The 57671-nt window shown below is 46.4% G+C and carries 47 protein-coding genes (2 of these 47 cut by a window edge); 31 read left to right on the plus strand and 16 right to left on the minus strand.

Features of this window, described 5'->3' with window-relative positions; all coding sequences use genetic code 11:
* Nucleotides 1-773 carry the 3' portion of a glycoside hydrolase family 43 protein gene (locus tag T325_RS07460; RefSeq protein ID WP_369794047.1) on the plus strand. Its footprint begins 289 nt before the window's first position, so 773 of the gene's 1062 nt are visible here — the last part of the coding sequence; the start codon falls outside the window, past its left edge; it ends in the stop codon at nt 771-773.
* Nucleotides 774-953: 180 nt separating this feature from the next.
* On the opposite strand, the gene T325_RS07465 is transcribed toward T325_RS07460, so the two are convergent.
* The 8 genes from T325_RS07465 to T325_RS07500 form a co-directional block, all read right to left on the minus strand.
* On the minus strand, nt 954-2414 hold the full coding sequence (locus T325_RS07465) for a TlpA disulfide reductase family protein (RefSeq protein ID WP_036912032.1): 1461 nt from the start codon (nt 2412-2414) through the stop codon (nt 954-956).
* A 171-nt stretch (nt 2415-2585) separates the two neighbouring features.
* Nucleotides 2586-3413 carry an orotidine-5'-phosphate decarboxylase gene (gene pyrF, locus T325_RS07470; RefSeq protein ID WP_036912034.1) on the minus strand — a complete coding sequence of 276 codons (828 nt, stop codon included), beginning with the start codon at nt 3411-3413 and terminating at the stop codon, nt 2586-2588.
* A 4-nt stretch (nt 3414-3417) separates the two neighbouring features.
* Entirely contained in the window at nt 3418-4530 is a 1113-nt protein-coding gene (gene prfA, locus T325_RS07475; protein ID WP_036913504.1) for a peptide chain release factor 1, read from the minus strand.
* A complete protein-coding gene (locus tag T325_RS07480; protein ID WP_036913506.1) occupies nt 4517-5689 on the minus strand; it encodes an AIR synthase-related protein in 1173 nt (390 codons plus the stop codon). The genes prfA and T325_RS07480 overlap by 14 nt, the downstream gene beginning before the upstream one ends.
* A gap of 13 nt (nt 5690-5702) precedes the next feature.
* Nucleotides 5703-6455: a shikimate dehydrogenase family protein gene (locus T325_RS07485; protein ID WP_036912037.1), complete on the minus strand. Its 753-nt coding sequence runs from the start codon at nt 6453-6455 to the stop codon at nt 5703-5705.
* 12 nt (nt 6456-6467) lie between these two features.
* Nucleotides 6468-7205 (minus strand): bifunctional demethylmenaquinone methyltransferase/2-methoxy-6-polyprenyl-1,4-benzoquinol methylase UbiE, encoded by a 738-nt coding sequence (gene ubiE, locus T325_RS07490; RefSeq protein ID WP_036912040.1) that lies wholly within the window; start codon nt 7203-7205, stop codon nt 6468-6470.
* A 7-nt stretch (nt 7206-7212) separates the two neighbouring features.
* Nucleotides 7213-8169 (minus strand): phosphoribosylaminoimidazolesuccinocarboxamide synthase, encoded by a 957-nt coding sequence (locus T325_RS07495; protein WP_036912043.1) that lies wholly within the window; start codon nt 8167-8169, stop codon nt 7213-7215.
* A gap of 30 nt (nt 8170-8199) precedes the next feature.
* Complete coding sequence (locus T325_RS07500) at nt 8200-9147, minus strand: PhoH family protein (protein WP_036912046.1); 948 nt, start codon at nt 9145-9147, stop codon at nt 8200-8202.
* Between the two features lie 191 nt (nt 9148-9338).
* Here T325_RS07500 and T325_RS07505 point away from each other — a divergent pair, with 191 nt between their 5' ends.
* The 3 genes from T325_RS07505 to T325_RS07515 are packed head-to-tail and all read left to right on the plus strand — an operon-like array spanning nt 9339 to nt 11725.
* On the plus strand, nt 9339-9980 hold the full coding sequence (locus tag T325_RS07505; protein ID WP_369794041.1) for a DUF5715 family protein: 642 nt from the start codon (nt 9339-9341) through the stop codon (nt 9978-9980).
* A 44-nt stretch (nt 9981-10024) separates the two neighbouring features.
* The gene (locus T325_RS07510) at nt 10025-10897 is read left to right on the plus strand and encodes a KPN_02809 family neutral zinc metallopeptidase (RefSeq protein WP_036912052.1); all 873 of its coding nucleotides are present in this window, start codon (nt 10025-10027) and stop codon (nt 10895-10897) included.
* A gap of 36 nt (nt 10898-10933) precedes the next feature.
* Nucleotides 10934-11725 carry a M15 family metallopeptidase gene (locus tag T325_RS07515; protein ID WP_036912054.1) on the plus strand — a complete coding sequence of 264 codons (792 nt, stop codon included), beginning with the start codon at nt 10934-10936 and terminating at the stop codon, nt 11723-11725.
* Here T325_RS07515 and T325_RS07520 read toward each other — a convergent pair.
* The 8 genes from T325_RS07520 to T325_RS07555 all read right to left on the minus strand — a co-directional run bounded on the left by T325_RS07520 (nt 11722) and on the right by T325_RS07555 (nt 28513).
* Nucleotides 11722-14346 (minus strand): PD-(D/E)XK nuclease family protein, encoded by a 2625-nt coding sequence (locus tag T325_RS07520; protein WP_036912057.1) that lies wholly within the window; start codon nt 14344-14346, stop codon nt 11722-11724. The genes T325_RS07515 and T325_RS07520 overlap by 4 nt on opposite strands.
* Nucleotides 14343-17558 carry a UvrD-helicase domain-containing protein gene (locus T325_RS07525; protein ID WP_036912060.1) on the minus strand — a complete coding sequence of 1072 codons (3216 nt, stop codon included), beginning with the start codon at nt 17556-17558 and terminating at the stop codon, nt 14343-14345. Before T325_RS07525 ends, T325_RS07520 begins: the two co-directional genes overlap by 4 nt.
* Nucleotides 17552-19594, minus strand: a complete 2043-nt coding sequence (locus T325_RS07530; RefSeq protein WP_146063151.1) for a DUF5686 family protein — start codon at nt 19592-19594, stop codon at nt 17552-17554. Before T325_RS07530 ends, T325_RS07525 begins: the two co-directional genes overlap by 7 nt.
* 4 nt (nt 19595-19598) lie before the next feature.
* Entirely contained in the window at nt 19599-22394 is a 2796-nt protein-coding gene (gene uvrA / locus T325_RS07535) for an excinuclease ABC subunit UvrA (RefSeq protein ID WP_036912067.1), read from the minus strand.
* Nucleotides 22394-23833, minus strand: a complete 1440-nt coding sequence (locus T325_RS07540) for a tagaturonate reductase (protein WP_036912070.1) — start codon at nt 23831-23833, stop codon at nt 22394-22396. Before T325_RS07540 ends, uvrA begins: the two co-directional genes overlap by 1 nt.
* Before the next feature lie 183 nt (nt 23834-24016).
* On the minus strand, nt 24017-25603 hold the full coding sequence (locus T325_RS07545) for a mannitol dehydrogenase family protein (RefSeq protein ID WP_036912073.1): 1587 nt from the start codon (nt 25601-25603) through the stop codon (nt 24017-24019).
* 119 nt (nt 25604-25722) lie between these two features.
* Nucleotides 25723-26976 carry a mannonate dehydratase gene (gene uxuA / locus T325_RS07550; RefSeq protein WP_036912076.1) on the minus strand — a complete coding sequence of 418 codons (1254 nt, stop codon included), beginning with the start codon at nt 26974-26976 and terminating at the stop codon, nt 25723-25725.
* Nucleotides 26977-27061: 85 nt separating this feature from the next.
* A complete protein-coding gene (locus T325_RS07555) occupies nt 27062-28513 on the minus strand; it encodes a glycoside hydrolase family 10-like protein (protein WP_036912079.1) in 1452 nt (483 codons plus the stop codon).
* A 107-nt stretch (nt 28514-28620) separates the two neighbouring features.
* Here T325_RS07555 and T325_RS07560 point away from each other — a divergent pair, with 107 nt between their 5' ends.
* The 27 genes from T325_RS07560 to T325_RS07685 all read left to right on the plus strand — a co-directional run.
* Complete coding sequence (locus tag T325_RS07560; RefSeq protein ID WP_036912082.1) at nt 28621-30087, plus strand: carbon starvation CstA family protein; 1467 nt, start codon at nt 28621-28623, stop codon at nt 30085-30087.
* A 16-nt stretch (nt 30088-30103) separates the two neighbouring features.
* Nucleotides 30104-30601: an outer membrane beta-barrel protein gene (locus T325_RS07565; protein ID WP_197051331.1), complete on the plus strand. Its 498-nt coding sequence runs from the start codon at nt 30104-30106 to the stop codon at nt 30599-30601.
* A gap of 16 nt (nt 30602-30617) precedes the next feature.
* Entirely contained in the window at nt 30618-31466 is an 849-nt protein-coding gene (gene nadC, locus T325_RS07570) for a carboxylating nicotinate-nucleotide diphosphorylase (RefSeq protein ID WP_036912088.1), read from the plus strand.
* Nucleotides 31467-31474: 8 nt separating this feature from the next.
* On the plus strand, nt 31475-33196 hold the full coding sequence (locus T325_RS07575) for a C69 family dipeptidase (protein WP_036912090.1): 1722 nt from the start codon (nt 31475-31477) through the stop codon (nt 33194-33196).
* Nucleotides 33197-33539: 343 nt separating this feature from the next.
* Nucleotides 33540-34103 carry a hypothetical protein gene (locus T325_RS07580; protein ID WP_036913509.1) on the plus strand — a complete coding sequence of 188 codons (564 nt, stop codon included), beginning with the start codon at nt 33540-33542 and terminating at the stop codon, nt 34101-34103.
* Nucleotides 34104-34187: 84 nt separating this feature from the next.
* Nucleotides 34188-35054, plus strand: coding sequence for a type I methionyl aminopeptidase (gene map, locus T325_RS07585; RefSeq protein WP_036912093.1), 867 nt, complete (start codon nt 34188-34190; stop codon nt 35052-35054).
* 17 nt (nt 35055-35071) lie between these two features.
* On the plus strand, nt 35072-36097 hold the full coding sequence (gene tsaD, locus T325_RS07590) for a tRNA (adenosine(37)-N6)-threonylcarbamoyltransferase complex transferase subunit TsaD (RefSeq protein WP_036912096.1): 1026 nt from the start codon (nt 35072-35074) through the stop codon (nt 36095-36097).
* A 6-nt stretch (nt 36098-36103) separates the two neighbouring features.
* On the plus strand, nt 36104-36619 hold the full coding sequence (locus T325_RS07595) for a CinA family protein (protein WP_036912099.1): 516 nt from the start codon (nt 36104-36106) through the stop codon (nt 36617-36619).
* Nucleotides 36620-36737: 118 nt separating this feature from the next.
* Entirely contained in the window at nt 36738-37001 is a 264-nt protein-coding gene (gene rpmB, locus T325_RS07600; protein WP_036912102.1) for a 50S ribosomal protein L28, read from the plus strand.
* A 3-nt stretch (nt 37002-37004) separates the two neighbouring features.
* Entirely contained in the window at nt 37005-37196 is a 192-nt protein-coding gene (gene rpmG / locus T325_RS07605; RefSeq protein ID WP_028903476.1) for a 50S ribosomal protein L33, read from the plus strand.
* 12 nt (nt 37197-37208) lie between these two features.
* Complete coding sequence (locus T325_RS12590) at nt 37209-37367, plus strand: DUF4295 domain-containing protein (protein WP_006950479.1); 159 nt, start codon at nt 37209-37211, stop codon at nt 37365-37367.
* 106 nt (nt 37368-37473) lie between these two features.
* Entirely contained in the window at nt 37474-38430 is a 957-nt protein-coding gene (ftsY, locus tag T325_RS07610) for a signal recognition particle-docking protein FtsY (RefSeq protein WP_036912105.1), read from the plus strand.
* A gap of 15 nt (nt 38431-38445) precedes the next feature.
* Nucleotides 38446-39753 carry a 30S ribosomal protein S12 methylthiotransferase RimO gene (rimO, locus tag T325_RS07615; RefSeq protein ID WP_036912107.1) on the plus strand — a complete coding sequence of 436 codons (1308 nt, stop codon included), beginning with the start codon at nt 38446-38448 and terminating at the stop codon, nt 39751-39753.
* Nucleotides 39750-40037 carry an HU family DNA-binding protein gene (locus T325_RS07620; RefSeq protein WP_036912110.1) on the plus strand — a complete coding sequence of 96 codons (288 nt, stop codon included), beginning with the start codon at nt 39750-39752 and terminating at the stop codon, nt 40035-40037. The genes rimO and T325_RS07620 overlap by 4 nt, the downstream gene beginning before the upstream one ends.
* Nucleotides 40037-41521 (plus strand): HU family DNA-binding protein, encoded by a 1485-nt coding sequence (locus tag T325_RS12400; protein WP_051949784.1) that lies wholly within the window; start codon nt 40037-40039, stop codon nt 41519-41521. Before T325_RS07620 ends, T325_RS12400 begins: the two co-directional genes overlap by 1 nt.
* A 144-nt stretch (nt 41522-41665) precedes the next feature.
* Entirely contained in the window at nt 41666-42661 is a 996-nt protein-coding gene (locus tag T325_RS07630) for an AAA family ATPase (protein WP_036912113.1), read from the plus strand.
* Nucleotides 42661-43530, plus strand: coding sequence for a DUF58 domain-containing protein (locus T325_RS07635; protein WP_036912115.1), 870 nt, complete (start codon nt 42661-42663; stop codon nt 43528-43530). The genes T325_RS07630 and T325_RS07635 overlap by 1 nt, the downstream gene beginning before the upstream one ends.
* Nucleotides 43530-44600 (plus strand): BatD family protein, encoded by a 1071-nt coding sequence (locus tag T325_RS07640; protein WP_036913515.1) that lies wholly within the window; start codon nt 43530-43532, stop codon nt 44598-44600. Before T325_RS07635 ends, T325_RS07640 begins: the two co-directional genes overlap by 1 nt.
* A gap of 16 nt (nt 44601-44616) precedes the next feature.
* On the plus strand, nt 44617-45615 hold the full coding sequence (locus T325_RS07645) for a vWA domain-containing protein (RefSeq protein ID WP_036912118.1): 999 nt from the start codon (nt 44617-44619) through the stop codon (nt 45613-45615).
* Between the two features lies 1 nt (nt 45616).
* A complete protein-coding gene (locus T325_RS07650; protein WP_036912120.1) occupies nt 45617-47323 on the plus strand; it encodes a VWA domain-containing protein in 1707 nt (568 codons plus the stop codon).
* Between the two features lie 2 nt (nt 47324-47325).
* A complete protein-coding gene (locus T325_RS07655) occupies nt 47326-49896 on the plus strand; it encodes a BatD family protein (RefSeq protein ID WP_036912123.1) in 2571 nt (856 codons plus the stop codon).
* A gap of 12 nt (nt 49897-49908) precedes the next feature.
* Nucleotides 49909-50628, plus strand: a complete 720-nt coding sequence (locus T325_RS07660) for a phosphatase PAP2 family protein (RefSeq protein ID WP_036912126.1) — start codon at nt 49909-49911, stop codon at nt 50626-50628.
* Nucleotides 50625-51842, plus strand: a complete 1218-nt coding sequence (locus T325_RS07665; RefSeq protein WP_036912129.1) for an S-adenosylmethionine:tRNA ribosyltransferase-isomerase — start codon at nt 50625-50627, stop codon at nt 51840-51842. Before T325_RS07660 ends, T325_RS07665 begins: the two co-directional genes overlap by 4 nt.
* 348 nt (nt 51843-52190) lie before the next feature.
* The gene (locus T325_RS07670) at nt 52191-53777 is read left to right on the plus strand and encodes an NAD(P)/FAD-dependent oxidoreductase (protein ID WP_036912132.1); all 1587 of its coding nucleotides are present in this window, start codon (nt 52191-52193) and stop codon (nt 53775-53777) included.
* Nucleotides 53778-53896: 119 nt separating this feature from the next.
* Nucleotides 53897-54517: a cytidylate kinase-like family protein gene (locus T325_RS07675; protein ID WP_036912135.1), complete on the plus strand. Its 621-nt coding sequence runs from the start codon at nt 53897-53899 to the stop codon at nt 54515-54517.
* A 92-nt stretch (nt 54518-54609) separates the two neighbouring features.
* On the plus strand, nt 54610-57057 hold the full coding sequence (gene pheT / locus T325_RS07680; RefSeq protein WP_036912138.1) for a phenylalanine--tRNA ligase subunit beta: 2448 nt from the start codon (nt 54610-54612) through the stop codon (nt 57055-57057).
* A 19-nt stretch (nt 57058-57076) separates the two neighbouring features.
* Nucleotides 57077-57671, plus strand: the 5' portion of a protein-coding gene (locus T325_RS07685; protein WP_036912141.1) for a YebC/PmpR family DNA-binding transcriptional regulator. 134 nt of this gene lie beyond the right edge of the window; only the first 595 of its 729 coding nucleotides appear in the window; it begins with the start codon at nt 57077-57079; its stop codon lies off the right edge, out of view.

Here is a 57671-nt window from a genome sequence, read left to right on the forward strand (position 1 = left end):
CGGATATGAATGTTGGCGCAAAAGAGCGACTTGGTAAAAAAGAGACGTGGGATAACTATGGTATCGATCTCTTGACGAGCAACGATCTTATTCACTGGGAATCAGTTACTTTCGACTATCGAAAGGGCGTCTCGATCTTCTCAGATCCGGATGCAGAGAGCGTATATAAGAACTGGGCCACCATCAATCGTGTATGGGCACCCCAGATCGTATGGGATGAGGATTATGTATGGCCTGACGGAAAGAGAGGCGGTTATATGGTATATTACTCTATGTGGAATCGAGGTGAAGAGGCTTATGACCGTATGTATTATTCTTATGCCGATGAGAGTTTTACCACCCTTACACAGCCACGTCTGCTCTTCGATTGGGGGTATGCTACTATCGATGCCGATATCAATTGGGTGGAAACGGATCAGAATTGGCACATGATGATTAAGAAAGAAGGCGGGAAACCTGGCTTGTTTACTGCTACGGCCCCAACGCTTACTGGTCCTTGGAGCGAACCCGTAGAGGATGATTATGTTGACTTTGAGGGTAACAAAAAATGTGAAGGGGTCTCGGCATTTCAGCTTAGTGGCGAGAAAAGTTGGGTGATTGCCTATATTGAGTATTCTTCCCATCCACGCAACTACCGCCTCTGTCTGGCCGATGAGAATATGCGGAATTTCCATTCGCCTCGTAACATCGAGGGCGTGAAAGCCCCCCAGCATGGCTCTTTCCTCCGACTGACGAAGAAAGAATACAAACGTCTTGCGAAACTAAGAAGATAGCCCTTAGATTTTAAAAACATCCAGAGGAGAGAGTCCCTCTCGGTAGAAATATCGTTAGGATAGTGTTTTCCAGTCTTTTCTCCGTTAGAAAACGTTGTTTCCCCTTATGGAAAACACTGCTTTCTAACGGAGAAAACAGTGTTTTCTGACTGAGGAAACACCGTTGTCTATAGGAACTTTCTATTCTAAAGAAACATTTCGGATGACAAATGCATGCTCGACGTCGCCCTCCTTGAAGTTGAAAGTCGTTGGGATGGTATCGAACGGCTCAAAGGTGAGCGTGAAGTCTGTGTAGCAGAGGTTGCTAAGAAACTCGTCTGTTGACTCTGTAGCTTTCACCTGAGAAAAGTTGTCCTCGTCAAGCTTGATACCATCGGCTGCTGTCAGCATGTATTTTTTGCCGTTTGCCTCAAGATAAGACTCTTTGACGATGCGGAACCAATAATCCTTATGGCCGTAATAGCGGAAGCTAACTGTAGTGCTACTGGCATTGGCATCGACTTTCTGGATTAGCAGCGAGAAGTTGGCGCTGTTATCCTGTTTGTGCTTGACGCCGTTGAGAACATCAGCCATGCCCATAAACAATCCCGGAATATAACCCATGTCCTTCCAAACGATGCGCTTGTCGGGTGAGATCAATATGTAATAGGGAATGGCACCCATATCGCAGTATTTTATACTAATATCCTGCATGGCGTTGTTCCAGTTTGTCCAGACAATGCGCTTGCTGAATTCGTGCTCCTGCCACTCTGAGATCTTGTTCTGATTGATACCGACGATTTCCAGCTTATCCTTCATTTTCTCATAGGCCTCTTTCATCTCAGGCTCAGACATCATGCAAGGACCACAACCGATACCCCAGAAATCAAGCAATACATATTTGCCATTGGCAAAGGCTTCAAACAGATGATGCTTCTGCCCTTGCATATCTACGAGTTCAGCATCTTCGGCTTCGTCGCCAACCTGCAAGACTCGTGGCGGATAAACATAGTTGTGTATCTCTGCCAGTTGCTCCTCAAATTCTTTAGGTGCACGGTCTGCAACGAACTTCTCGATCTTCTTCAACTGCTCCATGTGGGGGAAGTCCTTAATGTCCTTTGCAATTCTGGATGCATTCAATAGCTTACCGATGGTGGCGGCATCCATAGGCAGTGCGGGTAGGATGTCCATCTGCTTCTTCGCCAACTTTATTGTAACGGGTTCTAGCTCAGCCCTGGGCTTATTGGCCAGAACCTTCTGCATATATTCCGTCAGCACGTCACGGCAGTGCTCCGTGATGCGAGCTTCTGTCCGTTGCTCGGGGAGCGGGCTCTCCACCTTCCATAAGGGATAGAGACAGTCATTGCCTGTTACTTTCACTGCCAGGTCTGGTTTCAGGTAGATGGTTATCGACATATTAGGACAGCCTTCGCCCATTAAAGAGAGAAAGCTTTCAGTGAGTTCTTCAACGGGTAGAGTGTAGGCGAAATGTCCGGCTTTGACAGTGTCTACAACACTTCCAAAAGTACCTGTACCGGCAAGCACCAGCGTGCCGTCTTTCAGTGCGGGAGAATAACCAGTGACTGTTGCAGTCTTTGTCTGTGCTAGTCCTGTTGATGTGAGAAGGGCAAGCAGAATAGTGATAATGTTTTTCTTGTTCATAATTAATGTTTTAATGATTTTATGGTATATGTCGGCGGCGAAGTTACAAAGAATATTTGAACCGTACAAGTATTTTAAATATTTTAAAGAAAAATCGCCATAAAGGATGCTTGCTGCCAAAAGGGCGCAAGAAAAGGAAAGGAAAAAAGAAAAAGGGGTTCTGAAGTTTGTTCAGAACCCCTTTTTCTTTAATTCTTCTGCCATCTCCTGTTGGAGTTTCTTTGCTGCTTCTCCAGCAGCTTCGGCATAATCATCACCGTTAGACGCATAGATGATACCTCGTGAAGAGTTGACTAGTAGCCCACAGTCTTTTGTCATGCCATACTGGCATACCTCCTGCAGACTTCCACCCTGAGCACCAACGCCTGGTACCAAGAGGAAATGATTGGGAGCCACTTTGCGGATGTCTTCAAACATCTTACCTTGTGTGGCACCAACGACATACATCATGTTTTCGTCGTTTCCCCACTGCTGACTCTGTTTCAGCACCTTCTCAAACAGACGTTCGCCCTGTGCATCTTCAGTCAACTGGAAGTCGTGACTTCCCTTATTACTGGTCAATGCCAATAGAATAACCCACTTGCCCTCGTAACCAAGGAAAGGTGTTACGGAGTCTTCACCCATATAGGGTGCAACGGTCAGCGAGTCAACATCGTACTCTTCGAAGAAGGTACGTGCATACATGGCCGACGTATTACCGATGTCGCCACGCTTTGCATCGGCGATAATGAAGTGGTTGGGGTAGTTCTCTTTCAAGTACTTGATAGTCTTCTCGAATGATATCATACCCTTGACGCCATAAGCTTCATAGAATGCGAGATTGGGCTTATATGCAACACAGTAGGGGGCTGTAGCATCGATAATTGCCTTGTTAAACTCAAAGAATGGGTCGTGAAGGTCGAATACGCACTGAGGCATCTTTTTTGCGTCGGTATCCAATCCTACACAGAGAAAACTCTGTTTCTCTTTTATTTGATTGATTAATTCTTTTCTATTCATAATCTTACAATTCGTTCTCTTTCATTCTTTCTGCGTTTTCGGCAACAGTCAGTGCATCGATCATAGCCTGAATGTCACCACCAAGGAATCCCTGCAGATCGTGTGTAGTATAGCCGATACGATGATCGGTCACACGTCCTTGTGGAAAGTTATACGTACGGATCTTAGCTGAACGGTCGCCGGTAGAAACCAAACTCTTTCGGCGGCTGGCAATATCATCCACATACTTTTGGTGCTCCTTGTCGTAGATAAAGGTGTACAGACGGCTCAGTGCGCGCTCCTTGTTCTTTGGCTGGTCGCGGGTCTCGGTACATTCAATAAGTATCTCTTCCGTCTCGCCAGTGTTGGGGTTCTTCCACATATAACGCAGACGTACACCCGATTCCACCTTGTTTACGTTCTGCCCACCGGCACCTGAACTTCTGAAAGTATCCCACTTGATTTCGCCTTCGTTTACATGTACCTCGAACTTGTCTGCTTCAGGCAGTACGGCCACGGTGGCAGCACTTGTCTGCATACGTCCGTTCGACTCGGTCACAGGCACACGCTGCACACGGTGAACACCCGATTCATACTTCAGTGTACCATATACATCGGCCCCCGATACAGAGAAGTCGATCTCCTTGAATCCGCCCACGGCACCCTCAGATACGTAGGTGATAGACAACTGCCAGCCCTTCGACTCGCAGTAGTTCTTGTACATCTTAAACAGGTCACCGGCAAACAGACAAGCCTCGTCGCCACCTGTTCCTGCACGTATCTCCATCTCCACGTTTTTAGCGTCTTCAGGATCCTTTGGAATCAGTGCTATCTTTATTTCTTCCTCCAGCTGCGGCTGCAGTTCCTCGTTCATAGCCAGTTCCTCGCGGGCCATCTCCTTCATCTCGGGATCGGTCTCGTTGGCAAGGATGTCCTTTGCCTCCTTGATGCCGTTCAGACAGGCGATGTAACGCTTGCGGGCATCCATGATGTCACCCAGATCCTTGTATTCTTTCGTCAGTTTCACAAAACGGTTCTGATCGGCAATCACGTCGGGGTCAGTGATCAGAGTCGACACTTCCTCGAAGCGAGCCTCCAGACCGTCAAGCTTTTGTAATATACTGTTATTCTCCATAATAGAATTCTCCAAATTCAGATTTGATAGTGAGGCTCTTCTTGCCTTCTTCAATATGTCCGACTATCTGAGCATCGATGTTAAAGCTCTTCGAGATCTCGATAACCTTTTCGGCCACCTCAGGACGGACGTAGATTTCCATACGATGTCCCATGTTGAACACTTGATACATTTCCTTCCAGTCGGTACAAGAGCATTCGTGGATAGCCTTGAAAAGTGGGGGAACAGGGAACATGTTGTCCTTCACCACTTTGCAGTTATCGTTTACGAAATGCAGAACCTTTGTCTGGGCGCCACCAGTGCAGTGAACCATACCATGGATCTCTGGGCGCATCTCGTCAAGCAGCTTCTTGATAACAGGAGCATATGTGCGGGTGGGAGAGAGTACCAACTGCCCGGCATCTACAGGAGCGCCTTCCACCTTGTCAGTCAGTTTGTATTTACCACTGTATACCAACTCATCGGGCACAGCGTGATCATAGCTCTCAGGATAGTTTTCTGCCAGATACTTGGCAAATACATCATGACGAGCTGAGGTAAGTCCGTTAGAACCCATACCGCCGTTGTATCGCTTCTCATAGGTAGCCTGTCCTGTTGAAGACAGACCAACAATGACGTCGCCAGGACGGATGTTCGCATTGTTGATAACATCAGAGCGCTTCATGCGACATGTCACGGTAGAGTCTACGATAATGGTGCGTACTAAATCGCCTACGTCGGCTGTCTCGCCACCTGTAGGATAAATACCGATACCCATTTCGCGGAGTTCTGCAAGCAATTCATCTGTGCCATTGATGATGGCTGATATTACTTCACCTGGTATCAGCATCTTGTTACGTCCGATGGTGCTCGATACAAGGATGTTGTCGACGGCACCTACACAAAGAAGGTCGTCTGTATTCATCACAATGGCATCTTGAGCAATTCCTTTCCATACGCTGAGATCTCCCGTCTCCTTCCAATACATATATGCCAGCGATGATTTTGTTCCAGCTCCGTCGGCATGCATGATGTTACAATACTCGGGATCGCCCCCCAATATATCGGGTATGATTTTGCAGAATGCCTGCGGGAAGATACCCTTGTCGATGTTCTTAATGGCTGCGTGTACGTCTTCCTTTGCGGCTGATACGCCACGCATCATATATCTGTTGTCTGTCATATCCTTATATAAACTATTTCTCTTTTCCATTCCAGAATTCCCAACTGGCGAAAGCTTGCAGTAACAGCATCTCCAGTCCGTTCTTCACTTCTGCACCATGTTCTGCTCCCTTACGCATGAAGAGTGTCTGATCAGGGTTGTAAATCAAATCGTAGAGTATGGTGTGATTATCCATCGCCTCATATGGCAACTTGGGGCACTCGTCTGTGTTGGGATACATACCAACGGGTGTACAATTCACAATGACATTGTATTCCTTGATGACTTCTGGCGTGATGCTCTCATATTGTATTGTGTCAGGACGTTCGTAGCGGCTCACGAATATCGGTTCGATACCCAGTGACTTCAAACCATAGTTGATTGCCTTCGATGCGCCTCCTGTACCCAGAATCAGGGCTTTCTTGTGCCACTTTTTGTCAATCATTGGCTCAATGCTTTGAGTGAATCCTATCACGTCGCTATTGAATCCTTTCAGTCGTGTATTGTTCTTCTCATGAGTCACACGGATCACGTTTACTGCCCCAATGGCTCTTGCCTCAGGCGATATGCTATCTAGGAAAGGTATTACTTTCTCCTTATATGGGATTGTAACATTCAGTCCTCTCAACTCTGGCGTCTTGTCGAGTATCTCCGTTAGTTCATCGATACTGGCAATCTCATAGTTCTCATACTTGGCATTGATACCCTCGTCAGCAAACTTCTGATTGAAGTAACTGATGGAGAACGAATGTCCCAAGGGATAACCTATAAGTCCGTACTTGTCCATAATAATTCAAAACTATTTTGTCGCAAAATACATCGTGCAGATGCCAAAGGTCAGTCGCTTGAACGAAGCCTCGGCATATCCTGCCTTTTTCAAGATGTCAACCATCAGTTCCCCCTGAGGGAATGCTTCGATAGTCTTTGTCAGATAGCTATAGGCGCTGGTGTCTTTAGAGATAAGGCGCCCATATACTGGTAACACCGTGTGAGAGTAGATATGAAAGAGTTGTCTCATGGGGAATCTTACCGGTGTAGTCAGTTCCACGATACTGAGACATCCACCTTTCTTCAGCACGCGATACATTTCTTTCAGTCCACGATCCAAATCGGCAAAGTTTCTGATACCAAAGGCGGCTGTTATGGCATCGAACGTCTCATTATCGTATGAGAGACTCATGCAATTCTCTTTTTCGAAACTAACGATGTCATCAAGCCCTTCAGCTTTTACTTTCTTTCTTCCTATCTCCATCATGCCTTCGCTGATATCGGCACCAATCAGCTTCTCAGGCTTGAGCATTTTGGCCGCAAGTATGGCGAAGTCGCCTGTGCCTGTGGCAATATCGAGCACCTTTCTGGGCTTGTGAGGTAGGAGCTGCTTGATGGCTTTCCTTCGCCACCCCTTGTCGATGTCCCACGACAGGCGGTGATTCAACTTATCATATGTAGGGGCAATGTTGTCGAACATGTCCTCTACTTGATTTGTCTTACCAGCCTTCTGGTCGTAAGGCTTTATCACCTCCTGTTCGTAGCCCATCGTCGTTTTATTTGCTCTTGAAGGCGTTCAGCCAGCTGCTTACATTCTTTTCAATACGAGCGGCAATATCCTCATTATCGATTTCACGCTCAAAACGTTCGCCTACAATGTTCTCGTAGAGTTCAATGTAACGGTCTGATACGCTTTCGGCATACTCGTCGGTAATCTCAGGCATCACCTGTCCTGGTTCGTTCATAAAGTTGTGCTCAATGAGCCACTGACGTACGAACTCTTTAGAAAGCTGCTTCTGAGGCTCGCCCTTGGCCAGTTTTTCTTCATAGCCGTCTGCATAGAAGTAGCGACTGCTATCAGGGGTGTGTATCTCGTCAATCAGGTACACCTTTCCATCGCGTTTACCAAACTCGTATTTTGTATCTACGAGAATCAGTCCGCGTTTAGCGGCGATTTCCTGTCCACGCTGGAAGATCTTGCGAGTATAGTCTTCCATGATGGCATAGTCTTCGGCAGAAACAATGCCTTGGGCAATGATTTCTTCTTTAGAAATATTCATATCGTGCCCCTCATCGGCCTTAGTTGTCGGAGTGATGATTGGTTCGGGGAAACGTTCATTCTCCTTCATGCCATCGGGCAGACGTACGCCACACAATTCGCGACATCCGTTCTTGTACTCTCTCCATGCACTACCTGTCAGGATAGAGCGGATAATCATTTCTACGCGAAAACCCTCACATTTCAGACCTATAGTTACCATGGGGTCTGGTGTCGCCAGTTTCCAGTTCGGACAGATGTCGGTGGTAGCGTCCAGGAACTTGGCTGCAATCTGGTTCAATACCTGTCCTTTGAAAGGAATACCTTTAGGCAGAACCACGTCAAAGGCCGAGATACGGTCTGTTGCCACCATCACCATCAAATCGTCATTGATGTTGTAAACGTCACGGACTTTACCGTGATAAACACTCTTTTGTCCCTCAAAATTGAAGTCCGTCTTTGTTAATGCTTTCATCACTAATCTATACTTAACTAATCATTAATCTTATTCTCTCATTTCTTTGTCGAACGCTTCATAAGCGTTGACAATACGTGTTACCAGCTTATGGCGTACAATGTCAGATCGATCAAGGTTTACAATGCCTATGCCCTCTACATTATTTAATATATGCAGGGCTTCAATCAGTCCGCTCTTCTGTGAGTGGGGCAGGTCTATCTGTGTCATGTCGCCGGTAATAATCATTTTCGTGTTCCAGCCCATTCGGGTCAAAAACATGCGTATCTGTGCGGGCGTTGTGTTCTGTGCCTCGTCGAGTATGACCACAGCATCACTCAGTGTGCGCCCTCGCATAAAAGCCAATGGCGCTATCTGTATGATATTCTTTTCCATCATGTCTTGCAACTTTACCTGAGGTAGCATATCTTCTAATGCGTCGTACAGTGGTTGCAGATAAGGGTCGATCTTATCTCTCATGTCGCCAGGCAGAAATCCTAACTTTTCGCCAGCCTCTACAGCTGGACGTGAGAGTATGATTTTCTTTGCAGTCTTTTCCTTCAGGGCTTTCACCGCCAATGCTATCGACAGGTAAGTCTTACCCGTACCGGCAGGACCTACGGCAAATACCATATCATTGTGTGTGTAAGCTTCAATCAGTTTCTGTTGGTTTGCGGTACGGGCTTTGATGGGACGGCCTGACATTGAGTATACCACCACGTCATCGGGTAGTCGGTCGTTTGAGCGCCGCCCTTTTACGATATCAAGAATATCTTCCTCTTTCAGTGAATTGAACTGCATCACATGATTGCGTAACTTCTCTACACTCTCTTCAAACGCAGCCATCTGTTCTTCATCGCCCAATACGCGTACGACATTGTCTCGGGCCATGACGCGCAACTTTGGGAAAAGCGAGCGTATCATCTGTAAATGCCCGTTGCCAACCCCATAGAATATCACGGGGTCAATGTCTTCTAAAACAATATGTTTCTCTATCAAATGATATAAAAATTTAAATTTGGTTGCAAAGTTACGAAAAATATTTGTATCTTTGCAACGCAAAATAAATTTTTTAAATGAAACTATCAAAAAAAAGATATTTAGAGACTTTTATTGCTGTTGTTCTGCTTCTTGCTGTTGTCAGATGGCTCTTTCCTCAGGTCGCTGAAGCGTGTTCGGTTGATACAGAAATGCAGATTACAGATGGACAAACGCCTCTTAATAAAGAGATTACCTGTATTTATCAATATAACGTTGAGCACCCTCATCGTATTCTTTCTGTTCCTCATTACGCTGAGGCTTTCCCTGATACCAATGCTGTGCAACTTACGGCAGCTCGCAAATGGGGAGTGAGTCCTGTTAAGAACCGTGAGGATGCAGAGGCCCGAAAGCGTGAATTAGTCTATATAGGATCAAATCCTTATTATCACGTTGATCCGCTTTATTCCAGTATCCCATATTTGGTGCCCCATGCCGCCGTATTGCTGCAAGACATCGGTCAGGCTTTTTTTGACAGCCTTTATGTCAAAGGGGTTCCTTTCCATAAGCTCATTGTTACCAGTGTTTTGCGTTCACAGGAGGATGTGCTGAAACTTCGCCGTCGCAATGGTAATGCTACCGAGAATTCTTGTCATCTCTACGGCACCACGTTTGACATCTGTTATAACCGTTATAAAACAGTTGAGGATCCCGCTGGCCCTGCTCGTCGTCAAGTGCGCAACGATACGTTGAAATGGGTCCTTTCCGAGGTTCTTCGCGATATGCGAGAACAGGGAAGATGCTATATAAAATATGAGGTAAAACAGGGATGCTTTCATATGACTGTCAGGTAGTTAGGAATATATTGATTGACAATAACTTTAAAACTTTAAACATTATGAAATTAGACGGAAGAAGAGAAAGCTCAAACGTTGAGGATCGTCGCGGATTGAGTGGTGGTAAAGTAGCTGGTATCGGTGGTATCGGTGCAGTGATTATCGCAGCCTTGTTTGCATGGATGAGCGGAGGCGACCCTCTTTCGGCCGGTCTTCAGGCTGCCCAGCAGCAGATGACGGCTCAGACCGAGACCGTTGGTGAGGAGAATTTTACCGAGGAAGAACAGGCGCTTGCCTCTGACTGTAAGAAGATTCTTGCATCAACCGAGGATGTCTGGGGTAAGGTCTTCGAAGAGATGGGTGGTACTTATACGCCTCCTACGCTCGTACTTTTCTCTAATCAGGTTAATTCCGCTTGCGGCTCTGCAACAGCCGCTGTCGGTCCATTCTATTGCTCTGGTGATCAGAAGCTTTACATCGACCTCTCCTTCTTCACGCAGATGAAACGCCAGCTTGGGGTAGAGGGCAATACCTTTGCTTATGCCTATGTGATTGCTCATGAGATAGGTCATCATGTCGAGAACCTTACTGGTACTTTAGGTAAAGCTCATCAGGCGATGAGTCAGACAGACAAAGTGCAGGCCAATCAGATTAGTGTCCGTCTTGAACTTCTTGCTGATTATTATGCAGGTGTATGGGCACATTATGAAGACGCAATGAATCGTTCAATGGAGTATGGTGATCTTGAAAAAGGACTTGAGCTTGCCAAGGCCATCGGTGATGACTGGCTGCAGAAGAAAGCTCAGGGACGTGCTACACCTGAATCATTCACCCATGGTACTAGTGACCAGCGTAAACGTTGGCTGAAGCGTGGTTATCAGACGGGCGATATGCGTACTTCTACTTTTAGCATTCAGAACTATAACGACCTCTGATAGTTTCTTGTAGAAACTCGCATAATCATATTAACCATGAAGAAAAGACAATTATGGATTCTGGCCGCAATCTTTGTCGTATTTTGCGGTTGGATGGCTGTCATCTGTCATTCGGGTGACGATGAAAAGGTGCTTTCTCCTACAGAGGATTCGAGTCAGTTCGTTACGTTGACTGATGCTGTGCCTGATGCAATTCTTGAAATACGCTACTTTGGTACCTACAATTTTGTAGGCGAGCGTATTGACGGTTATCTGGAACCGACGGCTCTCATGACCCGTGTGGCTGCCGATAGTCTGCGTGCTGTGAGCGATGATGTGAAAGCATTGGGCTATCGTCTTAAGATCTACGATGCATATCGTCCGCAGAAAGGTGTCGACCATTTCGTGCGCTGGGCTGAGAATGTCAGTGATACCCGTATGAAAGCCTATTTCTATCCCGATCTCGATAAGAGCGTGCTTTTCGAACAGGAGTATATCTATGAGAAAAGTGGTCATACCCGCGGTTCTACTGTCGACCTGACGCTGTTTGATATGAATACCGAGAAAGAACTTGATATGGGAGGGACGTTCGACTGGTTCGGACCTGAGAGTCATCCTGACTTCTGTGGTAATCCCGATACAGGCGAGTACACGGGCGATGGCAGTAAGAGTCCTATAGGACGCAGCATTACCGCTGAGCAGTTCAAAAATCGTATGATTCTGCGTCAGGCAATGTTGCGTCATGGTTTCAAACCTCTCGATTCTGAGTGGTGGCATTTTACGTTGAAGGACGAGCCCTTCCCCGACACATACTTTACTTTCCCCGTTACGCAACTAAAAAACTATTAGCGGCGACAGAGGGCTGCGTAGGGACATGTGCGACAGCTGTTAGCGTCGTTGGTTGGAGTGAAAGCGAGGTCTTGATTGAAGATCTCGCTTATTTTTTGCCCGAGAAGTTCGGTGTAGCGAGTTTCTACAGCCTTGATGTCGTGTATGGGGGCCTTGCCAATCTTCAGTGTGGGGTCGTAGCCGTCGGTACCTGCGTGTTGGATGAACAGCAGGCTGGGAGAGACGGGCTTGTTCTGTCTGCGCGACACAATATGGCTATAAAGGAAAGCTTGTAGGAAATAGTCGCTATGTTCTCGGATATAAGCTGGATCGAAGATGGCATCAACATCGGGTAACCCCTTTGGCTCGTGTGAACCAGTCTTGTAGTCGATGACACGGATGCGCTCCTCGCCGGTGTCTGGATCAGTGACCATGTCAAGACGGTCGATGTAACCGCCAATCTCTGTATCCCCCCATGGCATCTTGACTTGCTTCTCAAGCCCTAAAATAGTGAAAGGTGTAAGGCGGCGGTCGATCTCAACTAACTGACGTATGTATTTGATAATAACCTCCCGATTGATGAGTTGCAAACCGTCAAGGGGAGGCATGGGGTGCATAGGGTCTTTAATGAGGAAAAGCTCTTCTTTAATAGCTTGATCGACTGCACGCTCAATTTCTACGCCGCTCTTTAACAGGGCATCGAGGTCGGACGTTGTAATGCGCTGCTGGCCGAACTGCTCATATAGGGTCTGGGCAGCATGATGGAAGATATTTCCGAAGATGCGATTATCAATCATATCCTCTTCGTTATCATCAGGTTCCTGAAGGTTGCTGACGTAACGATAGAAGAACCTGAGCTGACATCGTAGGTAATTGCTGATGGCCGTAGGACTGATGCCGCCCATCTCTTTCGAGAAACGCCTCGTGAGGGTTGTGATGACTTCGTGAGTCTTTTCAATGGATTGGGGTTGATGCAATTGTGGCTGTTGTCCGGCACGTAACGTCTGGAAGGTTATGGGAATATCAGTCTCGACCATTAACTGGAGCATGAATCGCGACATCTCACCTGTCTGACCATCGTTTGTTGAATTGTTGTAGACGATGGTGACATCACTTGCACGTTGCAGTAACCGGTGGAAATAGTGCTGATAGATGGCGACCTTATGATCGACGGTGGTGAGACCATAGGCTTTACGGATGGCATATGGAATGAAGGATGTGTCGTTGACGCCTCGGGGCATATTACCTTCGTTACACGAGAGCAACAGCACGTGGTCGAAGTCAAGGTTTCGCGTTTCGAGCACCCCCATCACCTGAATACCCTCTGCAGGTTCTCCGTGGAAAGGAATGGATGCCTGCTGAATAAGTTGCTGTACAAGTCGTTGCAGGGTAATGGTATCGACACTGAGCACACCACTGTCTACCAGACCGCTGACACGATTCAGTAAGGTATAGATCCGAAATATACTCTCAGTGTCAAGGGATGAAAAGTCTGCTGTTGTAGCGATTGTACGTACTATGTTCAGAAGCCAGTGCAGCATATCGGCATTATCTGTGTGATGGACTGCGGCATAGTCATTAGGTAGCAGACTGGCAAAAGGGTGACGACTGACTATGTCGAGCCAACGATGGCGGAATGCACCTGTTTTCTGCGAGAAACCGTTTACCTGAAGATTAATGAGTTGCGTGACGAGCGACGCTACTGATGTCTGAAGTAGGGGAAAGCCAGTTGTGACGTTCACCTTCTCAACACTGTCAGGCAGACAGTGAACAACTGCTTGTAAGAGTCCTTCATTACAGAGCACAATGGCGGTACGTCGCCCAGCGGCAATGCGTTCAGGAGTGAGCCACTGACTGACGTAACGGGCCTGAATATTCTCGGTTGATGCCGAGATATAAGTCAGTTGCCGTGGAGGCTGTTCCTCGGTATCCTGATAGAAAACGGCTTTGCCTTCGCGTTCCAGTCGGTGGAACAGCACTTGTTCTACTTGCTGCATGAGATTGAAGCCTACAAAGCAATAGGCATCATAGTCGAACTGCAGATCCTCGTCGGTAGCTACCTGGCGATATAGTGCACCTTCGTAAGCCAGTTGCTGACTGGCAAGGCTCTCATTGAACGTTCTGTAGATGTCGCCAATGTGACTCCATAAGCGCAGGAAGCGTTCCTTGAGTTCTGTATTATGGTCTTCGGAAAAGTTGCTGAAGAATCGCCGTATCATCTCACGCTGTTCATCAGTGAGATACGATACGTCGTCGAGTTCGTGGATGTCACGCAAGTTTGCAAACACCTTATCAGCAGGTGCCATATTCTTGTCGAGGTCATCGAAGTCGGAGAGCAACAGCTGTCCCCAACCGTAAAAATGATCAAGCGTCTCGTCAAGACCTGTACACTGTGTGAAGCACTTGTGCAGTTCACAGACCAACATGATGGGGTCTGCCACTTTGAGAGTGGAATGACTGCGGAACAAATCACTGATGGTGATGTAGGCAGGGCTCCAGATGGGCTTACCTGCCAGATGTGCCAAGCAGTCGTTGAGAAATAGCGAGGCACGCTTATTGGGGAACACTACGGCTATGCGTGAGAGGTTTGTTCCATATCGGGAGAGTAGGTCGGCTGCTACATGTTCAAGAAAAGACTTCATACTTCTTCGATTTTGTTGCTATATACATACCAGAGGTAACCTTTGATGTTCTGATGTCCCATAGATGCCAGAAGCTGCATGTACTCATGTACCTGATCGTGATATTCAGGTTTTGGGGCTCCAAACTTGAAGTCAACGACAATCCATTCCTGACCATCGGTCATCACACGATCAGGGCGACGCTCTTTCATTTCTCCGTTTTCGATGGATAGAATCGTACACTCGTTGAAGAGTTCCCAATGTGGTGAGAACCAATTACGTACACGCTCGTCCTCCAAACGTTTCTTGAGCATCGTCGTGATGCGCTCTGCGGTGATGTGCTCGTCGTAGAGTACACCCTCAAATTGTAGGCGTTGCAATGCGTCGGGAATGTCGCTTGCAGTGCGGATAGTAGAGAATACTTCGTGTAGGATACTACCCGTCTGGATGTAGTTCCTTCGTTGCAGATTCTCTTCGTCATCGCCCTCTGCAAAAACCTTACTGCGATTACTCTGGCGGAAGTCTACCTTACGTCCGAAGGTCTCAACCTCGACGTTGACAGGGGCAGACGGCTGGAGGAAAGGATTGATAGACGGCTGACTGAAGAGGTCTTGCTGAGGAGCTTTGAAAGTAGAGGTACCGTAAATGAAATGAAGTTCCGTTTTCTCATCTTCGATTCCTTCGAGAGTGGAAGAGGACAGGTCGTTGCTGATAAGTGGCAGACACTGTTCGATGAGTGTTGAACGAGAGTTTTTCGTGCCACGCTTGCCGATGACATAAAGACTCCTACAGGCACGGGTGAACGCCACATAGAGCAAATTCAGATTATCCACGGTGTTCTGTAGATGTTCATGCAGATAGTCGGCCTCATAGATGGTACCCATCATCTGTTTCTGACTATAGTCTATTGGTGCTATCGGTAGATCACTGAATGGTACTTCAGAGGGTTGGCACCAGAGCACGTTACCCGTTTTCTCTAACTGCCAGTCGCAGAAAGGACAAATCACATGTTCAAACTCAAGTCCCTTCGATTTGTGGATGGAGATGAGGCGTATACCATTAGTCTCATCGCTCTGTATGGTCTTTGAGGAGATGTTCTCGTCCCACTCGGAGAGGAACGTGTTGATGTCCGTTGTGTTCTCGTTGACAAAGTCAGTAAGTTGATCGTAGAACGCACAGAGATAGGCGCCCTGTCCTTTGATGGTATTCAGACGGAAGATGCTATAAAGACGCTCAACCAGTTCGTAGAAAGGCAATGAGAGCAGTTCTGCGAAATGCCCAATAAACTCCTCGGGTAACAACACGTCGAGATTACGATTGGCTAAGAGAAGTTCGTTGTCGGTAGTGGAATTACGCAATATATCGTATTGCCATGTCTTGACGATAGCTGCTTTTGTGAGTTGATCGTCGGGATGGGTGAGTAGTTGCAGGGCGTTGATGAGCAAGCACACGGTGCTGGATGCATCGAGGCGGAAGGCCTCGTCGGAGACAATGCTCACCTCTGGCATTTGCTGTTGGAAATAGTTGGCAATAATGGGTATTAGTGCGTTCGTACGTACAAGGATGGCGATGTTATGTTGCTCGATTCCTTGTGATATCAGCTCCCCAATGATGTCAGCCATGTGACTAAGCACCTGCTCCTGATACTCTTCAGCGGGCAGCAAGGTGATGTCGACAAAACCTTCTTCTGTTTTATTCTCGGGTATTTGCTGTTCTACGTCTGCATAAGCCTTTCGCAGTTGGTCTGCTTCTGCGGGACTGAGTTCTGCTTGGGTCTGATATTCTAGTTGGGCCGCATGATGGAAAAATGCATTATTGAACTCGATAATACGACGTTCAGAACGGCGGTTTACCGTCAGCGGATGCGTCTCTACTTGTTGGGGCGAGAACTGACTCTCAATATCGTTAAGCAAGCGCCAGTCACCTGAACGCCAACGATAGATACTCTGCTTTACGTCGCCGACTATCAGGTTTGAGGTGTTCTCATGACTCATCGCCTCTGCCAATAGCACACGGAAGTTCTGCCATTGTACGGTCGAGGTGTCCTGGAATTCGTCAATCATGACATGTTCCAACTGCGTTCCAATCTTCTCGAAGATAAACGGCGAGTCGCTCTCACCAATCAGTGAATGGAGCAGTTGTTGGGTGTCACTGAGCAAAAAGCGGTTCGCACTCTCGTTCAGCTCATGTACTTTGCGCTCAATGTTACCCAATAGTCGCAGTTGATTCAGATGTCGTAATGTGAGGTCGGCACTCTTGTAGAGTTTCCACTGCTTTGGCCGCTCTTCAACCGCATAGCGTAGAATGTCGCCAAGTATAGAGTCTGCCAGTGAGTGGATGAGTTCCCGTCGCGGGTGCGTCTTCTTATACCATTTTGTAGGATTCCCTATACTGTCGGTCACACGCTTACCGACGATACTTTCATCGAAGATACCCTGACGGAGTTTCTGGAAGAAACCGCACAATCCGGTCTTTCCGTAGGCGAGATCGTCAATCGTCAATCCTTCACTTTCAAGGGCATCGAAGAAACTCTCGCCAATCTCCTTCATTCGGTCTTCGGCTAGCTGGCGTATCTCGCGCAACCTACGGGTGTAGTCTTCAAAGAAACCTTTTTCTCCCATCTTCTTCTCCATCTCATCCCTTACAGCCTTATAGCTGTCGCTGAAGATAGTGCGCCCGAACGATTTTATTTGTGAGATGACGTTCCATGACTTATCGTCGGAAATATTCTCCATGATGTATTTTAGGATCCACTGAAGCAGTAAGTCGGTAGTGCTTAAATCGGCTATCAGCTGATCAACAGCCAGTTCCTCTACCTGATAGTCATTCAGTCCGATACGCAGATTGGTAGTGAGATCGAGTTCGCGTGCCATGTTACGCAGCACACTCTGGAAGAAAGTGTCGATGGTCTCAACGCGGAAATAGTTGTAGTTATGAAGCAGATTTGTCAGTGCCATACCTGCGCGTTCACTGATGAATCGGGCTTCGAAACCAGTCTTCTCTTGGATGGCTTTCAAGTAATTCTCTGAGTCGGGCAGCTGATGTGCGATACCATAGAGTTGACTCAATATGCGCATCTTCATCTCCTCTGTGGCCTTGTTGGTAAAGGTCACAGCCAGGATGTTGCGATAGCTTTGTGGGTCTTCCACAAGCAGGCGGATGTATTCGGTGGCAAGCGTAAAGGTCTTTCCACTGCCAGCACTTGCTTTATAGACTGAAAGGGGTTTTACCATCTTCTAAACAATTCTATTTCTACTTCGACACCTGCACGGTCGAAAGTGGTGTTTCGGAAACTGGCAAAGGCGCCCACCGAAATATAACGGTTAGTGAATCCATAGCCGAGTTCATAATAGGGACGAGAGTGTTCGAGTAATACATTACTCAAGTAGAAACGCTCCTTCTCGATATATTTGCCGAGATAAGGAATCCATGTCGCGAACATCATCGGTGTTTCATATGATACGTTACTGCGGATGTAATAGTCAGAGCGGTTGTACTCGCGACTTCGAAGTAACTGAACGTCACCGCTCCAGTTATCGTCCCAGCCTCCGGGCAGGTTTTCATCGCGGAAGTTCACGTAGTCGACAAAGTAATTGCCTGATTTTGTGAAAAAACCTCCTCCAGCCCTGAGGTTGAGTACTCGCAGCCCTGGAATTTTCTTCTTCCACTGAGCGTCGAACTCCCAACGTTCATATTCAAGGTCGCTGTTCATCACACCTTTGATGGCTCGTTCATAATCAATGGAGAGAGTTGGGCCATTGTTCAGCCAAGGTTGGAACTTCAGGCCTATCATGGGCGCAAAACTCTTATAGTGTATAGGCATTCCGTAAGTTAGCATCATCTGCTTGTCGAGGGCAGAGCGAACATGGTAGATGAGTCCAGCCTCAATATCGAACCAATTGAAGAGCATAATATTGTTGAACACCTTAAGGTAAGTGTCCTTGAACTTATGCATATTGGTATTGTCGAAATTGATAATGCTGTCGGGATACAGTTCTTTTATCTTCTCTGTCACACAGCTGTTGCTGATAGGATTGCCGTTACCCCATACAATCTCTGTGTATCCGTTGCGTTTTGGGTTATAGGTCATTCTGAGTGGTGCAGTGAAGTAGAACTGCCGCTGCTTGAAGTTATAACCGAAGGTTGGGTTCAACGTCAGATATCTGTGTGGTGAGAATGTGTAGCGTGTGCGCAGCTTCATCTTATAGCGCCAACCGCGGTTGCCGCTATAGCTCAGATATAAAGGATTGATGATGGGTGACAACTTGAAATAGGAGTCTTCCGATTCTGCTGAAATCGGTGTCACGAGGTTATCGCCTATCGTGTCCCAGATAATCTTCTTCAGCAGTTGCTTGTTTGTAGCAGTAGAGTCTTCCTGCTGCCTGTTGATGGAATCCTGCCGAATCCGTTTATTGTATTCATCATAAATCTCTTTGTCGGCTTCTGATAAGGGGATTGGACGGATAGAGTCCATCAGTTTGCGACTCGATACTTTGGTAATGCTGTCTGGTAGCGTTATGGGGCAGTTGTAACTGGCATCGAATAGTGCAGATATGTGATTGCCCATGAAGCGGAAAGAGCCCACCATAGAACATCTCTTCGGCATCAGCGAGCGAGCTCCTTCGTCGCCTTGTTCTATATGTGTGCGGAATGATATCATATCAAACTCTCCGTTTAGCATTGCCATGATAACACGGCCCGTAGATGTCTCAACTAGCGCATAGCCGTTGAGCAGTTGTGTATTATAGAACTTTGGTTTGAATTCCAACCATGTCGTAGAGTCGTTGAGCTGCTTTTGCGTGAAGCGGTAGAAGTGCCTGTTATGTCTGTTGAAAGGCGATAGCATGTGGCCTTCGTAGAGGGCAACATCATAGATGTTTGGTGTCATGAAATTGAGGAGGGGTGACAACACCCTGTGATCCTTAGGGATGGTGCTCGACAATACCTGACTGTTGATGTCGAAGTGATGTGAATCTTGGAATAGCACTTTTGCGTATGACTCGCGGATATACTTCCTTGGGTCTTTAGACAGAGAGTGCATCGTGGGGATGAACTTCAGTATAAAGTTACGTTTCTCTACGTTGAAGTGAATCTTAGCATAGATATTGTCCTGAAGTGAGTCGATCATCGGGTTGAGTGCCTTCTGATAAGCGTAGATCCGATTCAGTATCAGCCCCTCAGTCTTCTCTTTTGCAAAACCATAAACTGGCACACTTAGCAGCATGCCCAACAATAGTAACGGCTTGATGAATAGTTGACTGCGTATCAATGTCTTATTCTAATTTCTCTTTCAGGTACTGACCTGTCAGACTCTCTTTACATTTCGCTACCGTTTCTGGTGTTCCAGCCACGACGAGCGCACCGCCCTTGTCGCCGCCATCAGGACCTAAATCTATCACGTGGTCGGCCGTTTTCACAATCTCCATGTTATGCTCAATGATCAGAATCGTGTGTCCTCGCTCAATGAGTGCGTTAAACGACTCCAGCAGTTTATGTATGTCGTGGAAATGGAGTCCTGTCGTTGGTTCGTCGAAGATGAAGAGCGTGGGCTCTTGCTTCTCCTGTCCGATGAAGTAGGCCAGTTTTACACGTTGGTTCTCACCGCCAGAGAGGGTCGAAGAGTTCTGCCCCAGTTTGATATATCCAAGCCCAACATCCTGCAGTGTCTTCAATCGTTTTACAATCGTATCTTGTTTGTATTTCGAGAAGAACTCTACCGCCTCATTGATGGTCATGTTAAGCACATCGTCGATATTCTTACCCTCAAATCTCACGTCGAGAATGTCATGTTTGAAGCGGTGTCCGTGACAAGCTTCGCACTCCAGTACGATGTCGGCCATAAACTGCATCTCTACTGTTATCACGCCTGCACCTTTACACTCTTCGCAACGGCCGCCGTCAGTATTGAATGAGAAATACTGTGAGGTGAAACCCATCTGCTGTGCTAGCGGCTGTTCTGCAAACAAGTCGCGGATAGCGTCATAAGCCTTCACGTAGGTGGCAGGGTTGGAACGTGTGCTCTTACCTATAGGATTCTGATCGACAAACTCCACATGTTTAATGGCATCGATATCGCCTTCAAGTGCCAGAAACTCGCCAGGAGCATCACATACATCGCCCAGACGGCGTTTCAGTGCCGGGTAGAGGATACCCTTTATCAGGCTAGACTTTCCTGAGCCGGAAACACCGGTAACTACCGTCATCACGTTGAGTGGTATCTGTACGTCAATTCCTCTGAGGTTGTTCATGCGTGCGCCCTTGATGTCGATATGGCGATTCCAAGGGCGACGGCTCTTAGGTACGGGAATATCTTCTTCGTGCAACAAGTACTTCACTGTGTAGCTCTTTGGATACTTCTTGAGCGAATCTTTTACGATATCTTTTGCGTCACCGTCGAATACCACTTCGCCGCCCAGACGTCCTGCGTCGGGCCCTATGTCTATCAGGTGGTCGGCGGCACGCATAATCTCTTCGTCATGCTCTACCACAACCACCGTGTTACCCAGTGACTGCAGTTCTTTCAAAACATGAATCAATCTGTCCGTATCGCGTGAGTGCAGACCTATGCTGGGCTCGTCGAGAATATAGAGCGAACCTACTAGTGAACTGCCAAGACTTGTACAGAGGTTGATTCGCTGACTCTCACCGCCTGACAATGTGTTTGAAAGACGGTTCAGTGTGAGATATCCCAGTCCCACGTCAAGCAGGAACTGAAGTCGGCTTGTAATCTCAGTTAACAGGCGTTTGCCAATCTCTGCTTCCTGAGGCTCAAGTTCTAAGCGGTCGAACCACTCTTTTAGTCTGATGATAGGCATTTGTACCAGATCAGTAATACTTCGTCCGCCTATCTTCACATATTCTGCTTCGGGTTTCAGGCGTGTCCCGTGACATACAGGGCACGTAGTCTTGCCTCTGTAGCGGGCCAGCATAACGCGATATTGTATCTTATACTGGTTCTCCTTTACCATATCGAAGAAACTGTCAATACAAGGCTTTTCTTTAGCGCCCTTGTCCGAGGGTAGCCCATGCCACAGCCAGTCTTTCTGCTTCTGTGTCAGATTCATGTATGGCTCAAAGATGGGGAAGTCGTCGTTAGCCGCATGACGGCAGAACCAGTCTTTCCACTCTTTCATCTTCTCGCCATGCCAGCATACCACGCAACCGTCGTATACACTCAGTGTTGTGTTGGGGATGACCAGTTTTTCGTCGATACCCATAATCTTGCCAAAACCTTGGCACTCAGGACATGCTCCTGCGGGTGAGTTGAACGAGAACATCTGATCGGTTGGTTCCTCGAAAGTCATGCCATCGGCCTCGAACTTCATTGAGAAATCGTAGAAGATGGTTGGCGGGAAGAGCAGTCTCATCTCACCATGTCCCTCAAAGAAAGCTGTCTCGGCAGAGTCGACCAGACGTGCTATCACGTCCTTTGTGTCATCAACGCTCATGCGGTCGATGACAAGGAAAATCTCTTCGTCATTACAGTCGCCACCAGCCAAGTAGTCGTCTATGCGCTGGAAATCGTTCTTTACGTAGATTCTGGCGTAGCCCTCTAACTGATAAGTCTTCAGCTGCTGTTCCATGGTACGTCCTTCGTGCAGATGGATTGGTGCCATTACAACGAAGCGTGTACCCTTTGAGTACTCCAGCATCTTCTTCACGATGTCTTCTGTAGAGTGTTTCTTCACTTCTTCGCCACTCACGGGTGAATACGTGCGGCCTATGCGCGCGTAAAGCAAACGGAGATATTCATAAATCTCCGTCGAAGTGCCCACCGTACTGCGAGGGTTTCTCGATATGACCTTTTGCTCAATGGCTATGGCTGGCGGTATGCCGCGTATGAAATCACACTCGGGCTTGTTCATCCTGCCAAGGAACTGACGGGCATAGCTCGACAAACTCTCCACATAACGCCGTTGGCCTTCGGCATACAAAGTGTCGAAGGCCAATGATGATTTGCCGGAGCCGCTGACTCCGGCAATCACTACGAATTGGTTTCGGGGTATCTTAACGTCAATACTCTTCAGGTTATTAACTCTCGCCCCTTTTATTTCTATGCAATCGCTCATTAAAGAATACTCTTGACGGCTTCGAGCATGCCGACACTCTGGATGAGGTCGAGATCCTGCTTCACCATCGTGTTCAGACCTGGAATCTTGTTCAGATCCTCCTGCCAGATGAACTCTGCACCGAGCACGCCGTCGGTCACCTTCTGTGTGTCGCCGCTAGTCCAGAGCTCTTTCAGCAAATCCATGATTCGCTGGTCGTCGTTTGGAATGATTTCTGTGCCGTCCTCACGCTTACCACCTTTATAGTAGGTGATAATAGCTGCCAGACCGAACACCAAGCCCTTAGGCAGTTCGCCTTTGCGCTCTAGGAATGTTTTTACGCCGGGAAGGTCGCGGGCCTGGAACTTCGGGAATGAATTCAGCATGATGCTTGTCACCTGATGGTCTACGTATGGGTTGTCGAAACGCTCTAATACGTCGCCGGCAAACTTCTCGAGCTCGTCCATTGGCAGATCGAGTGTCTGCATCAGCTCTTCAAACTGTACCTTATGGATATATTTTCCTATTACTTCATGATTGCAGGCGTCGCGCACGATGTTCACACCGCTCAGGAATGCTACCGGGCTCAATACGGTGTGGGGGCCGTTCAGGAGCGTTACCTTACGCTTGTGGTAAGGCTCTTCAGAAGGAACAAACAGCACGTGCAGACCTGCCTTGTCGGCGGGGAACTCCTTGGCCACTTCTCTTGGGGCTTCGATTACCCAGAGATGAAAGTTTTCTGCCTGTACCACCAAGTTGTCGCGGTAGCTGATTTTCTCCTGTATCTCGGCAATCTCTTTGCGGGGAAAACCTGGAACGATACGGTCAACAAGCGTAGCATATACACCACAAGCCTCCTCGAACCACTTCTTGAAGTCCTCGCCCAGCTTCCACAGGTCGATGTACTTATAGATGCATTCCTTCAGCACGTGACCGTTCAGGAAAATCAGCTCACAAGGGAAGATGATCAGACCCTTTGTCTTGTCGCCGTTGAACGTCTGATAGCGACGATACAGCAGCTGCACTAGTTTACCAGGGTATGAAGAAGCAGGCGCATCCTCAAGTTTACATGTGGGGTCGAACGCGATACCCGCCTCGGTGGTGTTTGAGATAACGAAACGAATCTCTGGCTGGTCGGCCAGTGCCATGAAGGCGGCGTTCTGTGTATAGGGGTTCAGCGCGCGGCTGATGACGTCGATACGCTCGAGTGTGTTGACAGGCTTGCCGTTCTCGCGGCCCTGCAGGTTTACATGATACAGACAGTCCTGAGCGTTGAGCCAGTCGACCATACCTTTCTCGATAGGTTGTACAACGACAACGGAGCCATTGAAATCGGTCTTCTGGTCCATGTTCCAGATAATCCAATCAACGAATGCACGGAGGAAGTTTCCTTCACCGAACTGAATCACCTTTTCAGGCATCACGCTCTTAGGAGCAAATTGTTTGTTTAGTGGTTTCATTTTCAAAAGTTGTTTTGTTGTTCTTTGTTTACGACTGCAAAGTTAGTGTTTTTCAGTGATACCACCAAATCTTTCGTGTCATATAACGTTAAAAATCTACGAAAACCTTTGCGTTCGGAAAGTGGCAACTTTTGAAATATAAATCCCTGCCGGTTAGGGCAGGGATTTCGTATGTTTATCAGGTTATCTTGCGCTGACATATTTGTGGAGCGTCTGTCGCACGGCACCAGGGCCGGCATAGAGCTCACGGACGTAGCCTTCAATCTGTTCGCCGAGGCCAGCTTCGTAAAGGTCAAGACCAAACACGTCCTTGCGGCTGTAGAGCTGACGCAGTGGACTCCAGTCTTGGTCGGGCTTACCTATCTCAAGCGGGGCGACGATGGCCTGCAACTCTGCGAGCATTGGGTCGGGCGACGGCTCGAACGGCGTGAGATCGTCCTTGAGTCCCTTCAAGTAGCGGGCATAGCCAGCAAGGGTGAGGGGAATCAAAACGAGGTTCTCCATGTCGAGGTTGCGGGCAATGTATTTCTTGATGGTCTCACCGAAGCGGATAGGGAGTTTCTGTGATGTGTCACAAGCGATGCGCTGGGGTGCGTCTGGCATGAACGGGTTGGGCAGACGGCGGTTGATGACGGCGCCGATGAACTCGTATGGGTTCAGCACACCAGGGTCTGTGACAACGGGCATCGCCTCTATGTAACCGATCTTCTGGATGAACGGACGCAGATCTTCGTCGGCCATCTCAGCAGAGATCAGCGTATAGTCCAGCATGCAGCCATAAATAGACATAGCTGTGTGGAGCGGGTTCAGACAGGTAGTCACCTTCATGGTTTCAACCTTGTCTACGGTTTCACGGGTGGTATAGAGAGCACCGCCCAGATCGAGTGGTGGACGACCATTGGTGTAGTTGTCCTCGATGACAAGATACTGCACCTCCTCAGCGTTCACGAACGGAGCAGTGAAGGTGTGCTTCTCAGTCTCAATGTAGTTGTTGTCCTCGAAACCGTCGGCAGCCAGCATTTCCTTTACCTTCTCGTGTGGGCGCGGTGTGATTTTGTCGATCATAGACCAAGGGAAGGTTATTTTTTTCTCATCTTTCAAGTAGTCGAGGAAGGCTGTGGGAACAAGTCCGTCGGCAACCCAACGCTCTGCATAAGCAAATACGCCAGCCTTTACCTTATCGCCGTTGTGCGAGCAGTTGTCCATGCTCTGAACGGTGAGAGGCAGCTGTCCGGCATTGAAACGCTCAAGCAGCAGGGCGCAGACCTTACCCATGGCAAAGACAGGCTTCAGGCCGCGGGCCAGGTCGGCATCGTTATAGCTGTAGCCTTTCTCGGTGATGGTGAACGAAATCATCTGCAGACTCGGGTTCTTAAATATTTCCACGAGTCGGTTCCAGTCCTCAAACTGAGGATCTGCCTTTAGGGCCTCAGTCACTGATGCGATCACCTTCTTTTCGATAGAACCATCTGAGCAGAGGTTCACGCAGAGCGAAAGGTTGTTATAGGGGGCATAAGCCTTATCAATGACCTCGAAGTCGAAGGTCTCAGCTACAATCACACCGCGATCGTACTTACCTGTGTTCAGCGCATCGTTGAGAATGGCTGCGGGGAAGGCGCGGAAGATATTACCGCCTCCGAAGTGAACCCATGTAGGTTCCTTGGCAGTTTTCTCACGTATAGCTTTGATATCAAACTTTGGAAGTTCATAGCCTTTTGCTTCCCACTCTGCGGCATCATAGTTACCACTAAAAATATCATTTAACTTCATAACGTTGTGTTTTTATTTGGCACGGATTAACACGGCTCTCTTTAAGAGATACACTGCTTTGTTGCGCAACTAGCCGTGTTTTTTTTATAAAAGCGGTGTTAATCCGTGCCTAATATAATTTAATCAAAGAATCCTGGTTGCTTATACTCGATGCCCAACTCACGGTCGACAGTGGCGAGGATACCCTGTACCTGTCCGAGGGCAAACATACGGCCCAGAAGCGTATAACCTGCATTATGGCCATGACTGCTCTCGTCGAAGATACCACCAGGCTCGTCGGTGAATGTCATTCCATGGTCAACGCGCATCGGCAGTTCGGGGTTTTCCTTCTCGAAGATACGGCAGAGTTCGATGAGGTCGGCACGACCGCCTAGGTGGCTGGCCTCGGTGAAATCGCCGTTGGGGAAAATGTGGCAAGAGCGCAGGTGTACGAAGTGTGTACGCGATGCAAACTTCTTGGCCAAATCTACCACATTGTTATATGCACCTGCTGAAAGCGAACCTGCACAGAAAGTCAGACCATTGTGCTTGTTGGGCACAGCGTCGAGGAACCACTGGATATCCTCCTCGGTGCGAACTATGCGTGGCAAGCCGAGCACTTCGATAGGGGGATCGTCGGGGTGAACACACATGTTCATGCCATATTCCTCGCAGGTAGGCATGATAGCCTCGAGGAAGTATTTCATGTTGGCACGTAACTGTGCTTTGTCGATACCCTTATAGAGGTTGAGGAAGTCGCGGAATTTCTGGATAGGAGCTTCGTCGTTTTCACTGAAATTACCCGACACAAAGCCCTGTGTCTTGATGATGATGGTTTCAACCAGTTTGTGATCCTTTTCTGGGGTCATGGTCTTGGCGAGCTCGTCGCATTCGGCAAGTACGTTACGGCCTTCACCTACACCCTCAGGGAACTTGAACTTTGCCCACTCCTCGCGGGCTCCTTCGCGCTTCAAAATATAAATGTCGAAATAAGCGAACTCGGCATAGTTGAAGTAGAGGTTGGTGGCACCGTTTGGATTGTCGTGCTCCAAATCGGTACGGGCCCAGTCGAGCACAGGCATGAAATTGTAGCAGATGCAGTGAATGCCCTCTGCCGAGAGGTTGCGCAGTGACTCTTTATAAACCTCAATCTGGTAATCGCGGTCAGGGCCTCCGTACTTAATTGTTTCTACAACGGGGAGCGATTCAACAACGCTCCAGCGCATGCCATAACTCTCAATGTACTCACGCAGGTCGCGAATCTTCTCGCGGGTCCACACTTCGCCAAGGGGTACGTCGTGAAGGGCTGTAACAATGCCTTCGACACCAATTTGTTTCAGTTGGGCAAGGGTGATCTTATCTTTCTTACCGAACCATCTCCATGTTCTTTCCATATATTTTGTTTTATTTTGTAGATTTCTGCTGCAAAGGTAGCAATTTTAACTCATACCAGTTTGTCTTTTCTACTCAAAAGTTTGTCTATTTGTACTTTTTTAGCGAATGCCCCATAATGAGCTCGCGGAAATCAAGAGGCCTAGAGGGCTTACCTGCATGATGAGAACTGAAAGTGGGGGCACTCTCGTTGCCATAGCGGTCTGTTGCTGTGATGGCATAATGCAACAGGCGTCCCTTATGGGGGATGCTGATTGACTGGTTCATATAACGTGTGGCAATGAGGTTGCGCGCGTCGCTGATGTCGACGGGGAAACGCTCAGAAGCATACACATTATATATTAGATAGTTGGCGCCAGAATTGTCGCGTGCGCCGCTCCACGATAGGAAGTCGCTACTCATACCGCGCTTTACTGTTAGCGCGCGAGCAGATGAAGGAGCTGTCTTGTTGAACCATTTCATGGGTGGCAAAAGTGCAGGATAGAGATTAAAGTCTTTCGTGAAGGTGTATATACCTTTTGTATTGTCAGTGAAGAACTTAGAACGGAAGAAAGTATAGCCCATTCCCAACTCGCGAAGCACATTCATTTCACGGGTAATGACGTCGAGCCCCCAGTTCTTCTCACGTGGATGAAGCATGTAAACCGCCAGTCCTGGAGCAACGATGCGGCCGTAGCTATGCTGCTTCCAATCGACGGCAAAGGGGTAGAAGTTGTTGCCTTGAAAATACATCATGGGGAAAAGGGCGTCCATCAGTCCACTACGCAACCATCCTTGAGCATCCTGACAAACCGTGGTATTGGCATTCCATCCGGAACTCTTATAACGGGCCAGGTCGTCATACTTGCCGATTGGTGAACACGACAGCATCACCCAAGGTTTGAGAGCCTTTACCGAATAATTAATTTTGCGGACAATATCCGTGATGTTCTGTCTGCCTTGCTGACGACTTACTTTTAATTTCCAGGTTTCAGGATAGCGGATATAATCGAGGTGGATGCCGTCGATGTCGTAGCGGCGTGTCACTTCTGCGCAGAACCGTGCCAGATAATCACCCGTTTGCGGTTTCTCTGGGTCCATATATCCCTCGTCACCGATTTTGCGAATCAGACTGGGGTATTTCTGACGTATCAGTTTACATCCGTTGGTGTTCCATTTCCCTACTGGTATTGTTACAATCCATGCATGAAGCTGCATGCCGCGCTTGTGGCACTCGTCAATACAGAACTGTAAGGGGTCGTAACCCGGTGACAGACCTGGTATACCTGTGAGACAGACGTCCCAAGGTTCTTCAGCGCAGGGAAACACCGTAGAGGCCCTGACGCGGGTCTGGAAGAATACGGTGTTGATATTGGCTTGTTGCAACTGATCGAGAATGGCGGTCAACTCCTGTTTCTGTTGATATGCGGAGTGAGAGCGGGGCCAGTCTATTCCCCCGATAGTAGTGAGCCATACAGCTCTGACTTCGTGTTTTGGAATCTGTGCTGAAACGTTCAGCGTCAATGCTAATAAGAGTAAAATTCGTATAATTGTTTTCAAAATGATGCTATTTTATTAAAATTTGCTGCAAAGTTAGCTTATTTTTTTCATTATCTCAAATAAAAACACTACTTTTGCAACAAAATAATTAAAAAACTTAGATAAAGATGATTTCTTTTTTGCTGAGTCTTTTGGCTCTTGTATTGGGTTATCTGCTGTATGGGCGCTTTGTTGAGCATGTGTTTGGTCCTGACAATCGTGCTACACCTGCCTTGACAAAGGCCGACGGTGTAGACTTTATTGTGCTGCCTAATTGGAAGATCTTCATGATTCAATTCCTGAATATCGCGGGTACTGGCCCGATCTTCGGTGCTATCATGGGTGCCAAGTTCGGTCCTGTGGCCTATCTGTGGATCGTCTTTGGCTGCATCTTCGCAGGTGCTATGCACGACTATTTCTCAGGTATGTTGTCGATGCGTCATGGTGGCGCAGGCCTGCCCGAGATGATTGGCCAGTATCTGGGTAAGACCACGAAGAACCTGATGCTGGTGTTCACCGTACTGCTGCTTGTGATGGTTGGCACCGTGTTTGTCTATTCACCGGCAGAAATCCTGCATAGTATCGGTGGCGATACGATGATGTGGATTATCATTATTTTCGGTTATTACATCATCGCAACGATGTTGCCTATTGACAAGATCATCGGCAAGGTTTATCCGCTTTTCGCCTTCTCCCTGCTGTTCATGGCTGGTGCGCTGATGGTATGGCTGTTCTTGCATTGGCCCACATTGCCTGAGCTCTGGAATAACTTCTATAATATGGGAGCGGTTACAGAGCCCGAGACATGGAAAGATAACATATTCCCAGCTCTCTTCATCACCATTGCCTGTGGTGCCATATCCGGTTTCCATGGCACGCAGAGTCCGCTGATGGCTCGTTGCGTGAAAAGTGAGAAAATGGGTCGGCCTATTTTCTATGGTGCGATGATTACTGAGGGCGTGGTAGCCCTTATCTGGGCTACGGTAGCTGCCTGGTTCTTCTATGGAGAGCCTGCTCCCGGCTACCAGCTGATAGAAAGCGCTACGGCAGGTTTCCATACATCTGCTCCTGCTGTGGTGAATCTGGTTTGCAACGACTGGCTGGGCGTGGCAGGTGCTGTGCTGGCCATGCTTGGTGTTGTGGCAGCGCCCATCACGTCGGGTGATACGGCTTTCCGTTCTGGTCGACTCATCGTGGCTGAGTGGTTGAAACTCGATCAGCGTCCCATCCCGAAGCGTTTGTATATCTGTGTGCCCATGTTCGCTGCCTCTATCGCCATGCTAGTATGGCAGATTGAGAATCCTGACGGTTTCAATACCATCTGGCAATACTTCGGATGGAGCAACCAGACGCTCAGCGTATTCACGCTTTGGACCATTACCGTCTATCTGGTGCGCCACAAGAAACCCTACTGGATTACACTGATTCCCGCACTTTTCATGACCACCGTGTGCTCAACCTATCTTTTCATCTCGAAGCAGGCGTTTGGCTTGCCAGCCAATGTGGCTTATACGATAGGTGCCGCTTGTCTGGTGATTGCACTCGTGTGGTTTTGTCTGTGGTATAGAAAGGAAACAACTAATAATATTAACTAATTAATATTAAATGTATATGAGAAAACTAATGATGGCGGCCATCGGCCTCATGATGGCAATAAGTGCTAATGCACAGTATCTGAACGATAATAAGAATGTGTTCTCTCAGGACAAGTGGTATGTGGGTGCTTCTGTATCAGGCTTCGACCTCAGCTGGCATAAGTATACCGACTGGACGTTCGACTTGCAGGCAAAGGCCGGTTATCTGTTCATTGACGACTGGATGGTAACAGGTCAGCTGGGTTGGCAGGCTCAGACTGATGTGCCCAGTTTCTTTAAAATAGGAGCAGGCCTTCGTTATTATTTTGAGAGTTGTGGCATTTATGCTGGTGTTTCAGGTAACTATCTTCACTGGGACGACTGGAACGACTTCCGTCCTGAACTGAATGTGGGTTATGCTTATTTCCTTACAGGCAAACTGACGCTTGAACCTGAAGTGTATTATGAGTACAGTACAGATAATAGCGATAATTCAGGTTTCGGTATCCGCCTCGGATTTGGATTGTATTTTTAAAATATAAATAAGATATATGTTAAGTGTAGAAGAATTGGTAGACAGACTGATTGATCTGTCATTTGCTGAAGATATCGGTGATGGCGACCATACCACGCTCTGCTGTATTCCGGAAGACGCGATGGGCAAGAGTCACCTGCTCATCAAGGAGGATGGTATTCTGGCGGGCGTAGAGATTGCTAAGGAAGTGTTCCGTCGCTTTGACCCCGAGATGAAAGTTGAGGTATTGATGCAAGATGGCACACGTGTGAAGAAAGGCGACATCGCAATGATCGTGACAGGTAAGGTCCGCTCATTGCTCCAGACAGAGCGACTCATGCTCAACATCATGCAGCGCATGAGTGGCATCGCCACGATGACTGATAAGTATGTGCAGCATCTGAAGGGCACTAAGACCCGTGTGCTCGACACCCGTAAGACAACGCCAGGCATGCGTATGCTTGAGAAGCAGGCTGTGAAGATCGGTGGTGGTTGTAATCACCGTATCGGACTCTTCGATATGATTCTGCTCAAAGATAACCATGTCGACTTCGCTGGGGGAATCGTCAATGCTATTGACCGCTGTCATCAGTATCTTAAGGAAAAAGGGCTCGACCTGAAGATTGAGATTGAGGTGCGTTCGTTCGACGAGCTGCAGCAGGTGCTCGATCATGGTGGCGTCGACCGTATCATGCTCGACAACTTCAGTGTACCTGATACGAAGAAAGCCGTCGATATCATCAATGGTCGTTATGAGACCGAGTCGAGTGGTGGTATTACCTTCGACACCATCCGCGATTATGCTGAGCAGGGTGTCGACTTTATCTCTGTTGGAGCCCTGACACACTCTGTGAAGGGTCTTGATATGTCATTTAAAGCTTGTTGAACATAAATATGAAGAAGATTTTACTGATGGCAGGCCTGGTGCTGGTGAGCGCCGGTGCAGCTGCTTGTACTAATTTTATCGTAGGTAAGAAAGCCAGTGTTGACGGTTCAGTGTTTGTAACCTATAATGCCGACTCCTATGGCGCTTTTATGCCACTTTATCACTATACTGCCGCCAAGCATCAGGCTGGTGACATGCGTAAGGTGTATGAGTGGGACACCAATAAATATTTGGGCGAGATAGCAGAAGCGCCTGAGACATGGAATGTGATAGGCAACTCCAACGAGTGGCAGGTAACGATTGGTGAGACTACTTTTGGCGGGCGTCATGAGATGGCCGACTCAACAGGTATCGTCGACTATGGATCACTCATCTATATTACCCTGCAGCGTGCTAAGACAGCTCGTGAGGCTCTTCAGATCATGACATCGCTGGTAGAGCAGTACGGATATTACTCCGAGGGTGAGACCTTCTCTGTAGCCGATAAGGACGAGGCATGGATGCTCGAGATGATGGGCTGCGGTCCTGACCGTGAGAAGTCAAAGGAACGTACCGTGTGGGTAGCTGTCCGTATTCCAGACGATGCTATCGCAGCTCATGCCAACCAGAGCCGTATCACGAAATTTCTCGATGGCCGTTACGTACAGGTCAAGATCAAGGATCTTCAGAAAAAATATCCTGTGAATGGTAAGAAGGCTGTGCCCAACCTGATGGTATGCTCTGATAATGTGGTAAGTTACGCCCGTACCATGGGCTGGTTCGATGGCAAGGATGCCGACTTCAGCTATAACGCAGCCTATGCCGAACCCGATTTCTCTGGCCGTCGTTACTGCGAGGCTCGCGTATGGAGCTTCTTCAATCGTTTCAGCGACGATTTCTCTGCCTACGTGCCTTATGCCGCCGGTATCGAGAAGGGGGCAAAAGAGATGCCCCTCTGGATTATCCCTAACAAGAAAGTCGGAATGCAGGATCTGCGCGATGCTATGCGCGACCACTATGAGGGCACTCCGTTTGCACTCGACACCAACATCGGTGGTGGTATCTATGAGATGCCTTACCGTCCGTCACCTCTTTCTTATAAGGTAGATGGCGTTGAGGTTTTCAACGAACGCCCCATCTCTACCCAGCAGACCGCCTGGTCGTTCATCTCTCAGATGCGTTCATGGTTGCCCCGTGAGATCGGTGGCTGCTTCTGGTTTGGCAACGACGATGGTAACATGGTAGCCTATACGCCTATGTATTCATGTATCACCACAGTGCCTAAATGTTTCTCTGGTGAAGGAGCCGACGATGTGACATTCTCTATCGATAATGCTTTCTGGGTGTGCAACTGGGTTAGTAACATGATCTATCCTCGTTACTCCATGATGTTCCCGTCGCTGAAGGAGGTTCGCGACTCGCTCGATGCCTCATACGACCGTCTTCAGCCCGAGATTGAAGCTAAGGCAAAGGCTCTCGCTACTGCCGACGAGCGTATCAAACTGCTCACCGACTATAGCTGTCAGAAAGGTGACGAGATGATCAGTCGTTGGCGCCAGTTGGCTTTCTTCCTGATTGTGAAGTACAACGACATGGCCGTGAAACCCACCGATAAGAACGGTACCTTCGAGCGTTCGCCCTATGGCAACGGTGCCCGTGTGAAGCGTCCTGGCTACCCAGAGTCCTATGCCAAGGAACTTCTCAAGCTGACAGGCGACAAATACAAAGTACCTGTAGAGGAAAAGAAATAAAAGAGACTATATGTCAGCAAAAGTTAAGCCGCTCTGTTGTTGCAGGGCGGCTTTTCCTATAATCTGAAAAGACCTTAAGTTTGTCGTAATGAAACCTTAAGTTTGTCGTAATGAAACTCTAGGTTTGTCGTAATGAAACTCTAGGTTTGTCGTAATGAAACCCATAGTTTCCTTACGATTGACGAACAATGGATGGGGATTTCTCCAACACGTTTAGGGAAATCCCCATCATTGTTTAGGATTTTTCACTTGCAGAATATTCGGGATAGCCTTACCTTTGCAGCAGAAATAATAAATAAAAAACAACATGAAGTTTAACTTAAAGATAGGAAAGGGTAAAGTTATGAAGAAGATGTACACAATGCTGATGATGGCGATGATGGGACTTATGACAATGTCGCTGACCTCTTGCGAAGAGGACGAGGCTATCGCTTACACCCTTGAGGGTACTTGGAAGGGAAATATGTATATCTCTTCAGAGTGGGATGGCAGATATTACGACGCTACCTATTCAGAGATTACATTCTTGAAGGATCCACGTACTTATTCTAGCGGTTCTGGCTATTGGGTTGACTACTATAGCAAAGCCCCTTGGGACTATGTGGCTAATCATATCGACTGGCGCGTTGACTTCGGGACCATCTATATTTACTTCGTAGAAGAGGGAACCTCAATGGAAATACGTGACTACCGTCTGAACGCAGACCGCTTCAGTGGTTATATCTACGACAACGGCACGAACGTAGACTTTGAGCTCTACAACGTAAGTCGTCCGTACTATGACAACTATCGCTGGGGTTACGACAGTTGGGATTATGATTACTACTGGAGCCGCACTCGCGGAGCAGGAGTTGACAGCACAACGACGGTTGAGAAGCCCAAGAGAATTATAAGAAATGCAAAATAAATTTGGTTTTTAGCTTGATTAATCGTAACTTTGCAGCGGATTTCGAAAGGAGTCCGCTGCTTTGGTATATATATTTTAAAGTAAATGAACGCGTTTAGTAAGAAAAGAAGATGGCATTGTCTGTCGGGACTGGAACCCACGGAGATGGACAAGACCATTATGTATTGGGAGAATAAAGGTAAGTTGGTGCCGACTCGCGACCTGATAAAGACTCCTGAACAGATAGAGGGCATCCGTAAGGCGGGTGTCATTAATACAGGGGTGCTCGATGAAGTGGCCAAGCAGATTCATGCTGGCATGTCGACACTGGAGATTGACCAGATATGCAGAACATACTGCGAAGAACACGGAGCAGTTCCCGCCTGTCTGAACTATGAAGGATTCCCGATGTCGGTATGCACTTCGATCAACGAGGTGGTGTGTCATGGTATCCCTAAGGAAGAAGATGTGCTTGAAGAGGGTGATATCATCAATGTTGACTTTACGACGATTCTCGACGGCTATTATGCTGATGCCAGCCGTATGTTTATTATCGGCAAGACGACACCAGAGAAGGAACAGCTGGTTCGTGTGGCAAAAGAGTGCCTGGAGATAGGTATGGAGGCCGCTAAGCCGTATGGGTTTGTAGGCGATATTGGTCATGCGATAGAGAAACACTGTAAGAAATACGGTTATGGCATCGTGAGAGATCTGGCTGGTCATGGGGTCGGACTGAAATTCCATGAGGAGCCCGATGTGAACCATTATGGTCATCGTGGTACGGGTATGCTGCTTGTGCCTGGTATGGTGTTTACCATTGAGCCGATGATCAATATGGGTACTTGGAGAGTGTTTATCGACGCTGACGATCCGTATGGATGGGAGGTTATCACTGAAGACGAGAAACCGAGCGCTCAATGGGAGCACACGCTGGTGATGACAGAACATGGCGTAGAGATATTGACGTATTAAAAAGGTGAAGAGGTAAAATGTCTGATATATATATATTAGGTATAGAGTCGAGTTGCGACGATACGTCGGCTGCTGTTCTGAAGAATGGTGTGCTGCTGTCGAACGTCACGGCTTCTCAGGCTGTGCATGAGGCCTATGGCGGCGTTGTGCCCGAACTGGCATCGCGGGCGCACCAGCAGAATGTGGTGCCTGTGGTGGACCAGGCCATCAAGAAGGCTGGCATTACGAAAGAACAACTGACGGCTGTTGCTTTCACACGTGGTCCTGGACTAATGGGCTCACTGTTGGTGGGTGTTAGTTTCGCAAAGGGCTTTGCCAGATCGCTGGGAATTCCTCTGATTGACGTAAATCATCTGCAGGGGCACGTGATGGCGCACTTTATCAAGGAATCGGAAGACGACATGCATCAACCGCCGTTACCGTTCCTGTGTCTGTTGGTAAGCGGAGGTAATTCACAGATAGTGAAAGTGAATGCCTATAATGATATGGAGGTTTTGGGACAGACGATTGATGACGCAGCTGGCGAGGCTATCGATAAATGCTCGAAAGTGATGGGGCTGGGATATCCTGGAGGCCCGATTATCGACCGTCTGGCGCGTCAGGGTAATCCGAAAGCTTATCAGTTTGCTGAGCCTAATATTCCCAATCTCGACTATAGCTTTTCCGGATTGAAGACGTCATTTCTCTATTCTATGCAGAAATGGGTGAAAGATGATCCAGACTTTATCGAACATCACAAGGAGGATATTGCTGCCTCGTTGGAGTGGACGATAGTGGACATTCTGATGAAGAAACTGAAGAAAGCCGTCAAGCAGACGGGTATCAAGCATGTGGCTGTTGCTGGTGGCGTGAGTGCTAACAACGGACTTCGTAATGCTTTCTATGACGCAGAAAAGCGCTATGGATGGACCATTTATATTCCGAAGTTCAGCTATACCACTGATAATGCAGCTATGATTGGCATTGTGGGGCATTATAAGTATTTGGACGGGGAGTTCTGTGCTATTGACGCTCCGGCTTTTTCAAAGGTAACATTTAAATAACTAGATATGGATTTTGAAAGTAAGATAACGAGTAGGGAAATCAGTGAGATTCTTTGGGATACTGAAAAGACGGTCGGTACTGCAGAAAGTTGTACTGGCGGTCGTATTGCCGAGGCAATTATCTCCGTGCCTGGTGCCTCGAAGTATTTCAAGGGTGGTATCGTCTCGTATGTAGACGAAATCAAGGAGAGTTTGCTAGGTGTGGATCATCTGCTGCTCGAAGAGAAAACCGCTGTATGTGAGGAAGTTGCGGTGGCTATGGTAAAAGGGGCATGCAAGGCTCTGAATACAAATTACGCCATTGCCGCAACGGGCTTTGCAGGTCCTACCGGTGGTACGAAAGATATCCCTGTTGGTACTATATGGCTGGCATGCGGTAGTCTGGATAGGGTTGTGACTCTGAAGGTGGAAGAAGATCATGGTCGCGACATCAATCTGGCCATTGCAACCAATACGGTTATGGACTTGTTTTTGAACTTCTTGAAGGAAGAAAATGAGCCCCGTCCCGTACGTGAAGGTTAAAAAATGCTAATTCTTAGTCTTTAGTTTTACGCAAATCATTGAATTTCAATTAAAATGCGTACCTTTGCACCCTGTTTGGAATAAGTAAGTGTAAATCACAAGTAAAAAGTAGATAGAAATGTCTAAGATTTGTCAAATTACAGGAAAGAAGGCACAGATAGGTTGCAATGTGTCTCACTCAAAGCACCATACAAAGAGAAGCTTTGACGTAAACCTCTTCAGCAAGAAGTTCTACTATGTAGAGGAAGGTTGCTGGATTCAGTTGAAGATTAGCGCAGCTGGTCTTCGCATGATTAACAAGGTAGGTCTGGACGCTGCCCTGAAGCAGGCTGTTGCCAAGGGTTATGTGGACTGGAAGGATATTAAAGTGATAGGAGATTAAGAGATGGCAAGTAAGAAAGCAAAAGGTAATCGCGTTCAGGTGATCCTGGAGTGCACTGAGCACAAGAACAGTGGCATGCCTGGTACAAGCCGTTACGTGACTACAAAGAACCGCAAGAATACGCCTGAGCGTATGGAACTGATGAAGTATAACCCCATCCTGAAGAAGATGACTCTTCACAAGGAAATTAAATAATACGACTGAAGTATGGCAAAGAAAACCGTCGCAACCCTCCATGAAGGCTCAAAGGATGGTCGCGCTTACACAAAGGTAATCAAGATGGTTAAGAGCCCTAAGACTGGTGCTTACATCTTTGATGAGCAGATGGTTCCCAACGAGGCCGTTAAGGACTTTTTTAAGAACTAATTCCTATTATTTAGATAAAAATAAGAGGTCGCAAGTTAATTTGCGGCCTCTTTTTTTGCGGTTTCATCGTTTTTTTTGTATCTTTGCACTCGTAATATATTGCAATATGGGAATTTTTGGTCTTTTTAATAAGAATAAGAAAGAAACACTTGACAAGGGGCTGGAGAAGACAAAGACAAGTGTGTTTGATAAACTGACGCGTGCGGTGGCAGGAAAGTCGAAGGTCGACGATGACGTGCTTGACAATTTGGAAGAGGTTCTGATTACAAGTGATGTGGGTGTTGACACAACGCTGAAGATTATTGAACGTATTGAGGAACGCGTGGCAAGAGACAAGTATGTCAGCACGTCGGAATTGAACGCAATCCTTCGAGATGAAATAGCAGAACTGTTGGCTGAAAACAATACTGAAGACAATGATAATTGGGATCTGCCCAGCGATCACAAGCCTTATGTTATCCTCGTTGTTGGCGTGAATGGCGTAGGCAAGACTACAACTATAGGCAAGTTGGCCTGGCAGTTTAAACAGGCAGGTAAGAAAGTATACCTAGGTGCCGCTGACACCTTCCGTGCTGCCGCTGTTGAACAGCTCTGTATATGGGGCGAGAGGGTAGGCGTACCTGTGATTAAGCAGCAGATGGGTAGTGATCCTGCCAGTGTGGCGTTTGACACACTTTCAAGTGCGAAGGCTAATGGTGCTGATGTGGTTTTGATAGATACGGCAGGCAGATTACATAATAAGGTGGGCCTGATGAACGAGTTGAAGAAAATCAAAGAGGTGATGAAGAAGGTCCTGCCTGAAGCTCCTGATGAAGTGATGCTCGTACTCGACGGTTCTACTGGTCAGAATGCCTTTGAACAGGCCAAGCAGTTTGCTGCTGTCACTCAGATTACGAGTCTGGCTATTACCAAGCTTGATGGAACGGCAAAAGGTGGTGTGGTGATTGGTATCTCCGACCAGTTGAAGGTGCCTGTAAAGTACATTGGCCTTGGCGAGGGAATGGAAGATCTGCAATTGTTTAACAAGCGACAGTTCGTAGATTCGCTTTTTCAAAGTGAATAGTGGGAAGTTACCGGAATGAAGAAAACGGTTGATATCATTACAATGGGGTGTTCGAAGAATCTGGTTGATTCGGAAACGCTGATGGGACTCTTCGAGGCCAACGGCTATCATTGTACACACGATAGTGAAGACCCGCAAGGTGAAATAGTTGTGGTGAACACTTGTGGCTTCATCAATGATGCAAAGGAGGAGAGTATCAATACGATATTAGAATTGGCAGAGGCTAAGAAAGAAGGACGCATTAAGAAACTCTTTGTGATGGGATGTCTGTCGGAGCGTTATCTGGCAGAACTGGAGAAGGAACTACCTGAGGTAGATAAATACTATGGAAAGTTCAACTATCGCCAACTGGTTGCTGATCTTCAGTCAGAGACTATGCCCGTATGTGAGGGACGGCGTCATGTGACGACCCCTCGACATTATGCTTATCTGAAAATCAGCGAGGGTTGTGATCGCCATTGTGCTTATTGTGCCATTCCACTGATAACAGGCCGTCATCAAAGCCGTCCTATGGAGGAAATACTTGAGGAAGTGCGTCAGTTGGTTGCTGAGGGTACCAAAGAATTTCAGGTGATAGCACAGGAACTGACCTACTATGGCGTAGATACAGATGGAAAACAGCGCATAGCGGAACTCATCGAGAAGATGGCCGAAATCCCTGGCGTAGAGTGGATTCGTCTGCATTATGCTTATCCGGCTCACTTCCCTTGGGATTTGCTTAGGGTTATGCGTGAGAAGAAGAATGTATGTAAGTATCTCGATATTGCCCTCCAGCATGTCTCTGACCATATGCTCTCCCGTATGCAGCGCCATGTGACGAAGGCAGAGACTTATGAACTGATAGAGCGTATGCGTAGGGAAGTGCCTGGTATCCATATCAGAACTACACTGATGGTTGGTTTCCCCGGTGAGACAGATGAAGATTTTGAGGAACTGAAAGAGTTTGTGAAGTGGGCTCGTTTTGAGCGTATGGGCGCCTTTGCTTATTCCGAAGAAGAGGGTACCTATTCTGAAAAGCACTTCAAGGATGATGTGCCAGAAGATGTCAAGCAGTCTCGTCTCGACAAGATTATGCGGATACAGCAAAATATCAGCGCAGATTTGGAAGCAGAGAAAGTGGGCAAAGTGATGAAAGTCATAATTGACCGCAAAGAGGGAGACTATTATGTAGGGCGTACAGAGTTCTGTTCGCCAGAAGTTGATCCTGAGGTGCTGATACCTGTATCAGATCAGCAGTTGAAAACAGGTGAGTTCTATGACGTACGCATCACAGACTCAGAGGAATTTGATTTATACGGAACAACCATCAACATTAATATATGAATAATAAGGACTTTATCGCAGAACTGGCGCAACAGACGGGTTACTCGACAGAGGATACCCAGCGGTTTGTTAACAGTATTGTCGAGGCAATGGGGGATCATTTCCAAGAAGATGATACTGTGGTCATTCCCTCTTTCGGGACTTTTGAGGTGAAGAAGAAGCTGGAGCGTGTTATGGTGAACCCCTCAACAGGTCAACGCATGCTTGTTCCACCAAAACTGGTGTTGAACTTTAAGCCTAATGTTAGCTGGAAAGAACGTGTAAAGAATGGAGGAGGCGAGTGATGGGAAAGATTTCTATATTGGAACTGGCAGCAGTTTTGTCAAAGCGATATGGCTTGAATAAAAATGATGCGACATCTTTTGTTTCAAAGATGTTTGATGTGATTCAACGTTCACTGGAGCAAGATAAAATCGTTAAGATAAAAGGCTTGGGCACGTTTAAGATTATTGATGTGGATGCGCGTGAGAGTGTCAATGTCAATACTGGCGAGCGTGTGTTGATAGAAGGTCATAATAAGATAACCTTCACGCCTGATGCGTTGATGAAAGAGTTGGTAAATAAGCCATTCTCTCAGTTTGAAACGGTTGTATTGAACGAAGGTGTCGATTTTGAAGATGTCCCGGAAAATGAGACCGTAGAACCAGAACCGGAGGTTGGGAAGGTGACAGAGCCTCAATCAGAACCAGAGATTGAATCTGAGCCGGAGGTTGAGCAAGCCCCTGAGGTTGCCCACGCAACAGAGGAATCTACCGCAATGCCATTGGTTGATTTTGTGGACGAGGAGGAAGAGGATATTCCTGAATGGGTGATTGAACCTGTTGTAGTTTCAGAGCCCCAACCTGAGCCCCAACCTGAACCCGAGCCTGAACCCGAGCCTGAGCCCGAGCCCGAAGTTGAAGTTGAGCCCGAACCAGAGCCCGAGCCTGAGCCAGAGGTTGAAGTCGTGCCAGAACCCGAACCTGAACCAGTGCCTGAGGTTGAGCCTGAACAGGAAGTTGTTGCTGAACCTGAGACTATTATTGAGCCAGAACCTGAATCTGTCGTTGAACCAGAGCAAGTTGTAAAATATGAGTCTGAGGCAGATGTTCCTTTTGAAACTGAAAATTCTGTTGAGGAAGAGGTTCCTGCAGAGGAAGAGCTTCCTACAGAGGAGGAAGAAGAGGAAATAGAATATGAAGAAGAGAAATCTTCAAATGGAAAGAAATGGCTGATAGGAATATTGGCATTATTGCTTGGACTTGTTGGAGGTTATGTGATTGGCAATTACTTCCCATATGCAGAACTTAAGAAGATAATAGAGAAACAGGAGGTTATAAAACCAGAAGAGGCTGAGGTCGCTCTTGCGATAGAAACTGTTGATTCGGTAGAGATTGACTCAGTAGTAGCTGAGCCTGTTGTTGCAGATGTTACTCCAACTCAGCCTGCTGAAGAAGGAAAGTCTCAGCCTGCTCCTGTTGTAAAGCCTGTAGAACCCGCAGTCAAACCTGCAGAAACTGCAGCAAAACCTGCTTTGGACAAATATCAGCAAAAAGACGTTAGAGTCCGTACGGGTGCATGGCGCATTGCTGGTACTGCTCAGGTTGTGAAGGTAAAAGAAGGTGAGACGCTTGCCCAGATCTCTCGCCGCTATCTGGGGCCGGATATGGATTGCTATGTTGAGGTTTATAATGATCTTACTGCATCTTCTCCATTGAAGGCTGGACAGGAGATCAAGATTCCCAAACTGGAGCATAAGAAGAAAAAATCGGCTCAAACAAGCAATTAAAAGGCTGAATAATGAAAAAGTTTCTTAAAACTTAGGTTTTGGGAAACTTTTTTAATATTATTTAGACAGGCAAATAGTGAGAAAATCCTATTATTTCACTACTTTTGCGCTCAGATTTAGAAAACAATAAAAAGAGAAAATATTATGGCAGAAGCTATTGACATCCGAGAGTTGAATATTCGGATTGAACAACAAAGCGCATTTGTTACAAATCTTGTGACCGGTATGGACCGTGTCATTGTGGGTCAGAAGCATCTTGTAGATTCACTTCTGATAGGTTTACTGAGTGACGGACATATTCTGCTTGAAGGTGTTCCTGGTTTGGCTAAGACCTTGGCCATCAAGACGCTTTCACAGCTGATAGATTCTGACTATAGTCGTATTCAGTTTACTCCCGACCTTCTTCCTGCCGATGTGATAGGTACAATGATCTATTCTCAGAAAGATGAGAAGTTTCAGGTGAAGAAAGGTCCTGTATTTGCCAATTTTGTTTTGGCAGATGAAATAAACCGTGCTCCGGCTAAAGTTCAGAGCGCACTGCTTGAGGCGATGCAGGAAAAGCAGGTGACTATTGGCAGTCAGACATTCCAACTGCCGAATCCTTTCTTGGTAATGGCTACTCAGAATCCTATTGAGCAGGAAGGTACATATCCACTGCCTGAAGCGCAGGTTGACCGTTTTATGCTCAAGGTAGTTATTGACTACCCCTCATTGGAAGAGGAGAAGAAGATTATTCGTGAAAACATTGCTGGCGAGATGCCTGAGGTTACTCCTGTAACTACTGCCGACGAGATTCTGAAGGCACGTTCTGTTGTTCGCGAAGTCTATATTGACGAGAAGATTGAGCAGTATATTGCCGACATCGTATTCGCTACCCGTTATCCTGAGCGTTATGGCTTGAAGGATTTGAAGGACATGATCTCGTTCGGAGGATCGCCTCGTGCAAGTATCAATCTGGCAAAGGCCGCTCGCGCTTATGCTTTCATTAAGCGTCGTGGTTATGTGGTTCCTGAGGATGTTCGTGCTGTGGCTCATGATGTGCTGCGCCATCGTATAGGTCTTACTTATGAGGCAGAGGCAAGTAATATCACGAGTGAAGAGATTGTTTCAAAGATAATCAATAAGGTTGAAGTACCTTGATGGAAACCAGTGAGATTATCAAGAAAGTCCGTAAGATTGAAATAAAGACCCGTGGTCTGAGTTCCAATATCTTTGCAGGCCAATACCATTCGGCTTTCAAAGGCAGGGGTATGGCCTTCAGCGAAGTGCGCGAATATCAGTTTGGTGATGACGTGCGTGATATTGATTGGAATGTCACAGCCCGTTTCCATCGCCCATACGTTAAGGTGTTTGAAGAGGAACGAGAGTTGACCGTGATGCTGCTCATTGATGTCAGCGGTTCGCTAGATTTCGGAACACAGAAGCAGATGAAACGCGACATGGTGACTGAGATTGCCGCTACAATCGCATTCAGTGCTATTCAGAATAATGATAAGATTGGTGTCATTTTCTTCTCAGATAAGATTGAGAAATACATACCGCCAAAGAAAGGCCGTAAGCATATTCTCTATATTATCCGTGAGATGCTTGACTTCCAGCCAGAGTCTAAGCGAACTGACGTGAAGCAGGCTGTTGAATTCCTGTCAAGTGTGCAGAAGCGTCGTACGACAGCTTTTATACTCAGCGACTTCTATACTCGTAACGACTTTCAGCAGTCACTTCAGATTGCCAACCGTAAGCATGATGTTGTGGCCATTCAGGTTTATGACCAGAGAGCTAAGGAACTGCCTGATGTGGGATTGATGAAGGTGGTAGATGCTGAAACCGGTTTCGAACAGTATGTTGATACAGGGTCTAAACGGTTGCGTCAGGCATATCAACGTTATTGGCAAAACCGCCAGTCTGATTTGATAGAGACTTTCAATAAGAGTAATGTTGACAATGTCAGTATTGCAACAAACGAGGATTTTGTAAAGTCGTTAATGATGTTGTTTAAACAGAGAAGTTGATGAAGAAGTTTTTCTCTCTTATCATACTTATTACGAGTGCTTTGCGGTTGTCAGCACAAGTTTCAGTAGAGGCGTCGATTGACTCTATTCAGATATTTGTGGGGCAGCAGGCACACGTCACTCTTACGGCTGTTGCCAAGAATCAGTCGAAAGTAGAATTCCCTCAGTTCAAGCCCTTGCAGTATATCACTCCTGGTGTCGAGGTACTTGATACCAAGGAAATGGAACAGCAAGAAGCAGACAATGGTTATGTATCGAAGTCGGTAATCTACACGTTGACCTCTTTCGATGATACCCTATATTACTTGCCGCCATTGACTGTCAAGATTGACGGCCAGTCATATAAGAGTAAAAGTCTGGCTTTAAAGGTGCTTACCTTTGAGGTTGATACTACGAATGTGGATCAGTTCTTTGGTCCTAAGGACGTACAGGACAATCCTTTCCAATGGAGTGATTGGAGTCTGTCTTTCTGGCTTAGTGTGCTCATGCTGGTGCTTATGGCCCTTTGCTATTATTTGTATCTCCGCATGCGTGACAACAAACCGATTATCACACATATCCGTATCGTGAAACGCCTATTGCCTCATCAGAAAGCTATGCAGGAAATTGAACAGATTAAAGCTGATAAGATGGTTGCATCAGAAAACTCCAAAGAGTATTATACTAAACTTACCGATACGCTGCGTAAGTATATACAGGAACGATATGGTTTCAATGCAATGGAGATGACCAGCAGTGAGATTATAGCCAAACTCACGGCAACACAAGACGATACAGCCCTGAGTGAACTCCGTCATCTGTTCCTGACAGCCGACTTGGTGAAGTTTGCTAAGTATTCTACACTTATCAATGAGAACGATATGAACCTCGTCAATGCCATTGACTTCATTAATCAGACAAAATTGGAGAATGAGCCTGTGGAAGAGACCGTAATGCCACAACTGTCAGAAGAAGACCAGCGTTCTCAGAAGGCGCGTCGCATTCTGAAATCAGTGATTGTTGCTATTTCTGTAGTATGTCTGTCGCTGTTTGCTTATGTGGTATATACGCTTTATCTGTTGTTGAACTAAAGGTAAAAAAGTAAGAATGGAATTTGCCAATAAAGAATATCTGTTGCTGCTTCTGCTTCTCATACCCTATATAATATGGTATGTGATGTATAGAAAGAAAACGGAGCCGACGATGCGTATGAGCGATACATTTGCCTTCCGATATGCTCCTAAGAGCTGGAAGGTGAGACTTATGCCTCTTTCTTTGCTGCTTCGTCTGCTGGCATTTACTATGATAGTCTTCGTATTAGCCCGTCCTCAGACACAGAACTCGTGGAAGAGTCAGACGATTGAAGGTATTGATATCATGCTGGCAATGGATGTGTCTACCAGTATGCTGGCAGAAGACCTTCGTCCCAATCGTATCGAGGCGGCAAAGCAAGTCGCATCAGAGTTTGTCATTGGACGTCCGAACGATAATATAGGTCTTGTTATCTTCGCTGGCGAGTCGTTTACTCAGTGCCCTATGACTACTGATCATGCCTCATTGTTGAATCTGCTACAGAATGTACGTACTGATATTGCCGCCCGTGGCTTGATAGAAGATGGAACGGCTATTGGTATGGGGTTGGCTAACGCTGTCAGTCGTTTGAAAGATTCCAAGGCTAAAAGCAAGGTCGTTATTCTGCTTACCGATGGTAGTAATAATCGTGGCGACATTTCGCCAATGACGGCCGCCGAAATCGCAAAGAGTATGGGTATCCGAGTCTATACTATTGGCGTAGGTACTAACAAGGTAGCACCATATCCTATGCCTGTTGCCGGTGGTGTGCAATATGTAAACATTCCCGTTGAGATTGATACTAAGACTTTAAGTCAGATAGCTAGTGCCACCGAGGGTGACTTCTACCGTGCCACAAATACGAAAGAGTTGCGTAATATATATAAGGAAATTGACCAATTGGAGAAAAGCAAACTTAATGTGAAGAAGTTCAGTAAGCGCTATGAGGCGTATCAGCCTTTTGCTGTAGTGGCTGTGCTGGCTCTTCTGCTTGAAATCCTTTTGCGTATAACTATATTTAGGAGGATACCATAAAATGTTCAGATTCGAAGATTCCATATATCTCTATCTGTTGCTGCTGATTCCTGTGTTAGCAGCAGTCAGGTTTATATCCTTTAGAAATCAGAAGAAGCGACTGCGCAAGTTTGGCGAGCAGTCACTCTTAAAAGCTCTTATGCCTGATGTATCTCGCTTCCGTCCATCTGTTAAGTTCTGGATTCTTCAGGGGACATTAGCATTACTTGTTGTAATGTTGGCACGTCCCCAAATGGGTACAAAGATCAGTCATGAGAAACGGGTTGGTATCGAAACGATTATCTGTATGGATATTAGTAACTCTATGCGTGCTGAAGATATCGTGCCCAGTCGTTTGGACCGCAGTAAGATGATGGTTGAGAATCTTGTAGACCATTTCTCCAATGACAAGATCGGACTTATTGTTTTTGCTGGTGATGCATTCGTCCAGTTGCCTATTACGAGCGACTATGTATCCGCAAAAATGTTCCTTTCGAGCATTGACCCGTCGATGATGGCTTCTCAAGGCACGGATATCGCTCGTGCCATTGATATGGCTACACATAGTTTTACGCAAGAAGAGGGTATAGGTAAGGCTATTATCGTGATTACTGATGGAGAAGACCATGAAGGCGGAGCTCTTGAAGCCGCAAAGGCTGCCAATGATAATGGTATGCGGGTATTCGTGCTTGGTGTGGGCTCTGTCAAGGGAGCGCCTATTCCCATTCCTGGCAGTAACGATTATATGACCGACAATACAGGTAATACTGTTATGTCTGCTCTTAACGAAGATATGTGTAAGCAGGTTGCTCAGGCTGGTGGCGGTGCATATATTCACGTAGAAAACAATAGTGCTGCTCAGGAACAACTTGACAACGAACTTGATAAGCTTTCAAAGAAAGAAACTTCTACAACTGTGTATAGTGAGTTTGACGAACAGTTTCAGGCCTTTGCATTACTGGCCTTATTGTTGTTGATAGTTGAGATATGTATTTTTGATCGTCGGAATCCGTTGCTCAGAAACATATCACTATTTGGAAAGAAAAAGCGCGTAGCAGTCATGCTGTTAGTCTTCATGACTACACTGACAGCGAGTGCCCAGATGACGGATCGACAATATATCCGTCAAGGTAATAAGCAGTTCCATGCAGGCAATTATGCCGATGCTGAAGTGTCTTATCGTAAAGCTGTAGAGAAGAATCCGAAGAATCCGCAGGCTGCCTTTAATCTTGGTAATGCGCTGATAGCTCAGAAAAAGGATTCTGCAGCTGTAGAGCAGTTCCAGAATGCCGCAGGACTTGAGACCAATCCTCTTCGCAAAGCCCAGTCTTATCACAATATGGGTGTTGTCTGTCAGACTCATAAAATGTACGACGAAGCCATTGAAGCATATAAGAATGCACTTCGTTTGAATCCGAACGATGATGAGACACGTTATAATCTTGTGCTCTGCAAACATCAAAAGCAGAAGCAAGATAAGAATAAACAGAATCAGCAAGGTAACGACGACAAGAAACAAGATGATAAGAAGAAAGATCAGCCGAAACCTGATCAGAATAAAGATAAGCAAGACGACAAGAAGCAGCAGGAACAGCCCAAGCCCCAGATGAGCAAGGAAAATGCTGAGCAGTTGTTGAATGCCGCAATCCAGAATGAGAAACAGACGCAGGACAAGATGAAGAAAGCTCAGCAACAGCCTCAGCGTCGTAGAAATCAGAAGAATTGGTAGATATGAAGCGAATAGCAATTATAGTATATATGATGATGGTCGCTATAATGGCCATTGCTCAGAACCTTGTAGGTTCTGCGCCTTCTCATGTGGCAGTTGGCGAACAGTTCCGATTAACCTATAAGGTGAATACTCAGGATGTTAGCGAATTCCGGGCGGGTAACATTCCTAATGAACTCGAAGTGTTGATAGGTCCTAACCGTTCTATACAGTCGAGTTATCAGATGATTAATGGACATACCAGTTCGACTTCTTCTATTACATATACTTATATTGTTGCTGCTACTAAGAATGGAACTTATACGATTCCGCCTGCACACGTTACTATTGGAGGAAAAACCATAGCCTCTAATGCTATCAAAATTCAGGTGTCGGGTTCTGCTCAGGGTAATAGTAGTTCTCGTCAGCGACAGAATGATGATGATGATGTTGAAATGAGAGATGCTGGTAGCCGTATCTCTGGTTCTGACCTTTTTATCAGAGTGAGTGCCAGTAAGAAACGTGTTCACGAGCAGGAGCCTATACTGCTAACATATAAAGTATATACTTTAGTATCGCTTACTCAGTTACGTGGCGACATGCCTGACCTGAAGAGTTTCTATACTCAAGAGGTTGACTTGCCTCAGCAAAAAAGTTTTTCTATCGAGCATGTCAACGGACGTCCATATAGAACATGCACATGGAGCCAATATGTCATGTTTCCACAGATGACAGGAAAGCTGCAGATACCAAGCATCACTTTTGAAGGCATTGTTGTACAGCAGAACCGTAATGTTGATCCGTTTGAGGCATTCTTTAATGGCGGCTCGGGCTATATAGAGGTTAAGAAGAAAATCGTGGCTCCAGGTATAGAGATTCAGGTTGATCCGTTGCCAGAGCGTCCAGCAAACTTCTCTGGTGGAGTGGGACAGTTTAATATCTCAGCTCAACTCAACAAGACAGAGACAAAAGCTAATGATCCTGTCTCTATGCGTATCATTGTTAGTGGCAGTGGTAATCTGAAGCTGATAAAGGAACCGGTTGTTCAGTTCCCTAAGGATTTCGACAAATACGAAGCAAAAATTACCGATAAGACAAAACTTACTGCTAATGGTCTTGAGGGGTCAAAGATCTACGATATCTTGTTTGTTCCTCGTCACCAGGGCAAATACGAGATACCGCCAGTTGAATTTACTTACTTTGATACTGCAACAAACTCATATAAGACCGCTCGTAGTGAGAACTTTGTGTTAGATGTGGAAAAAGGTTCAGAAATAGGTTCTGTCAGTGATTTCTCAGGACAGGAAGATCTCAAAGAGTTGAACAAGGATATTCGTTTTATCAAGACTGGCAAGATTTCTCAGCAGGGTGTTGATAATTTCTTCTTCGGATCTACGACTTACTGGATATGTCTTATTGCTCTTGCTCTTCTCTTTATCTCGCTTTTCGTAGTATTCCGTCAGCGAGCCATCGATAATGCCAATGTTACTAAGATGCGTGGCAAGAAAGCTAATAAGGTGGCTACTAAGCGACTGAAGAAAGCTTCGCGCCTGATGGCAGACAATAAATCTGACCAATTCTATGATGAGGTCCTGCGTGCTCTTTGGGGATATGTTGGCGACAAGTTGAATATGCCTGTAGAACATCTTTCTCACGATAATATCAGTCAGCGTCTTACAGAGCGTCAGGTGGATGCCGATGTCGTAGCCCAATTTATGGAGGCTCTTGATGAATGTGAGTTTGAACGTTATGCGCCAGGTGATCCTAAAGGAAATATGAATAAAGTATATGAGAAGGCCATGACGGCTATCGAGAAAATTGAAGAGACGATGCGTAAGCGTCGCTCTACTAAGTCGGCTATTACTGTTGTCTTGCTTCTCTTCCTATTACCGTTAAGTTCTCAGGCTGTTACTAAGACTGAGGCTGACAGTGCTTATGTAAGAGGACAATATCAGCAAGCTATCAGTGATTATGAAACCTTGCTTAAGAATGGTGCGTCAGCAGAACTATATTATAATCTTGGCAACTCATATTATCGTACGGAGAACATCACTCGTGCGGTTCTTAATTATGAACGTGCCCTTCTGCTCTCTCCTGGTGACCGAGATATCCGCTTTAACTTGCAGCTTGCGCAAAGTAAGACTATAGATAAAATTGTGCCCGAGTCTGAGATGTTTTTTATCACATGGTATCATTCGTTGGTTAATCTTATGAGTGTCGACGGATGGGCTCGCACCGCACTTATTTCATTATCTCTTGTCATCATTCTCTTGTTGGTTTATCTTTTCTCGGAACGTATTATGTTGCGTAAAATAGGATTCTTTGGCGGCTTTGCCCTGTTACTGCTTTTCTTGTTCAGTAATCTGTTTGCAAGTCAGCAGAAACAGAATCTTATATATCGCAAGGGTGCCATTGTGATTTCCCCTTCAGTGGCAGTTAAGAGTACTCCGGCTAAGAATGGCACTGATTTGTTTATCCTCCATGAAGGAACCAAAGTCAATATTACTGATGGTTCTATGAAGGGCTGGAAGGAGATCCGTCTTGCCGATGGTAAGGAGGGATGGATTGAGAGTAGTAAGATTGAAATTATTTGATGCCCACCGCTCATGTTTATAGATATACTTCTCACAGCCGATGGACTCTTGTCAACTCTCGAACAGTTAGACAAACAGATGTTATTGGCAGTAAATGGGAGCGAATCGCTATATCTGGATCGCCTTGTACTCACACTTACACATGGGGCGACGTGGATTCCTCTATATATTAGCCTGTTTTATCTCGTATTGAGGAATAATAACAGTTTGAAGCGTGTACTCAGTGTGCTTTTTGCCGCTGGTTTATGTTATCTGTTAGCAGGCGCTGTCGATGATGGTATTATAAAACCTCTTGTGGCTCGTTGGCGACCTACTCATGATCCGGAAATCGGTCTTATGGTTGATATCGTGGATGGCTATCGTGGTGGTAAATATGGTTTTTTCTCTGCCCATGCCTCTAATACGTTCAGTATTGCCATTCTTTTTTGTTGGATTGTGCGTAGTCGTCTGTTGACTACGGCTCTGATTATATGGTCGTTTACCAACTGTTGGACTCGTCTGTATCTTGGCGTCCATTATCCAGGTGATATTCTTGTAGGACTTATCTGGGGGGGCGTATCTTCCTCTTTTGTATATTTTTTATACCATTTCACTCTTGATCGGAATCGTCCCAGACAGATTCGACTCAATCAGTATACACGTACAGGCTATGCCTATGAAGATTGCAACATTCCTGTTTTCGTTCTTGTTGTAACTTTGGCGTTTGCCCTTTTAAAAGCATGTTTTTTATGAATTCTAATCCCAGACACATTCGTATTGGCGACTATAATTATCCGCTTCCCGACGAGCGTATTGCCAAATTTCCTATTGCTCAGCGCGACCATTCTAAGTTGTTAGTTTATCGTAAGGGAGAGGTTGGAGAGGATGTATTCTATCATCTTCCCGATTATCTGCCTAAAGGTGCTCTTATGGTGTTCAATAATACCAAGGTCATTCAGGCTCGTATGCATTTTCGTAAAGATACAGGAGCCCTGATAGAGGTATTCCTGCTTGAACCTGCTGATCCTACGGATTATGAACTTATGTTCCAGTCCAATAATCGATGTGCATGGTATTGCCTTGTCGGTAATTTGAAAAAATGGAAAGAGGGTGCTCTCTCGCGTGAGATAGAAATAAAAGGTCAGAAAATCATCGTTAAAGCTACTCGTGGTGCTATTCATGGCACCTCCCACAGAATTGATTTTGAGTGGGATGCCCCTGTCTCTTTTGCCGAAATTATCGACGCCATGGGTGAACTTCCTATTCCGCCATATCTTAATCGTGAGAGTCAGGAAAGTGATAAAACGACCTACCAGACTGTCTATTCTAAAATCAAAGGCTCTGTAGCTGCTCCTACAGCAGGCCTTCATTTCACCCCAGAAGTGTTGGCTGATATTGATGCTCATGGAATAGAGCGTGAAGAACTTACCTTGCATGTAGGTGCTGGTACTTTCAAACCTGTAAAGAGTGAAGAGATAGAAGGACATGAGATGCATACTGAGTACATCAGTGTACGGCGCGATACCATCCGAAAACTGATTGCTCATGATGCCTCAGCTATTGCCGTTGGTACCACTAGTGTACGTACTCTTGAAAGCCTCTATTATATGGGACTTAAGGTGATGAATCAGCCCGACTTGTCAGAAGATCAGCTTCATGTTTGTCAGTGGGAACCATATGATATAAATTGCTCTGTTTCAGCGCTTACATCGTTGGAGAGCCTTGCAGCATGGATGGATGCTCATAGTCTTGATGTACTTCATTCGAGTACCCAGATTATCATTGCTCCAGGCTATGAGTATAAGATTGTAAAGATGCTGGTTACCAATTTCCATCAGCCTCAATCTACGCTTCTTCTGCTTGTGAGTGCCTTTGTAAAAGGCGATTGGCATAAGATATACGACTACGCCCTCGCTCATGAATTCCGTTTCCTGAGTTATGGTGATTCGTCATTATTGATTCCATAAAAAACAGGGGCGCACATCTCTGTGGGCTCCTGTTGAGATAAATCTATTAACCAATTAAAAACACAAATTATTCATAAAATAGTGCACATCTCTGTGGACTTAAATCTTAATCACTATTATTAGTATTTTAAAACTATGACTTATGTCTTGTTCTCCTTTCGTAATGCAAAGGTACATATTTTTGTTGAAACATCCAAGCGCAATAAGGTAACAATCGACGAACTGAGAAGTTTTGTCGATAATACGGATTTTTAATTTGGTACGTTAACAGTTATTTACAATTTATATATTGCGGTTTAGGTGATAAAATTTGCTTGTAACGATTATTATTCGTACCTTTGCAGGCGTATGACAAGCGAATATCAGATAAGAGTAGTGCCAGAAGTAGCGGCCCAAGAGGATAGGTTGAAAGCTTATCTGGCTGATGAACATGGTATAGACGTAAGGACTATCTATGGTGTTAGGATCTTGAAACGTAGTATAGATGCGCGACAGAGACAGATATATGTAAATCTGAAAGTAAGAACATATATTAATGAACAGCCACATGATGATGAATATACGCATACAGAATATGGTAATGTAGAGGGCAAGCCTCAGGTGATTGTGGTTGGTGCTGGTCCGGGTGGCTTGTTTGCTGCATTACGATTGATAGAATTGGGACTGAGGCCTATTGTATTGGAGAGAGGTAAAAATGTACATGAACGAAAAAAGGATCTTGCAAATATTACAAGGACTCAGAAGGTTGATGCTGAAAGCAACTATTGCTTTGGAGAAGGCGGCGCAGGTGCTTACTCTGATGGAAAACTGTATACGCGTTCGAAGAAAAGGGGGAATATTGATAAAATACTGAATGTGTTTTGCCAGCATGGTGCTTCTCCAGCGATATTGGCCGACGCACATCCGCATATAGGAACCGACAAACTTCCCAAAGTGATAGAAGCCATGCGAAACACCATCATCAATTCAGGTGGTGAAGTTCATTTCCAAACCAAGATGACTCAGTTGATATTGGAGGGAAATCAGGTTGTTGGAGTACAGGCGGTAGATAATTCTCAATCCTCAGATTCAAACATACAATTAGAATTCAGGGGACCTGTCATCTTGGCTACAGGGCACTCTGCAAGAGATGTATATAGATATCTTTCTGAAGCAAAGGTCGAAATTGAGGCAAAGGGGATTGCTGTGGGTGTCAGATTGGAACACCCAAGTCAGTTGATAGACCAGATACAGTATCATTCGAAATCGGGCAGGGGGCATTGGTTGCCTGCTGCAGAATATTCAATGGTGACACAGGTTGAAGGACGAGGTGTATATTCGTTCTGTATGTGTCCTGGTGGATTTGTTATCCCTGCCGCTACTGATAAAGAACAAATCGTCGTAAATGGTATGAGTCCCGCCAATCGCGGTACGGCATGGAGTAATAGCGGTATGGTGGTAGAGGTACGACCAGAAGACATCACAAACCAGAAAGAGGGTAGTGTGTTAAAGGTGATGGCTTTTCAGGAGGAGTTGGAACGACTTTGTTGGCAACAAGGCAATATGAAGCAGACGGCCCCTGCACAGAGAATGGCTGATTTTGTAAATAACCGTTTGAGCTATGACTTGCCTAAGTCGTCGTATGCACCAGGACTCGTATCAAGTCCGTTGCATTTCTGGCTTCCCAAAATGATATCGAAACGTTTGCAAGAAGGATTTAAAGCTTTTGGCAGAAATGCCCATGGATTCTTAACCAATGAGGCAACTCTGATTGCTGTTGAGACGAGAACATCTTCGCCAGTGCGTATTATAAGAGATCGCGATACCTTGCAACACATTCGTATTCAGGGACTTTTCCCATGTGGCGAAGGTGCGGGCTATGCTGGAGGAATCGTATCGGCTGGTGTGGATGGTGAGCGTTGTGCGGAGATGTGTGCGCAATATCTTGCACAATGAAAGATTAGAAAATGTAAAAATGTGGCAATTTAATTGAAAAAGATTTGGAACTTCCAAATCTTTTTCTTATCTTTGCCATATAAATAAAAGGAAAATGTTTAACTAATATACCAGGAATTATGAATAGGGAGGAACAATTCGTGATAACCATCAGCCGTCAATTTGGTACTGGCGGACACGAGATCGGAGCAGAGATGGCGCGCCGTTTAAACGTGAAGCTGCTCGACAAACAGATTCTTAATGAAGTTGCCAAGAGAAACCATGTAGTGGAAGAAGCGATGGAGAAGATAGAGTCCCGCAATCCTTTGTGGCGTGACGACTTTACCAATTTCTATCGTAATTACATGAGCAAGGCCGAATATGACGGAACGGAGCATGACCAGACGTCACGGGATTTGTTTAAAGCTCAGTGTGATGCTATCAAGCATATCGCTGCAGAGGAATCGTGTGTTATTGTTGGCCGATGCGGATTCCACATCTTTGAAAATCATCCTAATTGTCTCAAGATTTTCATTCACTCTTCAGAAGATTGCCGGAAGAAGAGAATTGCCGACAAGTTTGGACTCAGCCTGAGGGATGCTGCTGCCATGGTAGTAGATAATGATTACAGTCGAGAGCTTTATACCAAGACTTTCACAGGCAAGGATTGGACGGATGCTCGCAACTACGATATATCAATAGATGTGAGGAAATTCGGCATCAACGGGGCTGTTGACTTCTTAATGAAGTGTATTGAATAGAAAAACTCATGAAAAATTTGTGTATATACCGTTTTTTTAGTACCTTTGCACTCTGAAATTTCAAAGTTGGTAATTACTAAAAAAACGGTATAATGAATATTTCCTACAAATGGTTGAAGGAATACGTTGATTTCGACCTGACGGCTCAAGAGGTGTGTGATGCCTTGACGTCAACAGGTCTGGAAGTCGACGCATTGGAAGAAGTACAGAGTATCAAAGGTGGCTTGAAAGGGCTTTATGTTGGTAAGGTGCTGACATGTGAGGCCCATCCTAATTCTGACCACTTACACGTAACAACTGTAGACTTAGGCAAGGGCGAGCCTTCTCAGATAGTATGTGGCGCACCAAATGTGGCTGCTGGTCAGAAGGTAATCGTAGCTGATTTGGGCTGTGTGCTCTATGACGGCGATCAGGAATTCGTCATCAAGAAGTCTAAACTGCGTGGTGTTGAAAGTAATGGCATGATATGCGCTGAAGACGAGATTGGTATCGGCAATGATCACGCAGGTATCATCGTGTTGCCAGAGGATGCTGTGGTAGGTACGCCTGCTGCTGAATATTATCATTTGGAGAGCGATTGGCTCATCGAAGTGGACATTACAGCCAACCGTGCTGATGCATTAAGTCATTGGGGTGTTGCCCGCGACCTTTATGCATGGCTCAAGCAGAATGGTTATCAGACTTCACTGCATCGCCCGGATTGCTCTGGTTTCAAGGTCGACAACAACGACCTTCCTGTCAGTGTGACCATCGAAAACATGGAGGCTTGCAAGCGCTATGCTTGTGTAAGTATCACAGATTGTGAGGTGAAAGAGTCTCCTGATTGGCTTAAGAACAAGTTGACTACTATCGGATTGCGTCCAATCAATAATATCGTCGACATTACCAATTACATCATGATGGCTTACGGACAGCCTCTGCACTGCTTTGACGCAGACATGGTGAAAGGCCACAAGATTGTGGTAAAGACAATGCCTGAGGGCACGCCGTTCCAGACTCTTGATGGTGAAGAGCATAAGCTCTCTGAGCGCGATCTGGCCATCTGCAACGCAGAGGATCCGATGTGTATCGCTGGTGTGTTTGGCGGTAAGGGTAGTGGTACCTATGAGACGACCAGAAACGTTGTGCTCGAGAGTGCCTATTTCCATCCCACATGGATTCGTAAGAGCGCTCGTCGTCATGGACTGAGCACAGATGCCAGCTTCCGTTTCGAGCGTGGTATCGATCCCAACGGAACTCTTTATGCACTTCAGCAGGCAGCTATCCTCTGTAAGGAGTTGGCTGGCGGCAAGGTCTCAATGGAAATCTGTGATGTATATCCAGAGCCAATGAAGAACCCCATAGTTGAGTTGAATTATGATTATGTTCACTCATTGGTTGGTAAGACCATCCCTGTTGAGACGATTAAGAGTATCTGTGAGACACTCGAGATGAAAGTCCTCAGTGAGACAGCCGAGGCGTTGACACTCGAGATTCCTGCCTATCGTGTAGATGTACAGCGTCCTTGTGATGTGGTAGAAGACATCCTGCGTATCTACGGATATAACAATGTTGAGATTCCTACTCAGCTGAAGGGCTCGCTTGTCATAAAAGGTGACGAGGATCAGAAGCACAAGTTGGCTAATCTGGTAAGTGAGCAGTTGGTTGGTGAGGGCTTCAACGAGATACTGAACAACTCGCTGACCAAGGCTGCCTATTATGGTGAGAGCGACACGCTGGTTAGAATCATGAATCCTCTGTCGAGCGACTTGAATGTGATGCGTCAGTCTCTGCTCTATGGTGGACTGGAGAGTATCCAGCACAACGTGAACCGTAAGCGTCAGAACCTGCGTTTCTTCGAGTTTGGTAATGTTTATACGTTCGACCCGGCGAAGAAGAACGATGATGATCCGATGCAGGCCTACAAAGAGCAGTATCATGCAGGTCTTTGGGTTACAGGTAAGCGAGTTGAAGGTTCTTGGGCCCACCAGAATGAAGACTCTACTTTCTATGAGCTGAGTGCTTATGTTGAGAATATCCTGCGCCGCATAGGTGTGAAACCTGGTATGCTTGTTCGTAAGAAGTCAGACAACGACATCTTCTCTGCAGGTATTACCATCGAGAATCGTGGTGGCAAGAAACTCATCGAGATGGGTATCATCACCAAGAAACTTCTGAAGCAGTTCGGCTTGGATGCACCTGTTTACTATGCAGAACTGAATTGGACAGCCCTGATGAAGGTCATCAAGAAAAACGAGGTGCTCTATACGGAAATTTCTAAATTCCCTGCCGTTAGTCGTGACCTGGCTCTGTTGGTCGACAACAGCGTTGAGTTTGCTCAGATTGAGCAGATTGCCCGTCAGACAGAGAAGAAGCTGCTGAAGAAAGTGGAACTCTTCGACGTTTACGAGGGCGATAAGCTGCCTGCAGGTAAGAAATCGTATGCTGTGAACTTCATTCTTCAGGACGAGGAGAAGACCATGGGCGACAAGCAGATTGAAGCCATTATGAACAAGCTCATCGCCAATATCAAGAAGCAGCTGAATGCAGAATTAAGATAATAATAAAAAATAGAAAACAATGGGAAGAGCATTTGAATATCGTAAGGCTACGAAGCTGAAGCGATGGGGCCACATGGCCAAGACTTTTACAAAGATCGGTAAGCAGATCGCTATTGCCGTGAAGGCAGGCGGTCCCGAACCAGAGAATAACCCCGCACTCCGTGCTATCATCGCCAATGCCAAGCGTGAGAACATGCCGAAGGATAATATCGAGCGTGCCATCAAGAACGCAATGGGTAAAGATCAGAGCGATTATAAAGAGGTTACATACGAGGGATATGGCCCTCACGGAATTGCCATCTTCGTTGAGACTCTGACCGACAACACTACACGTACCGTAGGTGACGTTCGCTCAGTGTTCAACAAGTTCAATGGTAACTTGGGTACTCAGGGCTCTCTGAGCTTCCTGTTCGACCACAAGGCAGTGTTCACCTTCAAGAAGAAGGACGGACTTGATATGGACGAGATGATCCTCGATCTGATTGACTATGGAGTTGAGGATGAGTATGACGAGGACGAGGAGGAGAACAGCATCACCATCTATGGCGACCCCACAAGTTTTGGTGCCATCCAGAAGCATCTGGAGGAGAACGGCTTTGAGGTAACTGGTGCAG

The organism is Prevotella sp. FD3004 (assembly GCF_000746155.1).
Lineage (GTDB): Bacteria > Bacteroidota > Bacteroidia > Bacteroidales > Bacteroidaceae > Prevotella.

Bases quoted from the DNA above. Each gene is read 5' to 3' on its own strand.
- nadC (WP_036912088.1), top strand. From the start codon at position 30,618: ATGTTAAGTGTAGAAGAATTGGTAGACAGACTGATTGATCTGTCATTT.
- T325_RS07540 (WP_036912070.1), bottom strand. From the start codon at position 23,833: ATGAAACCACTAAACAAACAATTTGCTCCTAAGAGCGTGATGCCTGAA.
- T325_RS07635 (WP_036912115.1), top strand. From the start codon at position 42,661: ATGGAAACCAGTGAGATTATCAAGAAAGTCCGTAAGATTGAAATAAAG.
- T325_RS07480 (WP_036913506.1), bottom strand. From the start codon at position 5,689: ATGACAGACAACAGATATATGATGCGTGGCGTATCAGCCGCAAAGGAA.
- T325_RS07485 (WP_036912037.1), bottom strand. From the start codon at position 6,455: ATGGACAAGTACGGACTTATAGGTTATCCCTTGGGACATTCGTTCTCC.
- T325_RS12590 (WP_006950479.1), top strand. From the start codon at position 37,209: ATGGCAAAGAAAACCGTCGCAACCCTCCATGAAGGCTCAAAGGATGGT.
- T325_RS07660 (WP_036912126.1), top strand. From the start codon at position 49,909: ATGTTTATAGATATACTTCTCACAGCCGATGGACTCTTGTCAACTCTC.
- T325_RS07595 (WP_036912099.1), top strand. From the start codon at position 36,104: ATGGATTTTGAAAGTAAGATAACGAGTAGGGAAATCAGTGAGATTCTT.
- T325_RS07620 (WP_036912110.1), top strand. From the start codon at position 39,750: ATGAATAATAAGGACTTTATCGCAGAACTGGCGCAACAGACGGGTTAC.
- pheT (WP_036912138.1), top strand. From the start codon at position 54,610: ATGAATATTTCCTACAAATGGTTGAAGGAATACGTTGATTTCGACCTG.
- T325_RS07650 (WP_036912120.1), top strand. From the start codon at position 45,617: ATGTTCAGATTCGAAGATTCCATATATCTCTATCTGTTGCTGCTGATT.
- T325_RS07565 (WP_197051331.1), top strand. From the start codon at position 30,104: ATGAGAAAACTAATGATGGCGGCCATCGGCCTCATGATGGCAATAAGT.
- rpmB (WP_036912102.1), top strand. From the start codon at position 36,738: ATGTCTAAGATTTGTCAAATTACAGGAAAGAAGGCACAGATAGGTTGC.
- uvrA (WP_036912067.1), bottom strand. From the start codon at position 22,394: ATGAGCGATTGCATAGAAATAAAAGGGGCGAGAGTTAATAACCTGAAG.
- T325_RS07645 (WP_036912118.1), top strand. From the start codon at position 44,617: ATGGAATTTGCCAATAAAGAATATCTGTTGCTGCTTCTGCTTCTCATA.
- rimO (WP_036912107.1), top strand. From the start codon at position 38,446: ATGAAGAAAACGGTTGATATCATTACAATGGGGTGTTCGAAGAATCTG.
- uxuA (WP_036912076.1), bottom strand. From the start codon at position 26,976: ATGGAAAGAACATGGAGATGGTTCGGTAAGAAAGATAAGATCACCCTT.
- T325_RS07545 (WP_036912073.1), bottom strand. From the start codon at position 25,603: ATGAAGTTAAATGATATTTTTAGTGGTAACTATGATGCCGCAGAGTGG.
- T325_RS07675 (WP_036912135.1), top strand. From the start codon at position 53,897: ATGAATAGGGAGGAACAATTCGTGATAACCATCAGCCGTCAATTTGGT.
- T325_RS12400 (WP_051949784.1), top strand. From the start codon at position 40,037: ATGGGAAAGATTTCTATATTGGAACTGGCAGCAGTTTTGTCAAAGCGA.
- T325_RS07580 (WP_036913509.1), top strand. From the start codon at position 33,540: ATGAAGAAGATGTACACAATGCTGATGATGGCGATGATGGGACTTATG.
- T325_RS07465 (WP_036912032.1), bottom strand. From the start codon at position 2,414: ATGAACAAGAAAAACATTATCACTATTCTGCTTGCCCTTCTCACATCA.
- ftsY (WP_036912105.1), top strand. From the start codon at position 37,474: ATGGGAATTTTTGGTCTTTTTAATAAGAATAAGAAAGAAACACTTGAC.
- T325_RS07495 (WP_036912043.1), bottom strand. From the start codon at position 8,169: ATGAAAGCATTAACAAAGACGGACTTCAATTTTGAGGGACAAAAGAGT.
- T325_RS07640 (WP_036913515.1), top strand. From the start codon at position 43,530: ATGAAGAAGTTTTTCTCTCTTATCATACTTATTACGAGTGCTTTGCGG.
- T325_RS07665 (WP_036912129.1), top strand. From the start codon at position 50,625: ATGAATTCTAATCCCAGACACATTCGTATTGGCGACTATAATTATCCG.
- T325_RS07575 (WP_036912090.1), top strand. From the start codon at position 31,475: ATGAAGAAGATTTTACTGATGGCAGGCCTGGTGCTGGTGAGCGCCGGT.
- T325_RS07560 (WP_036912082.1), top strand. From the start codon at position 28,621: ATGATTTCTTTTTTGCTGAGTCTTTTGGCTCTTGTATTGGGTTATCTG.
- T325_RS07510 (WP_036912052.1), top strand. From the start codon at position 10,025: ATGAAATTAGACGGAAGAAGAGAAAGCTCAAACGTTGAGGATCGTCGC.
- pyrF (WP_036912034.1), bottom strand. From the start codon at position 3,413: ATGAATAGAAAAGAATTAATCAATCAAATAAAAGAGAAACAGAGTTTT.
- T325_RS07520 (WP_036912057.1), bottom strand. From the start codon at position 14,346: ATGAAGTCTTTTCTTGAACATGTAGCAGCCGACCTACTCTCCCGATAT.
- T325_RS07505 (WP_369794041.1), top strand. From the start codon at position 9,339: ATGCAGATTACAGATGGACAAACGCCTCTTAATAAAGAGATTACCTGT.
- ubiE (WP_036912040.1), bottom strand. From the start codon at position 7,205: ATGGGCTACGAACAGGAGGTGATAAAGCCTTACGACCAGAAGGCTGGT.
- rpmG (WP_028903476.1), top strand. From the start codon at position 37,005: ATGGCAAGTAAGAAAGCAAAAGGTAATCGCGTTCAGGTGATCCTGGAG.
- T325_RS07655 (WP_036912123.1), top strand. From the start codon at position 47,326: ATGAAGCGAATAGCAATTATAGTATATATGATGATGGTCGCTATAATG.
- T325_RS07525 (WP_036912060.1), bottom strand. From the start codon at position 17,558: ATGGTAAAACCCCTTTCAGTCTATAAAGCAAGTGCTGGCAGTGGAAAG.
- T325_RS07515 (WP_036912054.1), top strand. From the start codon at position 10,934: ATGAAGAAAAGACAATTATGGATTCTGGCCGCAATCTTTGTCGTATTT.
- T325_RS07670 (WP_036912132.1), top strand. From the start codon at position 52,191: ATGACAAGCGAATATCAGATAAGAGTAGTGCCAGAAGTAGCGGCCCAA.
- map (WP_036912093.1), top strand. From the start codon at position 34,188: ATGAACGCGTTTAGTAAGAAAAGAAGATGGCATTGTCTGTCGGGACTG.
- T325_RS07630 (WP_036912113.1), top strand. From the start codon at position 41,666: ATGGCAGAAGCTATTGACATCCGAGAGTTGAATATTCGGATTGAACAA.
- tsaD (WP_036912096.1), top strand. From the start codon at position 35,072: ATGTCTGATATATATATATTAGGTATAGAGTCGAGTTGCGACGATACG.